This is a genomic window from Stenotrophomonas sp. YJH_SMC_40 (genome assembly GCF_059368615.1).
Genome location: NZ_JCAFRX010000010.1, coordinates 113589 through 170165, shown reverse-complemented (window position 1 = coordinate 170165; position 56577 = coordinate 113589). Strand labels below are relative to the sequence as shown.

Below are 56577 nucleotides of genomic sequence, written 5' to 3'. Positions count from 1 at the left end.
CGCCGGCAACGCGCGGCCACCGGCCTGCACCGCACGCGGCGCCTGGCGGCTGAGCACGCGCAGGCCATAACGGCGCTGCGCCAGCTGGCCGTTGTACTGGCCCTGCACCGGATCGATCTGCACCTGCACCGGACCACTGCCCTGCGCCGGCGCCTGCACGCGGATTACCTGCGTGCTCGACTCACCCTGCTGGTAGCGGCGCGTGTTGCCATCGTCTTCGTACAGCGTGTACTGCGACTCGCCCTGCGGGTACAGGTCGAACGTCACTTCATCCAGCGGCTTCTCGCCGTCGAACAGCATCGACGGGTACATCGGCAGGATCGCACCGGCACGCACGAACACCGGCAACGTGGCCAGGTCCACCTGGCGGTCGAGCTGGCGGCCGTCGGCGCCGGCCTGCACGCGGCGGCCATCCCAGTAGTCGATCCAGCCGCCGGCCGGCAGGTGGATGTCGCGGCGCCAGCCACGGCTGGCGGCCTGGCTGCGGTACACCGGCGCCACCAGCAGGTCGCGGCCGAGCAGGAACTGGTACTTGTAGGTTTCATCCTGCGCATGCGGGTCGCGCGGGTTGTCCCACATCAGGCCGCGCACCGGCGGTGCACCGGTCTGCGCAGCCTCGTGCACCAGCCCGTACATGTACGGGGTCAGGCGCATCTTCAACTTCAGGTAATCGCGGTTGATGCTGCGATAGGGCTCGTCGTACCACCACGGGTGCTTGCGCGCGTTCGACGACCAGCCGCTCATGCCCATCAGCACTGGGGTGAAGGCTTTCCACTGCAGGTCGCGGGTGAAGGTTTCGGCGCTGCCGCCGAAGATCGCATCCACATCGCCACTGGCGTAGGCCATGCCGGACAGGCCCGAACCGACCAAGGTCGGCACGTGCCAGCGGATGTAATCCCAGCTGCTGCTCTGGTCGCCGGTCCAGGCCACGGCATAGCGCTGGATGCCGGCCCAGCCCATCACCGTCCACAGGAACGGGCGCGAATCGGAATTGTCGAGGATGCCGTTGAACGCCTGACGGTTGGCGTCCATCGCGAACTGGTAGCCCTTGCCGGTCCAGGCCACGTCCAGCTTCTGCACGCGGCTGCCGGCCTTGCCCACTTCCCAGGCGATCTTGTCGACGCCGTTCTCGGTCCACAGGCCGGTGCGGAAGCCGTACTTGGCCAAGCCCTGCACGGTTTCCGGCAGCTTCTTGTAACCGCAGCCGTAGCCATCGTTGGGCAGGATCCAGCCACCGGGCATGTCGTGGGCGCGGTACTGCTTGGCCACCGAGTCGATCACATCCGGCGTGGTGCCGGTCGGGCCGTCACTCCAGCCTTCGGGCACGGTGCCGGGCTTCTTGGCATTGTCACCGTCGTTGTAGCAATCGGCATCGCCGTAGGACAGCGCCCAGCGCGCGACCATGTTCGGGCGGCCGGTCAGCTGGGTGTAGCGCTCGATCAGTTTCGGCAGGTCGGCGCCGACGAAGTAATAGGCATCGAAGCGGTCTTCGCGGTGCAGCAGCGTGGCCTGGTCGGCCTCGCGCAGATCGTAGCTGCCATCGCTCCAGGTGTTGCGCAGCATGCCCCAGCCACGGCTGCTCAGCAGCATCGGTGCAGGGCTGGGGCGGTCGCCCTCTTCCCAGCCACCGGAGTAGGACACGTCCAGCTCGCGGCCCTTGAACTGGTAACGGCCGTTCTGCTGGCCGCCACCGAAATAGCCTTCATCAGCCTGCGAGGACAGCACCTGCACGCTCTGCGTGGCATCCAGGTCCAGCGGCTGCAGTTCCTGCCACAGCGCGGTGGGCTGGCCGTTGTCCAGGCGTTCCAGGCGCATGCGCAGCGGCTGCCGCTGTACATGCAGGACCAGTGCATCGGTGCGCACGCGGATTTCCTGTGCGTCTTCTTCCAGCTGCGCCTTCACGTTCGCCTTGGGCTGCGGCAGCACGATCGGTGCGGCCTTGTCACCGGCACCGGTCAGCGTGCCGTTGCGGCCGGCCTGCACGCGGATGATGTCGGTGGCCGGCAGTTCGATGCGGATGCGCGCGCCCTTGTCGGTCTGCAGGTCCCAGCCCTGCACGCCGTCGCCGCTGGCGCTGGCGGCAACCGAACGCAGGTTGCCGACCGGCTCGGCCTGGGCCGGCATGGACGCCAGCATCAATGCCGGCAACAGGGCCAGCATCAGCGGCGAGCGACGAACGCAGTTTTCCACGCGGACTCCCAACCCGTTCACCGGGCGTTTCGAAAGCGATTGGGCCGACTCTAGGGCAGCGATTCGAAAGATGTCAACAAATTGAAAGGAAAAAGGAAGATATATTCCATTGAAACGAAAGTTGCTGCGCCGCAATACTTTGTGTAATCGCTTGCAGACGCCTGTTAAGCATTGTGCGATACGGCATCCGGCGGATTCTTGCGTTTTCCGACGTGCTCTGGGCGGAGCGAAGTCGGCGTCACATTTTCTTTCTTTTTACTTTCGCTATTTGACATTTCGAAAGAAAACGCAGATGGTGCGCTGGCCCAACTGGAACCTCCGAATGGACGTCACCCTGCTTTCCGATGTGTCCGCCTGGCAGCGCCTTGGCGGAGCCGATACCGCTACCGAAATCGCCCAGCAGCCTGCGTTGTGGGAAGCCCTCGCACAGGACCTGTCGCGTGCCCGCGACCGCCTGCAGGCCTTCCTCGGCGACAGCCTCAACGATCCCAACCAGCGCGTGCTGTTCACCGGCGCCGGCAGCTCCGGCTTCATCGCCGAAATGGTGGCCGACGCGATCAACGCGCAGTGGCCAGCCGATGTGCGCGTGGTGCACACCACCAGCCTGCTGACCCACCCGGCGCTGTACCTGCAGCGCGACCGCCCGACCCTGCTGGTCTCGTTCGGCCGCAGCGGTTCCAGCCCGGAAAGCGTGGCGGCGGTTGACCGCGTGCGCAGCGACGTGGATGACGCGCGCTTCCTCGACATCACCTGCAACGCCGATGGCGAACTGGCCCGCCGTGGGGCTGGCCGTGCCGATACCTGTACCCTGCTGATGCCGTCGGCCAGCTGCGACCGCGCCTTCGCCATGACCAGCAGCCTGACCTGCATGCTGCTGGCCGCGCTGACCGTGTTCGATCGTTCGCCGTGGGATGCGCGCGTGGCGCGCCTGAAGCAGATCGCCGCGCTGGCCCGCGAAGGCCAGGCGCAGTGGGACGCACCGGTGGCGGCGCTGGCGCAGCGCCCGTTCAACCGCATCATCTACCTCGGCAGCGGCCCGCTGGAAGCGCTGGCACGCGAGTGCGCGCTGAAGGTGCTGGAACTGACCGCTGGCCGCGTGCTGGCGCTGGCCAACACCCCGCTGGGCTTCCGTCATGGGCCGAAGTCGACGCTGGATGGCAACACCCTGGTGGTGGTGCTGCGCAGCGTGCAGCCGCTGGCGCGCCGCTACGAACAGGACCTGCTGGAAGAACTGCGCCGCGACGGCGTGGCCGGCCAGGTGCTGGCAATCGGCCCGCATTCGGACATCGGCGCCGATGACGAATACACCCTCACCGTGCCGGCACTGGACGATCCGTGGCTGGGGCCAGTGTGGCTGGGCTTCGCGCAGCTGTTCGCGCTGCAGCGCTCGGCCGCGCTTGGCCTGACCCCGGACAACCCGTTCCCGGACGGCACCGTCAACCGCGTCGTCAAGGGCGTCACCATCCACCATGGCTGAGCTGATCGCCCACGCCTGCTACGGCATCGACATCGGCGGCACCAAGATCGAGCTGGTGGCGTGCGATGCGGCGATGCAGGTCACCTGGCGCCGCCGCGTGGCCACCCCACAGGGTGACTACGACGGCTTCCTGCAGGCGGTGGTGGCGCTGGTGGCCGAGGCGGACGCCGCCCTCGGCCGCAGCGATGCGGCCATCGGCATCGCCCTGCCCGGCGTGCGTGACCGCCGCAGCGGTCGCCAGCTCAGCGCGAACGTGCCTGCACTGACCGGCCAATGCGTGGCGCAGGATCTGCAGGCACGCCTGCAGCGCCCGCTCCACTTCGGCAACGATCTGCAGTGCTTTGCCCTGTCTGAAGCGCACGGCGGCGCGGCTGACGGCTACCCCAGCATGTTCGGCGCCATCCTCGGCACTGGTGCCGGCGGCGGCTTCTGCCTGCACGGCCGGCTGCTGTCCGGCTTCAACGGCCTGGCCGGCGAATGGGGCCACTGGAGCGTGCCCGGCCACCTGCTGCAGCGCCACGGCCTGCCGCTGCTGGACTGCGGCTGCGGCCTGCAGGGCTGCGTGGAGCGCTATGTGTCCGGCAGCGGTGTGGCGATGATCGAGCGCCACCTCGGTGGCAGCGCCGCCGACGCCAGCGCCGTGATCGCCTTGGCCGAAGCCGGCGATGCACGTGCGCGCAAGGCGCTGGACATCCACCGCGATCTGCTTGGCCACAGCCTGGCCGCGCTGGTGCTGGCGCTGGACCCGCACGTGATCGTGCTCGGCGGTGGTCTCTCGCAGTACGCGCCGCTGTACCAGCAGCTGCCGTCGGCCATCGCTGCCCATCTGTTCAACGGCGTGCAGGTACCCCCGATCGTGCCGCCGCGCTTCGGCGATGCCGGTGGCGCACGTGGTGCCGCCCTGCTCGCCTGCCAACCCTCGTTTTCCTGATGTCCGGAGCCTGACCATGTCCCCGTTGCAGACCCTGCTTGCCTCCCACCGCGCCGGTGCCAACGTCGGCCTGTACAGCGTCTGCTGCAGCAACGAGCAGGTGCTGCGCGCGGCCATGCACGTGGCGCTGGCACACGGCACCGTGCTGCTGATCGAGGCCACCTCCAACCAGGTCGATCAGTTCGGCGGCTATACCGGCATGACCCCGCCGCAGTACCGCGATTACGTCGGTACCCTCGCCGATGAGGAAGGCTTCCCGCGCGAGCGGCTGATCCTCGGCGGTGACCACCTTGGCCCGAATGCCTGGCAGAAGCGCCCGGCTGCCGAAGCGATGACCCACGCGCGCGTGCTGATCGAAGCCTACGTCGCCGCCGGTTTCCACAAGATCCATCTCGACTGCAGCATGTCCTGCGCCGATGACCCGGTGCCGCTGCCCGATGCCATCGTTGCCGCACGCTCGGCCGAGCTGGCCGAGATCGCCGAACGCACCGCCGCCGAACACGGCCTGCCGCCGCCGGTCTACGTGATCGGTACCGAGGTGCCGATTCCCGGTGGAGAAGCCTCGCTTGCCGAGGGACTGCAGGTGACCACGCCGGCCGCCGCCGCGCAGACCCTGGCCATCCACCAGCAGGCGTTCGACACGCCGCAGCTGCGTGATGCGTGGCAGCGCGTGATCGCGATGGTGGTGCAGCCGGGCGTCGACTTCGACCACAGCAGCGTGCACGAATACGACCCGGCCGCCGCCAGCACGCTGGCCGACTTCCTGGAACAGCAGCCACGCATCGTGTTCGAGGCGCACTCCACCGACTACCAGCGCGAAAGCGGCCTGCACGCGCTGGTGCGCGACCACTTCGCCATCCTCAAGGTCGGCCCGGCGGCGACCTTCGCCTACCGCGAAGCGCTGTTCGCGCTGGCCGCGATCGAGGCAGAACTGCTGCCGGCCGCACAATGCTCGCGCCTGCCGCAGGTGCTGGACGAGGTGATGGTGGCGCAGCCGAAGTACTGGCAGTCCTACTACCAGGGCGATGAGGCAGCGCTGCGCCTGCTGCGCAGTTACTCCTTCAGCGACCGCTGCCGCTACTACTGGGGCGAGCCGGCGCTGGTACAGGCGGTGGAGACCCTGTTCGCCAACCTGGAACAGCACGCGCCGCCGCTGGTGCTGCTCAGCCAGTACCTGCCGGAACAGTACCGCGCCGTGCGCGAAGGCACCCTGGCCAACACCCCCACCGCACTGGTGCAGCACCGTATCGGCCTGTGCCTGGGTGAGTACGCCCGTGCCTGCAGCGCCAACCAGGCCGGAACCCGCACGCAGAACGCACGTTCGGCTGCCGCAGTTGCTGCGAACGGCTAATCTCTACCTTTCCCCGCGAAACCGAGAATGGCCATGCGCAACACCCGCTCCCGCCGGCAACAGATCCTGCAGCTGCTGATCGAGCACGGCTCGGTGCAGGTGGCCGATCTGGTCGAGCGCTTCGGCGTGTCGGCGGTGACCATCCGTGCCGACCTGACCCATTTCGAATCGCAGGGCCTGGCCAACCGTACCCACGGTGGCGCCACGCTGGTGCGCACGCCGCCGCAGGAACAGGACATCCACGAAAAGGACGCACTGAACCTGCCGCTGAAGGAATCGATCGGCGCGTGTGCCGCGCGCCTGGTACGGCCTGGTGACAACATCATCATCGACTCCGGCTCGACCACGATGACCCTGGCCCGCCACCTGCGCACGCAGCGCGACGTGACGGTGATGACCAACGGGCTGAACATCGCCTGGGAACTGGCCAACGCGGCCGGCATCAACGTGCTGCTGACCGGCGGCCTGCTGCGCCAGCAGTCGCTGTCGCTGCAGGGCAGCCAGGCCGAAGCCAGCCTCAACTCCTACAGCTTCGACACGCTGTTCCTGGGCGTGGATGGCCTGGACCTGCAGTTCGGGTTGACCACCCATGACGAAGCCGAAGCCCGCCTCAACCATCGCATGGTCGAGCGTGCACGCCGTATCGTGGTGCTGACCGACGCCTCCAAGTTCGGGCGCGTCAGCCTGCACCGCATCGCCCTGCTGGATCAGATCCACACCATCATCACCGATGCCGGCATCGACGACGCAACCCGCGAGGGACTGCAGCGGCTGGGCATCGAGGTGATCATCGCCGAGCCCACCGCATGAGCGACACCCGTTCCCTGCATGGCCGCATCCTCACCCCGCTGGGTTGGCGGCGTGGCCACGTCCACTTCGATTCCCACGTGCGCCAGCTGCAGGTGGACGACCACAGCGGCGCTGACGATCTGCAGCTGCCGGTGATCCTGCCCGGCTTCATCGACCTGCATGTGCACGGCGCTGCAGGGGTGGACCTGATGCAGGGCGGCGACGTGGCGCGCACCATCGCCCGCACCCATCTGCGCTTCGGTACCACCACGCTGCTGGCGACCACCATGACCGCCGGCCTGGATGAGATCGAGCACGCGCTGCACGGCGTGGCCGCCACCATGGCCGCACCCGATGCAGACGCCGCCAGCATCGTCGGCGTACATCTGGAAGGGCCGTTCATCAGCCCGCAGCGGCTGGGCGCGCAGCCCAACCGCACCATCGAGGCGACGCTGGCGCTGGTACAGCGGCTGCACGCGCTGGCGCCGATCCGTGTGATGACGCTGGCGCCGGAGATCGGCGAGCACACCGCGCTGATTCCCGCGCTTTCGGCAATGGGCATCCGCGTGCAGCTCGGCCACAGCGCCGGTACCTACGAAGAAGGTGTTGCTGCGCTGCAGGCCGGTGCCTCTGGCTTCACCCATCTGTTCAACGGCATGACCGGCGTCGATCACTATCGCCCGGGCATCGCGGCGGCGGCACTCGCGCATGCGCAGTACGCCGAGATCATTCCCGACCTGCAGCACATCCATCCCGGCGTGATCCGCCTGGCCGCGCGCGCGATCCCACGCCTGTACGCGGTGACCGACGCCACCGCCGCCACCGGCATGCCCGATGGCGAGTACGCACTGGGCGAGCAGCGCGTGCACAAGTGCGGCGGCTGCGTGCGCCTGGCCACGGGTTCGCTGGCCGGCAGCGCGCTGACCATGGACCAGGCGCTGCGCAACCTGGTGCGTGTGGGCCTGGAGCTGGCCGATGCCTCGCAGCGTGTTTCCACCTTCCCGGCCGACTACCTGGGCCTGGGCGATCGCGGCTGCATCGCGCCCGACGCCCGCGCCGACCTGGTGGTGCTGGACGCCGAACTGCGCCTGCAGCAGGTGGTGGTGGGTGGGCGCGTGGTCGATTTGAACGCAACACCAGCCTGACGCACCGCGCCTTTGTAGAGTCGAGCCATGCTCGACTGCTCTGCCGCGCCATGCGCGGTCAGTCAAGCATGGCTCGACTCTACAGAAAGCAATCCGCACCGAAACACCTTCTGGGATATGCCGATGACTGCACGCACCGCTCCGCGCTGGCCCGTACGCTACCTGCTCTTCATCGGCGGCCTGGGTGGCCTGCTGTACGGCATCGACATCGGCATCATCGCCGGCGCCCTGCCCTATCTTGAAGCAACTGCCAGCCACGCTTGGCAGCTCAGCAGCCAGCAGCTCGGCTTCGTGGTGGCAGCGGTACTGCTGGGCAGCGTGCTTTCCTCGCTGTTCGCCGGCATGGTTGCCGACCTGATCGGCCGCCGCGGCGCGATGCTGCTGGCCGGCCTGCTGTTCACCGCCTCGATTCCGATCATGGCACTGGCCTCCGGCTACACGCCGCTGCTGCTGGGGCGCCTGCTGCAGGGCATCAGTGGCGGTTTGATCGGCGTAGTGATTCCACTGTACCTGGCCGAAGTGCTCAGCCCCGAGCGACGTGGGCGCGGCGCGGCGATGTTCCAGCTGCTGCTGACCGTTGGCTTGGTGCTGGCAGCCCTGATCGGCCTGTACCACGCCCACGCCGTCGATGCCGCCGCCGAAGCCGTGCGTTCGCTGCCGGTCGCGCAGCAGGCGCAGGAACTGTTCACGGTGAAGGACCACGCCTGGCGCACCATCTTCTGGACCTGCCTGGCGCCGGGCCTGCTGTTCTGCGCCGGCATCTTCTGGCTGTCCGAATCACCACGCTGGCTGGTGCGGCGCGGTCGCATCGATGAAGCCCGCCGCAGCCTCCAGCGCGTCCTGCCCGCCGCAGATGTCGAGCCCACGCTGGCCCAGATCCAGGCGCCGGAATCGAGCAGCAGCGACGGCAAGCGCGATCCGCTGCTCAGCCGCCGCTACGTGGTGCCGTTCCTGCTCGCCTGCGTGGTGCTGGCCTGCACCCAGGCCACCGGCATCAACTCGGTGCTGGCCTACGCGGTGAACATCCTCAACCAGGCCGGCCTGTCCGGTTCAGTGGCCAACGGCGCCGACGTGGCGATCAAGCTGCTCAATGCGGTGATGACCGTGGTCGCGTTGCTGCTGGTCGACCGCAAGGGCCGCAAGTTCCTGCTGATGCTCGGCAGTGGTGGCATCTGCGTGGCGCTGCTGGCCGCGGCCACGCTGTTCTTCCAGGCCGAGCGCGGCCGTGCCGATGTGCAGCCGCAGCTGCAGGCGGCGGTCAGCGGCGACGGCCTGCAGCTGGTGCTGGATGATGCGCAGTGGCAGCGCCTGGGCGCGGGGATCGACCGCGAAGGGCGGCCGATGCAGCTGACCGTCTCCTATGCCTACGGTGATTTCACCAACGTGCGCGCCCTGCGCAGCGACAACCTGACCGATCGCGAGCTGCGCATCGAGCGCGCCGGCACCGTGCAGCCCGACAGTGTGATTGGTGCGTTCTTCCGCAAGCTGCATCTGAACCCGTTCGCCGACCCGGCCAGTGCCGCGCAGGCGCCGCTGCGCATCGAACAGGCGCGCATCGGCCCGGTGCCGCCACCGGCACACGGCTGGGCCGTGGCCGCCTGCATCCTGGTGTTCGTCGCGTTCTTCGCGGTCGGCCCCGGCGTGTGCGTGTGGCTGGCACTATCGGAGCTGATGCCGAACCGCATCCGCTCCAACGGCATGAGCATCGCACTGCTGATCAACCAGTTCGTGTCGACCACCATCGCCGCCATCTTCCTGCCCACGGTGGGCCACTACGGCTACGCCAGCATGTTCGTGTTCTGGGCGGCCTGCACCTTCGTGTTCTTCCTGGTAGCCGCGTTCTGGCTGCCGGAGACCAAGGGCAAGTCACTGGAGGAGATCGAGGCACGGTTCGCGGGAAAGCGGGGCTGACAGCGCCTGCACCTGGCGTCGGCCATACCCCATGACATGCCAACGGGGTATGGCCCGCCGATGACGGTATGGCACGCCGATGGGTGCGGCACGCAGACCGGGTAGAGTCGACTGTTGGTCGACTGCTCTTCGCTCCAACACCAGGAACGCCGCGCTACGCGCGTGAGTCGACTAACAGTCGACTCTACCGCTGCCATCACTTCCCGGTGATATGCCTGGCCAACGCCTGCGCCTCAGGTCGCTGAGGCTGTGGCACGCCGATGGGTACGGTACGCAGACCGGGTAGAGTCGACTGTTAGTCGACTGCTCTTCGCTCCAACACCAGGAACGCCGCGCTACGCGCGTGAGTCGACTAACAGTCGACTCTACCGCTGCCATCACTTCCCGGTGATATGCCTGGCCAACGCCTGCGCCTCGGCAACGCTCGGCAGCCCGCTCAGCATCATCGATTCACCGAACGGGCCTTTCACCGTCGCCACCATCAGCACGCGACCATCCACGCTGATCGCCGCTCGTTGCCCCACCAGCGCCGCCGTGCCATCGTGGATGCGTTGGCGTGCTTCTGGCCGATACCGGATCTGCAGGCCGGGCTCCTGGCCCGCGTCCAGCACATAGCGCACATCGGCGATATCTGCACTGTCGGCAATCGGCGGCTCGCGCAGCGCCAGGGTCTCGCCCTGCCACTGCGCTTGCGTGCCCTTGCCATCCGCATCGACCGCGCTCAGGCGCACATCCACGCCAGGGCGCGGCACGTGATCCTTCCCTGCCAAGCCACCGGGCGTGGCGCCCGGCATGCAGCCGGCCAGGGTCAAGGCCACGCCCAGCAACAGCGGAAGCGCAGCCCTCACTTCAGCTTCCGCAGCTTGAATGCCACCAGCACCTGCAGCAGGCCGTACAGCAGGCTGCCGATACCGATCCACAGCGTGGTGACCGCCACGCCGGCATACGGGTTGGCCGCAAACAACAGGCCCAGCACCACGGCCAGCACGCCGCTGAGGATCAGCAACCATTCGCCCTGGATCTGCTTGCGCACGCGGATCGCGAATACGATGCGATAGATGCCGGCCACCAGCAGCCACGCCGCCAAGAACAGCACCAGCACGCTGGCGGTGGCCAGCGGATTGATCACCGCCAGGATACCGAAGCCCAGCGAGGCGAGGGCGTACAGCGCCAGCCACCCACGCGAGGCACCACTGCCGCCGCTGATCAGTGCGAACAGGCTGATGACACCTTCAACGATGGCCATCACGCCCAGTGTCCACGCCAGCGCCATCGCTGCGGACAACGGCCAGCCGATGGCAACGATGCCGAAACCCAGTGCGACGAGCCCGTACAGCAGCAGGATCCACCAGCTGCGCCCAACTGCCGACAATAAGGGAGACAAGGGGGAATTCATGGCCACTCCTTCGATCCGGAACCGGCCTCATCCTAGCCCCTGTGGATGAAGAGGGCGATCACGGCGCCCGCGCGCAGACCCACACACGCACCTCCGCAGCGCCGACCAAGCGCAGCGTCTCGGCAACCTCCATCACCGTGCTGCCGGTGGTCATCACGTCATCGACCACGGTCAGCCGCGTGGGCACCGGACCACGAACCGCAAACGCGTCGAACAGATTTTCCCGGCGTTGTTCGGCCGTGCGTTCGGACTGCGGTGCGGTGTGGCGGCGCCGGTACAGCCCCTGCCAGACCGGCATCGGCAGCAACCGGCACAGCTCGCCCGCCTGGTTGTAGCCGCGCTGGCGCAACCGGCGATTGTGCAGCGGCACCGGCACCAGCGGTGGACACCACCAGGGCGGCGGTGCGCGCTGCATCAGCTGCGCGAGCAGGCGTCCGGCTGCGAGATCCTGATGGAACTTGTAGCGCACAAGCAGCTGATCCACAGGCGGCAGGTACAGCAGGCTGGCATGCGTGGCGGCCTGCGGCGGTACCTCCTCGCGGCAGGTGCCGCAGACGATCAACGCGGTCTCGGGCAACGGCAACGCGCAGCGCAGGCAGGCCCGGCCGGCCCAGGGCAGTCCGGCCAGGCAGGCATCACAGAGATCGAGTCCATCGTGGCCCGGGTCACCGCAGACCAGGCAGCGCAGCGGTAGCAGCACGCGAAGTGCGGCCTGCACGTGGCGGACCGGGTCGAAGAAGGCAGACATGCACTTCAGCATGTCGCCGCCCTCAGCGGGTTGCTATCGGGGGCGCCCTCAACGACCCGTAGGCATTTTCATCGCCCGCCTCCTGCCCCGATCACTTCACCGCGTTGGCGCAGGCTTCGCATCCACCCGGGTGCGATACACCATGTACGGCGTCTGCCGGCGATCCACGCCACCATTGAATCCGGCCTGCCGGTGCAGCTGGTTGGCGGTGAAGTACAGATAGCCATCGGGCCCCATCGACAAGGTATCGGGCCACAGGATGCGTGGATCGTGCACCACGGTCGTCCAGCGCCCCTGCGCGTCGCGGGCATGGATGGCGTTGTGCTCGTAGTCGCTGGCATACAACCGCCCGTTGGCATCCATCTCCATGCCATCGGAGGCGCCCTTGTCGCCCAGGTCGACCACCGCCGCCGCCAGTTCCGCTTCACTCAGCTTCGGGTCGCGCAGCAGCGCGGTCGGCACGCTGTACAGATGACGGCTGGACAAGGGTGTGTAGAACAGGGTGCCACCATCGGGCGACAGGGCGATGCCATCGGCGGCCACGGTGAACGGCGCCGACGAACCATCGGCGTTACGCAGCCGCATCTGCTGTCCTTCCACGATCGGTACGAATGCCGGATCCGCCGATGTTGACACATGACCGATCAGGCGCTTGGACGCGGCGCCGGTAGCGAGGTCAATCACGATGATGCCGCCGATGCCGCTCAGCGACGAGTCGGTCACGTAGGCGACGCCCTCGCGACCGACACGGAAATCGAAGCGCACATCGTTGACGTAGGTGCGCGCGTCGATGACGTTGGCCGGGAACACCAGCGTTCTGGCCACGGTATTGGTGGCCAGATCGATCGCCACCAGCTTGGCGCCGCCGGCCTGTGGTGCAGAGAACCCGGGCGCGGCGGTGTCCAGCACCCACAACCGACCCTGGCCATCGGCCACCACACTCTGCACGCTGATGAAGTGGGCCGCCGGATCGGGACCGTCCTTGCGGTTGATGCGCGCATCCGGATAGGGCACGGCGCGGCCGTCGCGCCACTCGGCCACGCTGTAGGGCACCTCACCGCCCCAGCGCGGGAAGTTGACGAAGATCCTCCCGGTTTCGGAGACCGCCACACTGGTGGGCATGGCGCCCTCGAAACGCGCCACCGGTTCGAGGGTGCCGATGCTGCGCTCGCTGGGCAGCAATGGGGTACCGGCGATCGCCAGCATGGGGGAACTGGCCAGGGCCAGGACGGCAGCCGCCAGACGGCGGATACGGCAGTTGATCATGGTCGCTCTCGATGCAGGTCCGGGTGCAGCCCCGGCGTGGGTGCATCTTCAGCGGCGCACCTGGCATCGGGTAGACGGTGCAACGGGGAATCAGCTTCACTGCAAAAGTGAAGATTGCGGCCTGATTTATCCTGTCGATCAAGGCAATCAGCGATGCCTATCCGCTGACTCTGCTTGCGGCACCATCAACAACTCCGCCAACCCGCGGTAGATCGGCACGCGGCACACCAGCCCGGACACGCCACGCGCGATCAGCACCGTGGCCAGGATCGGCAGCAGCAGATCACCGCTGTCGGTCAGCTCCAGCGAGATCACCGCCGAGGTCAGTGGCGCCTGGGTCACACCGGTCAGGTAGGCGCACATGCCCAGCAACACGAACGCGCGCGGGTCAACGCCCGGCATCAGCACTGACAGGTTGTGGCCGAGTCCCGCGCCGACCGCCAACGCAGGTGAGAACAGGCCACCGGGAATGCCCGCCACGTACGAGGCCAGATTGGCCAGCAGCTTCATCAACCCGAACTCGTGGCCGACCAGCGCCTGGCCCTGCACCAGGCTGCGCGCTTGTTCGTAACCGGTGCCGAACGCGCCTTCGCCGAACACCAGGGCCAGCACGACCACCACCAGGCCGCAGCCCGCGGCCAGCAAGACCGGATGCCGCTGCCGCAGCTGCCCCAGCCAACGCGGACGGCCCGCCGCGCTGGACAGTACCGCACGTGCGAACAGCCCGCCCAGCAGGCCCGCCACCACGCCGCACAGCAGGATCGCCAGCCAGCCCTGGCCGAGCGGCAGACGCGCGCTCACATGGCCGAAATAGGTGTAGTTGCCCAACAGGCCGAGCGATACCACGCCGCCGACGATCACCGCGGTCAACAGGGTGCCGGAGAAGCGATGTTCAAAACGGCCGCTGAGCTCCTCGATGGCGAAGACGATGCCGGCCAGCGGCGTGTTGAACGCCGCCGCAATACCAGCAGCGCCCCCGGCCAACAGAAAGTGCGAGAGCTCGCGGGGATCCTTGAAGCCGAACCAGCGGCCGAACAGATACATCAGGCTTGCGCCTACGTGCACGGTGGGCCCCTCGCGCCCGACCGATGCGCCCCCCAGCAGCGACAGCGAGGTCAGCAGCAGCTTGCCGGCCGAAACCGCTGGGGAAAGGTTGGTTTTCCGGAACGGCTCATCGGCCTTGTCCAGCGCAGCGATGACCTGCGGAATGCCGCTGCCCCGCGTGGGCTTCAGCACGCCGGAAGTGAGCCAGGCCAGCAGCGCGAAGATGCCCGGCGTGAGCAGCAGCGCCCACCACGGCGAGTGCGAGGTGATGCGCTGGAACAGATGGAAGGCCGCATCGCTGGCCTTGGCAAACAGGATCGCCACCAGTGCCACGGCCACCGCGCCGCCCCACAGCGCGGCGCGGCGGCGCCAGGCCTCGCTGAGGACCAGCGCGGTGATGCGGCCACGAAGGCGGTAAAGATCAAGCATGGGAAAGAGTCTGCGCGCCAGCACTTACGTTGTGCAGCAGGCACTGTGGCTGGACGCCTTGCAGCATGCGGTGAAATGCGGCGCTTCGCTCGATGCTCTATTGCGCCGACGACCCGTAAACCAAATTAAAATCCAACTGGTTGACAGCCTCCCCGTGCCCACTCACACTGCCGCCCTCGCTCCACTCGTACCCAAGGTCCCGCCATGGCTGCTGCCATCCGCCACGACTGGCAACACGACGAACTGCAGGCGCTGTTCGATCTGCCGTTTCCCGAGCTGCTGTTCCGCGCCGCCGCGGTGCACCGCGAGCACTTCGATCCGGCGCAGGTGCAGGTGTCCACGCTGTTGTCGGTGAAGACCGGAGGCTGCCCGGAAGACTGCGCGTACTGCCCGCAGGCGCAGCGCTACAGCACCGGGGTGAACGCGCAGAAGCTGATGGAGACCGACGCGGTGCTGGCCAAGGCGCGCCAGGCCAAGGCCGCCGGTGCATCGCGCTTCTGCATGGGCGCCGCGTGGCGATCGCCGAAGGACCGCGACATTCCGAAGGTGGCGGCGATGATCGCCGGGGTGAAGGCACTGGGGCTGGAGACCTGCGCCACGCTGGGCATGCTCAGCGGCGAGCAGGCGCGTGCGCTGAAGGATGCGGGCCTGGACTACTACAACCACAACCTCGACACCGCGCCAGACTACTACGATTCGATCATCCACACGCGCCAGTACCAGGACCGCCTGAATACGCTGGAGCACGTGCGCGATGCCGGCCTGAAGACCTGCTGCGGCGGCATCGTCGGCATGGGCGAGACGCGCGCGCAGCGCGTCGGCCTGCTGCTGGCGCTGGCCACGCTGCCGGCACATCCCGATTCGGTGCCGATCAACAAGCTGGTGCAGGTGGCGGGCACGCCGCTGCATGGCAGCGCCGAGCTGGACCCGTTCGAGTTCGTGCGCATGATCGCGGTGGCACGCATCGCCATGCCACGCTCGATGGTGCGGCTGTCGGCCGGGCGCGAGGCGATGAGCGACGAGCTTCAGGCGCTGTGTTTCCTGGCCGGTGCCAATTCGATCTTCTATGGCGACAAGCTGCTGACCACCGGCAACCCGGAGAGCGAACGCGACCTGGCTTTGTTCGCCCGGCTGGGCCTGCAGCCGATGGCGGTGCAGGTGGATGCCGAGGGCCACGACCACGGCGGCACCGTGCACGCCGATATCAGTGCCGATACGCCCGGCTGTGGCTGCGCTCACGCGGCCTGAGACGGGCCGCAAGCAGGCGCCGCGGCAACGCGCTACCCTAGCCGCCCCGTCGACGCATTCAGCCACCATGGCCCGCCCCGACCTGACCGCCCGCCTCCACGCCCAGCGCGCCCTGCGCGATGCCCAAGGCCGTCGCCGCCCGCGACGCACGGTCACCCGTCGCGATGGCGTGCGCCTGGAAGTGGACGGCCAGTGGCTGACCGGCTTCTGCAGCAACGACTACCTCGGCCTGGCCCAGCAGTTCAGCGTGGTCAACGCGCTGCAGGACGCCGCCGCACGCGAAGGCGCTGGCGCCGGTGCCTCGCACCTGGTCTGCGGCCATCATGCCCTGCATGAGGCGCTGGAACGCGAGGTGGCCGAATGGCTTGGCTATCCGCGTGCGCTGCTGTTCGGCAGTGGCTTCGCCGCCAACCTGGCGGTGCAGCAGGCGCTGCTGAGCGAAGAGAACGATGTCTGCGTACAGGACAAGCTCAACCACGCCAGCCTGCTCGATGCCACCCGGTTGGCCGGTGCACGCCTGCGCCGTTATCCGCATCTGGATGCGGAAGGCGCAATGCGTCAGCTCAAGCATGCGCCCGATGGCGCGGCAATGCTGGCCACCGATGGTGTTTTCAGCATGGATGGCGACATCGCGCCGCTGCGTGCATTGTCGCTTGTGGCACGCCTGCAGCAGGCGCTGTTCTATGTGGATGATGCGCACGGTGTAGGCGTGGTCGGTGATGGCCGTGGTGCCGTGGCCGCCGCCGGACTGGGCGTGGACGATGTGCCGCTGCAGCTGGTCACGCTGGGCAAGGCACTGGGCGGTTCCGGTGCACTGGTGCTGGGCCGCGACGACCTGATCGAGCATCTGGCCGAGACCGCACGCCCGTACATCTACACCACCGCCGTGCCACCAGCGATGGCCGCCGCTGCGCTTGAAGCGGTGCGCCTGGCGCGCAGGGACAACTGGCGCCGTTCCAAACTGGCAGACCTGATCGCGCTGTTCCGCAGCGAAGCACGCCGCCATGGGCTGGACCTGATGGCTTCGGACACGCCGATCCAACCGCTGCTGTGCGGCGATGACCACACCGCCGTGGCCATGTCCACGGCGCTGGAACAGGCCGGCTGGCTGGTCGGTGCGATCCGCCCGCCGACCGTGCCGGAAGGCAAGGCGCGCCTGCGGGTGACACTGTCTGCGCTGCACACGCCGGAACAGGTGCGGGGGCTGGTCGAGGCCATCGCCAGCGCGCGCGAACGCGTGGCCCTGGCCGTGCGTGAAGCCGCGCCACCGCCGCTGCCTGTCTTTGCCTGAGTTCCGTGTCGTTGCCCATGCATATTGACGTCACCGGCCGTGGGCCGGACCTGGTGCTGATCCACGGTTGGGCCCTGCAGGGCGGCGTGTTCGCGCCGCTGGTGCAGCGGCTTGCGGACCAGTTCACCCTGCACCTTGTCGACCTGCCCGGCCATGGGCACAGCCGCGAGGACACCACGCCGCTGCGCCTGCCGTTCGTGGTCGGTGCCATTGCCGCGGCTACGCCGCCGGCGGTGTGGTGCGGCTGGTCACTGGGCGGCCTGTTCGCATTGCACGCGGCGGCCACGCTGCCAAAGGTGCGCGGGCTGGCGATGATCGCCGCCACGCCGCGCTTCGTGCGAGGCGATGACTGGCCGCACGCGGTGGAGCCGGCGGTGTTCGAGCAGTTCGGCCGCGAGCTGGCGACCGACTTCGGCGGCACGCTGGAACGCTTCCTCGCGCTGGACGTAATGGGCTCGGCACACGCCCGCGAGGAGCTGCGCACCCTGCGCCAGCGCCTGGTCGAGCGCGGTGCGCCCACCGAACGCGCCCTGCTGGAAGGCCTGCGCCTGCTCGAAAGCACTGACCTGCGCGGCGCACTGCCAACGCTGGGCAAGCCCAGCCTGTGGATCGCCGGCCAGCGTGACCGGCTGGTGTCTCCGGTGGCGATGCAGGCCGCCGCAGCACTGGCCCCGGGTGCGCAGGCGCTGACCATCGCCCACGGCGGCCACGCGCCGTTCCTTGGCCATGCCGACGAAGTAGCCGCCGCCCTGCAACACTTCGTTGCCGCCCTGTCGCCGGCTGATGGCGGACAATGAGCGCCTTCCGAATTCCGCAGGACTGACGCATGGATCTGGGCATCAACGGCCGCTGGGCACTGGTCTGCGGCGCCAGCAAGGGATTGGGCCTGGGTTGCGCGCGTGCGCTGGTGCGCGAGGGCGTCAACGTGGTGATCGTGGCCCGTGGTGACGCTGCGCTGCAGGCCGCCGCTGAAGAACTGCGTGCCGTGCCCGGCGCTGCCGATGTGCGCGCGGTTGCCGCCGATGTCACCACCGAGGCCGGCCGTGCTGCGGCACTGGCCGCATGCCCGCAGATGGACATCCTGGTCACCAATGCCGGTGGTCCGCCGCCCGGTGATTTCCGCAATTTCGAACGCGACGACTGGATTGCCGCGCTGGACGCCAACATGCTGGCGCCGATCGCGCTGATCCGCGCCACCGTCGACGCGATGATCGAGCGCGGTTTCGGCCGCATTGTCAACATCACCTCGTCGGCGGTGAAGGCCCCGATCGACATCCTGGCGCTGTCCAACGGCGCGCGCAGCGGCCTGACCGGTTTCGTCGCCGGCCTGTCGCGCCGCACCGTGGCCCACAACGTCACCATCAACAACCTGCTGCCCGGCCAGTTCGACACCGACCGCCTGCGCGCCAACTTCGCCCACAGCGCGGGCAAGGACGGCGATGCTGGCGAAGTGGCCGAGCGCCGCCGCCAGCAGATTCCCGCCGGCCGCTTCGGCACGCCGGACGAGTTCGGCGCCGCCTGCGCCTTCCTGTGCAGTGCGCAGGCCGGTTACCTCACCGGGCAGAACCTGCTGATCGACGGCGGCGCCTACCCCGGTACGTTCTAAGAGACTTTCGCAATGCCGTCCCACTTCGATGCCCGCCACGTCCGCCGCGCGTTCGCGCGTGCCGCCAGCAGCTACGACGCCGCCGCCGCCCTGCAGCGCGAGGTGCAGTCGCGGCTGATCGAATCGCTGGACTACCTGGAGGCACGCAAGCCCGAGGTGGTGCTGGACATCGGCGCGGGTACCGGCCATGCCAGCGCGTTGATGAAGAAGCGCTGGCCGAAGGCGCAGGTGATCGCGCTGGATGTGGCGCTGCCGATGCTGGACCAGGCCAAGCGCCAGGCCGGGTGGTGGAAGCCGTTCCAGCGCCTGTGCGGCGATGCCGCCGCGCTGCCGCTGGCCGACAACAGCGTGGATGTGATCTTCAGCAACCTGTGCCTGCAGTGGGTGGACGACCTGCCGGCGGTGTTCGCCGGATTCCGTCGCGTGCTCAAGCCCGGGGGCCTGCTGCTGTGCTCGACCTTCGGCCCGGAAACCCTGGTGGAACTCAACGAAGCGTTCGCCGCCGCCGATGATCGTCCGCACGTGAGCCGCTTCGCGCAGATCGCCCAGTTCGGCGACGCGCTGATGATGGCCGGCTTCCGCGACCCGGTGCTGGACCGCGATCTGTTCACCCTGACCTACGACGACCTGCCCTCGCTGATGCGCGAGCTGCGCGCGATGGGTGCGACCAACGCGCGGGTGGACCGCCGCCACACACTGACCGGGCGTGGCCGTTTCGCGGCGGCGGCGGCGGCGTACGAGCCGATGCGGCGCGCCGACGGCAAGCTGCCCAGCAGCTGGGAAGTGATCTATGCCCACGCCTGGGCACCGGACCCGGGCGCGCCGATCCGCGAAGGCGGGCATGACGTCGCCTCGGTGCCGGTGTCGGCGATTCCGATCCGCCGCAAGCAGACCTGATCGTCTGGTAGTGCCGGCCGCTGGCCGGCAACCTCACGATTCCTTGGTGGGCATCTGCCGGCCAGCGGCCGGCACTACCAAATGCGACGCCATACGCGAATCGCTCTGGTGGATGCCGAACTTGGTCGGCACAGTGCCGGCAGCATCGCGATCTGACAGGTTGTACCGACCAAGGTCGGCACCCACCAAATTCGGGCGGTGTCGGCGATTCCGATCCGCCGCAAACAGACCTGATCGTCTGGTAGTGCCGGCCGCTGGCCGGCAACCTCACGATTCCATGATGGGCATCTGCCGGCCAGCGGCCAGCACTACCAAATGCGACGCCATACGCGAATCGCTCTGGTGGGCGCCGACCTGGTCGGCACAGTGCCGGCCACATCGCGATCTGACAGATGGTGCCAACCAAGGTTGGCACCTGCCAATTCCGGGCGGTGTCGGCGATTCCGATCCGCCGCAAACAGGCCTGATCGTCTGGTAGTGCCGGCCGCTGGCCGGCAACATCACGATTCCATGGGGGGCATCTGCCGGCCAGCGGCCGGCACTACCAAATGCGAGGCCGTGCGCAACGCAGGCTTCCGCCCTCAGGTATTGGCCGGCGAACTCAACGGCGGGCGCACCAGGTCGCGGTGGAAGAAATAGATTTCCTGCACCAGGAAGCGCCAGCTGGTGTGGAAGCTGCGGAAGCGCGTGCTGGGCGTGGACGAGGCCAGCGCATCGATGCCGAGCGCCTTGCTCAGGCGCAGCGCGCGCGCCATGTGCAGCGGATCGCTGACGACGATCACCCGGTGCAGGCCGCGCTGGTCCATCAGCCGCTTGGCTTCAACCAGGTTCTGCACGGTATTGCGCGAAGCGGTTTCGATCAGGATCGCATCGTCCGGCACGCCATGCTTCAGCGCGTAACGCCGCGCCACCTGCGACTCGGAGAAGCGCGCACCGGTGCCGCCATAGCCACCGGTGAAGATCAGCAGCGGCGCATAGCGTGCTTCATACAGATCCAGCCCGTGGCGGATGCGTTCTTCGAACACCGGTGACGGCTTGGCGTCATAGGCGGCCGCACCCAGCACGATGATGGCGTCGGCCTTGGCGGCCTGGTCGCGTTCACCCACCCAGACGATCCAGGCGGTCACGCCCAGCAGCCAGATCACCAGCAGCACGAACAGCCGCCACAACCAGCCCAGCAGGCCGGTGCGTTCGCGGTGCCGCCCGCGGCTCACGCCGCCCCCCAGCGCAGCGCTGGCAGGTCGACGTTGCCGCCGGACAACACCAGGCCCACGCGCAGGCCGGCGAAGCGCTGCGGCTGCGCCAGCACCGCAGCCAGCACGGTGGCCGAAGAGGGCTCCACCACCTGCTTGAGCACGTCCCACAGCAGGCGCATCGCCGCCAGCGTCGCGGCGTCATCGACCACGATCACCTCGGCACCGGCGGCGCGCAGCAACTCGAAATTGGGCGCGCCAATCAGGGTACGCAGGCCATCGCAGATGGTGTCCGGGGTGAACGCGCCCTGACGCTCGCCGATGGCCAGCGAGCGCGCGGTGTCATCGGCGCCGGCCGGCTCGGCCAGGATCAGCCGGGTCTGCGGACTGGCGTGCTGCAGGGCCAGCGCGGTACCGCTGGCCAGGCCACCGCCGCCCACCGGCACCACCAGCGCGTCGAACGGGCCGTCGCTGTGCAGCAGTTCCAGGGCCGCGGTGCCCTGCCCGGCCATCACCGCCGGGTTCGTATAGGGATGCACCAGGGTTGCACCGGTATCGGCCTGCACCCTGGCGCAGGTGGCCTCGCGGTCGGCGATGGTCGGCGGGCAGCGCCAGAGCGTGGCGCCGTGGCGGGCGATGTTGGCCAGTTTGGCGGCTACCGCCCCCTCCGGCACCACCACATGGCAGGGGATGCCCCGGGTGCGTGCGGCCAGGGCCAGCGCGGCGCCGTGGTTGCCGGAGGAATGGGTCACCACACCAGCACTGGCGCGATCGGCATCCAGCGACCACACCGCATTGCAGGCACCACGGAACTTGAATGCGCCACCACGCTGCAGGTGCTCGGCCTTGAAGGCCAACTGCGCGCCGGTCATTGCATCGAGGGTGCGCGAGCGCAGCACCGGGGTCAAGCTGGCATGCGGGGCAATCCTCGCAGCAGCAAGCAGGACATCATCGGCGCGGGGCAACAGTGAATCGCTCATGACGCAAGATTAACGTATGCCCCCGCGCTGGCGACCGGGGCACAGGTCATGCCAGCATGCAGGCCTACGCCTCCATTCATCCTGGCCAGCCGAATTAAGGGCCGATTCAATGCCCGCGCACGAAGCTGGCTGCACATCCGTCCTCTGGGGGGACCCACCATGAAAATGCGCCTGTTGCTTGCCGGTGGCCTGTTGTTGGGCCTGACTGGCTGCACCACCTACGACTATGTAGGCGGTGGCCGCGGTGGCGGCTACTACCACGGCGCGCCGTCGGTGGAGTACCGCTACCCGGCCGGCTATCCCTACAACTACGGCTACCCGTACTACGGTGGCTATGGCGGCTACTACGGCGGCTATGGCAACCCGTACTACTCGCGCCCGATCTACCGCCCGCCGCACAACCACCGCCCGCCGCCGCGTCCGCCCGGCAACGGTGGCGAGAACCGTCCGCCGCCGCCGCGGCCGTCATACAACGGCGGTTCCCCGTGGCGGAACATGGATTCGATGCGCCGCCCGCCGCAGTCGAACATGCAGCCGCCGTCGCCCGCGCCGCAGGCCCGCCCGTCCCCGGCACCGAGTGCGCCCAGGATGAACGGTTCCCCCTGGCGCAACATGGATCGTGCGACGCAGCGCACAGTTGAGCGCTGAACCGTCTTGCATTTCACACGGTCCAAGCCGCAATCTACGCGGACAGTGACGGCCCGCGTCACAAAGTGACAAAAACGACACGGGCCGCCGCAAAAAGCTCTACGTCGATATCCGACAGGAACATCTGGATCCCCCCTGTTCCGGCCCTGTCGGATGTCGGCACCTCTGAAGGCAGACGGCCCCGCAATGCGGGGCCGTTTGTTTTGCCGGGCCGCCAACCGGCGAGAGCCCCAGCGTCAGTAGATCCACGCCATGCGTGGATGGGGCCTTTCCCGGCAACCCGAGAAAAAAACAGGGCCGGACAGTCCCCCGACTGCCGGCCCTCTGCTCCCCCACCGTGCGCCTGTACCGGCCCCTGTTCCAATTCCGGTCACGGGCGCCTGCGGCGCCAGCCACGGTGGGTGCTATTGGGTTATCTGCAAAAATCCTGCCAACTTTAGGGCTGATTTAGGCGCCGGCCGGCCGGTACCGACGTCCCGGCCCCGAATGGCGCTAAAATCGCCACCCCGGCGCCGCCCCCCGGCCGCGCCCGCCCCCAGCTGAACAGCCCCCATGAATCCGTCCTTCCATCGTTACGACGTCATCGTCATCGGCGGTGGCCACGCTGGCACCGAAGCCGCGCTGGCCGCGGCCCGCACCGGCGTGCGCACCCTGCTGCTGACCCACAACATCGAAACGGTGGGCGCGATGAGCTGCAACCCGGCCATCGGCGGCATCGGCAAGGGCCACCTGGTCAAGGAAATCGACGCCCTGGGCGGTGCGATGGCGCATGCCGCCGACCGCGCCGGCATCCAGTGGCGCACGCTCAACGCCTCCAAGGGCCCGGCCGTGCGCGCCACCCGCTGCCAGGCCGACCGCAACCTGTACCGCATGGCGATCCGCGCCATCGTCGAAGGCCAGGCCAACCTGACCGTGTTCCAGGCCGCGGTCGATGACCTGGTCATCGAAGGCGACGCCGTGCGCGGGGTCATCACCCAGACCGGCCTGCGTTTCGACGCCGGGGCCGTGGTGCTGACGGCCGGTACCTTCCTCGCCGGCAAGATCCATGTGGGCCCGACCCAGTACGCCGCCGGCCGCATGGGCGACCCGCCGGCCACCACGCTGGCCGCGCGCCTGCGCGAGCGCCCGTTCCAGGTGGACCGCCTGAAGACCGGCACGCCGCCGCGCATCGACGGCCGCTCGCTGGACTACAGCGTGATGGATGAGCAGCCCGGTGATTCGCCGCGCCCGGTGATGTCCTTCCTCGGCTCGGTGGACGAGCATCCGCAGCAGGTCAGCTGCTGGATCACCCACACCACCGAACAGACCCACCAGATCATCCGCGACGCGCTGCATCGCTCGCCGCTGTACAGCGGCCAGATCGAAGGCATCGGCCCGCGCTACTGCCCGTCCATCGAGGACAAGGTGGTGCGCTTCGCCGAGAAGGCCAGCCACCAGATCTTCGTCGAACCCGAAGGCCTGGGCATCGTCGAGATCTATCCCAACGGCATCTCCACCTCGCTGCCGTTCGACGTGCAGCTGGAGATGGTGCGCAGCATCCGTGGTTTCGAGCACGCGCACATCACCCGCCCCGGCTACGCGATCGAGTACGACTTCTTCGATCCGCGCGGGCTGAAGGCCTCGCTGGAGACCAAGCTGGTCAACGGCCTGTTCTTCGCCGGCCAGATCAACGGCACCACCGGCTATGAAGAAGCGGCCGCGCAGGGCCTGCTGGCCGGCCTCAACGCCGCACGCCAGGTACGTGGACTGGATGGCTGGTGCCCGCGCCGCGACGAGGCGTACCTGGGCGTGCTGGTGGATGACCTGATCACCCACGGCACCAACGAGCCGTACCGCATGTTCACCAGCCGCGCCGAATACCGCCTGCAGCTGCGCGAGGACAATGCAGACCAGCGCCTGACCCCGGCCGGTCGCGAGATGGGCCTGGTCGATGACCGCCGCTGGAACGCGTTCGAGACCAAGCAGGCCGCCGTCGCCGCCGAGCGTGCGCGTCTGGGTGCGCTGTGGGCCACGCCGGCCAATGCGCTCGGCCGCGAAGTGCAGGATACGCTGGGCGTCATGGTCAGCCGCGAAACCAACGTGCTGGACCTGATCAAGCGCCCCGAGCTGGATTACGCGCAGCTGATGCAGGTGCCGTCGCTGGGCCCGGCCGTGGCCGACGCCAAGGTGGCCGAGCAGGTGGAGATCGGCGTGAAGTACGCCGGCTACCTGGATCGCCAGCGCGAGGAGATCGAGCGCCAGCAGCGGCACGAAGCCACGCCGATCGCTGAAGCCTTCGATTATGCGACGGTACGCGGGCTGTCGGCCGAAGCGCTGCAGAAGCTGGAGCGCGTGCGCCCGCAGACCATCGGCCAGGCGCAGCGCATCCCGGGCATGACCCCGGCAGCGATCTCGCTGCTGCTGGTGCATCTGGAGCGGGCGCGCCGCGGCCGCGTGGCATAAGCGGTCGCACCTGCTTCTGGTGGGTGCCGACCTTGGTCGGCACATGAATCTGCCCTGGTGGGTGCCGACCTTGGTCGGCACGGAAGCATGGAGCGTCGCGATCTGATGATTCGTGCCGACCAAGGTCGGCACCTACCAGAGCAGTTCGCGTTACCGCGCGTCGGCGCCACCACCCAGCACCTTGAACAACGTCACCCGGTTGCCCGCCTCCTGCTGCTGCAGGGCGATCAGGTCCTGCTGCGCGGCATACAGGCTGCGCTGCGCATCCAACGACTGCAGGTAGCCATCCAGTCCGGTGCGGTAGCGCGCATCGGCCAAGGTGTAGCTGCGCTGGCTGGCGGCCACCAACGCGCGTTGCGCATCGATCTGCGCGGCCAGGTGATCACGCGTGGCCAGCGCATCGGCCACTTCGCTGAAGGCCTGCTGGATCGCCTTCTCGTACTGCGCGATGCCGATGTCCTTGCCGATCTTCGAGGCATCCAGCGACGCCTTCAGTGCGCCGGCATGGAAGATCGGCGCGGTGATGCTGGGCACGAACGACCAGCCACGGGTGCCGGCCGAGAACAGCGTCGACAACGCGGTGGAGCTGTGCCCGTAGTTGGCAGTCAACGTCAGCGTCGGGAAGAATGCAGCGCGCGCGGCACCGATATCGGCGTTGGCTGCCTGCAACGCATGCTCAGCGGACAGCACGTCCGGGCGCTGCAGCAACACGCTGGAGGGCAGGTTGGCGGGCAGCGGTGCCAGCGCGACGCTGCCTTCCAGCACCTGCGTTGTCGGCAGCAGGGCCGGATCCAGCGGCGCCCCCGCCAACAGCTGCAATGCATCACGATCCTGCGCCTGCTGCGTCTGCAGCTTGGCGAGCGCGCCGCGCGCGGCTTCCACGCTGGTCTGCACCTGCGACAGGTCCAGGCCCGAGGCCAGCCCCTGTGCATGGCGGGCCTCGGTGCGCTGAAGGGTCTGCTGCTGGCTGTCCAGCGTTTGTTGCGTGAATGCCAGCGACTGCTCGTCGGCCGCCAGCGCCAGCCACGCCGTCGCCACTTCGGCGACCAGGCTGGTGCGCGCGGCGCGCTGGTTCTCGGCGCTGGCCAGCCAGTTCTGCAGCGCCTCGTTCTTCAAGCTGCGGATACGCCCGAACAGGTCCAGCTCCCAGCTGCTGATGCCCACCTGCACGGCATCGGATTCGGTCACCTGGGTGACGCCGGTCTCGCTGTTGGCATCGCTCACCCGCGAACGGGTGACACTGCCGCTGGCATCCACCGACGGCAGCAGTGCCGCGCGCTGGATGCGGTACTGCGCGCGCTCCTTCTCCACCTGCAGCACCGCCACGCGCAGGTCGCGGTTGTTCTGCAGCGCCAGCGCGATGACCTGCTGCAGGCGCGGTTCCAGGAACACTTCGCGCCAGGCCGGCATCGCCAGTGCCGGCTCGGCCTCGCCGGTGGCGGCATTGCCGAACTGTGCCGGCACCGGCGCCTCGGGACGCTGGTAGTGTGGGGCCATGCTCACGCAGCCGCCCAGCACGGCGGTCATCGTTGCGGCCGCCAGGGCGCGCAGCAGCATCGGCTTCATGGGCTTGTCTCCGGGACAGTGGCGTCGGCCGGCGCGCGGCCCGGGAACAGGCGGCGCACCAGCAGGTAGAACAACGGCACGAAGAACATGCCCAGCACCATCGAGGCCACCGTACCACCGGCCACGCCGGTACCCAGCGAACGGCGCGCAGCCGAACCGGCGCCGGTGGCAAATACCAGCGGCAACACGCCCATCAGGAACGCCAGCGAAGTCATCACGATCGGCCGCAGCCGCAGGTAGACCGCCTGCAGGATTGCGTCGCGGGTACTCCTGCCCTGCTGTTCGAGGATGCGCGCGAACTCGACGATCAGGATGCCGTTCTTCGCTGCCAGACCAATCGTGGTCAGCAGGCCGACCTGGAAGTACACGTCGTTGTTGAGGCCACGCAGGTTCATCATCAGCACCGCACCGAACACGCCCACCGGCACCGCCAGCATCACCGCAAACGGCACCGCCCAGCTTTCATACAGCGCGGCCAGGCACAGGAACACGAACAGCAGCGAGATGGCATACAGCATCGGCGCCTGGTTGCCCGACAGCTGTTCCTGGTAGGCCATGTCCGACCAGGCGTGACTGAAGCCTTCCGGCAGCGTGTCGGCCAGGCGCGCGATCTCGGCCATCGCCTCGCCGGAGCTGACGCCCGGTGCCGGCTGGCCGGTGATTTCCATCGCCGAGATGCCGTTGTAGCGCTGCAGTGCGGCCGGCGCACTGGTCCAATGCGTGCTGATCAGCGACGACAGCGGCACCATCTGCCCGGCCTGGTTGCGCACGCTCCAGCGCTCGATGTCCTGCGGCTGCATGCGTGCTTCGGCGGTGCCCTGGATGAACACCTTCTTGATGCGGCCCTTGTAGATGAAGTTGTTGACGAAGTCGCCGCCCAACGCCGCGTTCAAGGTGTCATTGACGTCCTGCGGGTTCACGCCCATCGCCTGCACCTTGGCGTCGTCCACCTTCACGGCGTATACCGGCGCGTCTTCCAGGCTGGCGTAGCGCACGTTGACCAGCTTCGGGTCCTTGGCGGCTTCCTTCAGCAGCGTGTTGCGCGCGGCCACGGCGGCGGCATGGCCGGCACCGCCTTCGTCCTGCAGTTCCAGGGTGAAACCGCCCGCATCGCCGAGGCCAAGGATGGCGGGTGGCGAGGTGATGAACACCTGCGCATCGGGCACGCTGGCCATCGCCCGCGTCAACCGTGCGGCGATGGTATCGGCATCTTCCTTGCGGTCATCCCAGTCCTTCAGCCGGATGAAGGCCTGGCCGACGTTCTGGCCGCTGCCGGTAACACTGAAACCGGCGGTGGCCTGGATCGAGAGCACGCCGTCGTCCTTCACCGCGACGGCACTCAGACGATCCATCACCGCCCGCGTCTGCTCCAGCGTGGAACCGGCCGGCAGCTTCACCAGCGCGTTGAGCATGCCCTGGTCTTCATCGGGCAGGAACGCGCCCGGCAGGTGCCACAGCAACAGGCCGGTGGCCACGCTCAGCACCAGGTAGAACAGCACGCCCAGCGAGCGGCGGCCGAGGAAACGATCCACGCGGTGACGCAAGCCGTTGGAGGTGCGCTCGAAGCGGTGGTTGAACCAGATGAAGAACTTGCCCAGCAGGCTCGGCTCGCCACCGTGGTCGCCATGCGGATGGCCGCCCTTGGGAATCTGGTGCAGGATGCTGCCACACAGTGCCGGGGTGATGGTCATCGCCACCAGCACCGACAGGATCATCGCGGCGGCGATGGTCACCGAGAACTGGCGATAGATCACCCCGGTTACACCGCTGAAGAACGCCATCGGCAGGAACACCGCGGTCAGCACCAGCACGATGCCGACCAGCGCGCCGGTGATCTGGCCCATCGCCTTCAGCGTGGCCGGCTTCGGCGCCAGCCCTTCGAAGGTCATCACCCGCTCTACGTTCTCCACCACCACGATGGCATCGTCCACCAGCAGGCCGATGGCCAGCACCAGTGCGAACATGGTCAGGGTGTTGATCGAATACCCGAATGCAGCCAGCACGCCGAACGTGCCCAGCAGCACCGCCGGCACCGCGATGGTCGGGATCAGCGTGGCGCGCCAGTTCTGCAGGAACAGGTACATCACCAGCACCACCAGGATGATCGCTTCGATCAGGGTGATCACCACTTCCTTCAGCGAAATGGTCACGAACGGCGTGGTGGTGAAGGCCACGTGGGCGGTGTAGCCATGCGGCCAGTACTTCTGCAGCTGCTGAAGCCGTGCATCGATGGCCTTGGAGACGGCGATCGCGTTGGCACCGGCATTGAGTTCAATGCCCAGCGACGCCGACGGCTTGCCATTGAAGGTGCTGATGCTGTCGTAGCTTTCCGGCCCGAGGCCGATCCTCGCCACGTCGCCCAGACGCACCACGCTGCCGTTGGCATCGGCCTTGAGCACCACCTGCGCGAACTGCTCGGGCGTGTGCAGGCGGCTGCGCGCGGTTACCGTGGCGTCGAGCTGCTGGCCCTTCAGCGCCGGCTGGCCACCCAGCTCACCGGCGGAGACATCGGTGTTCTGTGCCTGCAGTGCGGTCTCGATGTCCGAGGGCATCAGCGCGTACTGGCGCATCTTCTCCGGATCCAGCCAGATGCGCATGGCGTATTCCTGGCCGATCGGCTGGATGTTGCCGACACCGCTGACGCGGCTGATCTGGTCATCGATGCGCGCTTCCATGAAGTTGGCGACATCGAAGTTGTCCATGCTGCCGTCTTCGCTGGTGAACGACAGCACCTCGAAGATCGAACCACTGGACTTGGTGATGGTCAGGCCGTTCTGCTGCACCGCCTGCGGCAGCGTGGCCATGGCGGCCTGCAGCTGGTTCTGCACCTGCACCTGCGCGGTATCCGGATTGGTACCGGTGGCGAACACCAGGTTGACCTGCGCCGAGCCGTCGGAGGCACTGGTCGAGGTCATGTACATCAGGTGATCGAGGCTTTGCTGGGACTGCTCGATGACCTGGGTGACCGCGTTTTCCACGGTCTGCGACGAGGCGCCGGTGTAGGTGGCGCGGATGGTGATGGTGGGCGGGGCGATCTGCGGGTAGCGGTCCACCGGCAGGATCAGGATCGCGAGCAGGCCGAGCAGGCTGACCGCGATGGCGATCACCCAGGCGAAGATCGGCCGGTCGATGAAGAAACGAACCATGTGGGCCAGGCCTCAGTGCGACTTTTCGTCGGTGTTGCCGTTCGGATCGACCGCCGGCATCGCCGCCAACTGCGCCGTCGTGGCCGCCACCGCTTTCACCTGCTGGCCGAGCGATACCGCGCTGCCGTTGCTGACGATCACCCGTTCGCCAGCCTTGAGGCCGCTGGTGATCTGCCACTGGTTACCGACCACCTGGCCGGTGCTGACGCGGCGCTCGACCACATGATCCTTGGCGTCGAGCAGGCGCAGCAGCGGTTCGCCGCGCTCGTTGCGCACCACCGCCTTCTGCGGCACCAGCAGGGCACGCGCGTCGGTGGCCATCGGCAGCACCGCCTTCAGGTACATGCCCGGCAACAGCAGGCCGTCCGGGTTCGGAATGACCGCGCGCAGCTTCACGTTGCCGGTGCCCGGATCCACTGCGCTGCCGACGAACTCCAACGTGCCTTCATGCGCGTAGGTGCTGCCGTCCTCCAGCAGCACCTTTACCTGTGCCTTGCCATCGATGGCCTTCACCAGGCCCGCATCGAGCTGCTTGCGCAGCGCCAGCATCTGCGTGCTGGACTGGGTGACATCCAGGTACACCGGGTCCAGCCGCTGGATGGTGGTCAGTGCCGTGTCCTGGCCGGCCGCGACCAGCGCGCCGGCGGTGACGCTGGAGGTGCCGATGCGGCCGTCGATGGGGGCGGTCACCCGGGTGTAGTCGAGGTTGATGCGGGCAGCCTGCAATGCAGCGCGCGCGGCAATCACGTTGGCCTGCGCCTGCTTCAACGCCGAGGTGGCATCGTCGGCGTCCTGCTTGCTGGCTGCATCCATGCTCACCAGCGCGCGGGTGCGCTCGGCCTTCGGCTGTGCCGACAACACGGTGGCCTCGGCCTGCGCCAGCTGCCCGCGGGCGGTATCGAAGGCCGCCTGGTACGGTGCCGGGTCGACCTGGTACAGCAGCTGCCCTGCCTTGACCTGCTGGCCTTCGGTGAACAACCGCTGGCGGATCAGGCCGCCGACCTGCGGCCGCACCTCGGAGATCTCGAACGGCACGGCACGGCCGGGCAAGGTCTGCTGGAGTGCCAGCGGCTGCGCGCTGGCGATGATGACGCCCACTTCGGGCATGGCCGGGGCATCGGTCCTGCCCGCCGAACAGGCCGCCAGGGCCAGCAGCAGGGGCAACAGCAGGGGACGCGGGGAACGGGACAGCGGGCGCAGGAAGGACATGGGGGGGCGTGGGGGCCTTGCGTTGACCCGTGCACGCTGCCGTGAAACTGTGCAGAGAATATGGAGATTGTGCGACGGGCTCAGCTGGCGCTTGCTTTCGGCGCCGCATGCGCCGCTAATGGCCTTCGCGATGGCGAAGTTCCAACTCAAATTCGGCCTGACCGCGAAGACCTTCCTCGCGATCTTCACCGCCTGCCTGCTGGTGCTGGCAGTGAACGGTATTGCCAGCCGCGTGGCCTTCCAGACCGGCTTCCTGGACTACCTCAACGACCAGGGCGACCTGCGCATGCAGCGGCTGATGCCACACCTGCAGCGCGAGTACCGCGAGCACGGTGGCTGGGAGCATCTGCACGGTGATGGCGACCGCTGGGCGCGGCTGCTGCGCCCGGACCTGGCCCATGGGCACGAAGGACCGGTGCCGTCGCTGTCCGACCAGACCGGCGTGCCGTCGCGCCTGGGCCTGTTCGACGCGCAGCACCGTTTCGTGGCCGGCAACCCCGACGCCACCAGCGATGACGAGCCGCATGCGGTGCAGGTGGACGGGCAGACCGTCGGTTGGCTGGGCATGGTGCCGTTCCAGACCGTCATCGCCACCAACGACCTGAATTTCTACAACACCCAGGTGCGCGCCTGGTGGGTGATCGGCATCGCGCTACTGCTGGTGACGGTACTGCTGGCCTGGCTGGTATCGCGTGCGCTGCGCCAGCGCCTTGCCAAGCTGGCCGCTGCCACCCACCGGTTGGCCGCCGGTGACTACGCCACCCGCATCGAGCGCACCAGTGACGATGAGCTGGACGCGCTGGTCAACGACTTCAACCGGATGGCGCAGGCGCTGGACGATACCGAACGCAACCGCCGCGCCTTCATTGCCGACATCTCGCATGAGCTGCGCACGCCATTGGCAGTGGTGCGCGCCGAGCTGGAGGCGATCGAAGATGGCATCCGTCCGCTGGACCGAGCCAACCTGGTGGGCCTGCAGGGCGAGATCCGCCAGCTGGGCAAGCTGATCGACGACCTGCACGACCTGTCGATGACCCAGTCCGGCGGCCTGGCGTACCGCTTCGCGCCACTGGACCTGGTGGCGCTGCTGCGCAGCGAACTCAATGGCATGCGCGTGCGCTTCGCCAATGCAGGCCTGGCGTTGGAAGAAGACCTGCCCGCCACGCCGTTGCAGGTGTCCGGTGACGAGCGGCGCCTGCAGCAGGTGCTGGCCAACCTGCTGGAAAACGCACTGCGCTACACCCATGCCGGTGGCCGCGTACGCGTGCAGGCAGCGCGCGTGCCTGCCGGCGTGCAGCTGGTCGTGGAAGACACCGCGCCGGGCGTTCCGGCCGACAAGTGTGCACTGCTGTTCGAACGCTTCTACCGCGTGGAAAGTTCGCGCAACCGCGCCAGTGGCGGCAGCGGGCTGGGCCTGGCCATCAGCCACAACATCATCCTCGCCCACCACGGCGTCATCCACGCCGCGCCCTCGCCGCTGGGCGGGCTGCGCGTGGTCATCACCCTGCCGGAGCCTGCATGAGCACGTCGCCCGCCACGTCCACGAAGATCCTGATCGTCGAGGACGAGCCACGCCTGGCCTCGGTACTGCGCGACTACCTGGCCGCCGCCGGCATGGCCAGCGAGTGGGTGGACGACGGTGGCCAGGTGATCGACGCATTCGCGCGCTACCAGCCCGACCTGGTGCTGCTGGACCTGATGCTGCCGCAGCGCGACGGCGTGGACCTGTGCCGCGAACTGCGTGCCAGCAGCGATGTACCGGTCATCATGGTCACCGCAAGGGTGGAAGAGATCGACCGCCTGCTGGGGCTGGAGATCGGCGCCGACGACTACATCTGCAAGCCGTTCAGTCCGCGCGAAGTGGTCGCGCGGGTAATGGCGGTGCTGCGCCGCTACCGCCCGGACCCGGGTGCGCGCGCCAACGGTGGCCTGCACATCGACGAGCCGGCCGCACGCGCCACCTGGAACGGCAAGGGCCTGGACCTGACGCCGGTGGAGTACCGCCTGCTGCGCACGCTGCTGGCCACCCCAGGCCGGATCTGGGCGCGCGATGAACTGCTCGACCGGCTGTACCTGGACCATCGCGTGGTGGTCGACCGCACCGTCGACAGCCATGTGCGCAACCTGCGCCGCAAGCTGGCCGACGCCGGCATGGAAGGCGAGCCGATCCGTTCGGTGTACGGCATGGGCTACAGCTACGAGCCCTAGCCGGTAGTGCCGGCCGCTGGCCGGCAACCGCAGAATTCCAAGTGCGCCCGTGAGCTTGCCGGCCAGCGGCCGGCACTACAGGTGCGCACTTGCGTTACAGTCGAGCACGCTCGACATTACGAACACAACTGCATGGACGACATCCACCCGATCGCGCCGGACAAGCGCGCCGCCATCCTTTCCACCCTGGCTGACATCGAACAGCGCTACGACGTACGCGTGCTGCTGGCCTGCGAGTCGGGCAGCCGCGGCTGGGGCTTTTCCTCGCCCGACAGCGACTACGACGCGCGCTTCATCTACGTGCATCGCCAGCCTTGGTATCTCAGCGTCAACGAGAGCACCGGTCCCGGCGAAGCGCAGCGCGATGTGATCGAACTGCCGATCGACGATGAGCTCGACGTGAGCGGCTGGGACCTGCGCAAGGCACTGCGACTGGTTTCAAAATCCAATCCGACCCTGATCGAGTGGCTGCGCTCGCCGATCGTCTACCAGCAGGATCAGGCGGCGGTGTCACAGTTGTGGGAAGCAGCGAAAGCGTTCCATTCACCGCTGGGCACCTGGTGGCACTACTTCAACATGGCGCGCTCGAACCATCGCGGCTACCTGCGTGGCGAAACGGTGCGCACCAAGAAGTACCTGTACGTGCTGCGCCCACTGCTGGCCTGCCAGTGGATAGAGCACGAACAGACACCCCCGCCGATGGCCTTCGAGGATCTGCTGGACCGGCTGCTGCCAGACGGTGCGGTGCGTGAAGTCATCGATGCCCTGCTGGCGGTCAAGCGGGCCAGCGCCGAGGTCGCCGCCGGGCCGCGCATTGCGGCGATCAGCGACTACATCGATCGTGAACTGGCCATCCGGACTGCGCAGGCGCCACAGCTGCCCGCCGGACGAGGTGATGCTGCGTGGCTGGATGAGCTGTTCCGGCAGATGCTGGCCGAGCACGCGCCTGCGTGAAGAGCCGCACCTGCCTCTGGTAGTGCCGGCCGCTGGCCGGCAACCACGGAAATCCAGGCGTGCCGCGCGGTTGCCGGCCAGCGGCCGGCACTACCACACGGGTATCATCGTCGCGAACGCCCTGATTTCCGGAGACCCCGATGAACCCGCTGCGCCCCTTCCGCGACAAGATGCCCATCCTCGGCGAGCGCGTGTACATCGACCCGTCGTGCACGATCATCGGCGACGTGGAACTGGGCGACGACGTGTCGGTGTGGCCGGGCACGGTCATCCGCGGTGACGTCAATTACGTACGCATCGGTGCACGCACCAACGTGCAGGACGGCACCATCATCCACGTCAGCCACCACAGCCCGTACAACAAGGCCGGCTACCCGACCCTGATCGGCGAAGGCGTGACCGTCGGCCACGGCTGCATCATCCACGCCTGCACGATCGGCGATTACAGCCTGATCGGCATGGGCGCCTGCATCCTCGACGGTGCCCGCGTGGAGCGCCATGGCTTCGTCGGCGCCGGTGCGGTGATCGGCCCCGGCAAGGTGGTGGGCGAAGGCGAGCTGTGGGTCGGCAACCCTGCCCGGCCGGCACGCACGCTGAGCGACAAGGAGATCGAGTCGCTGCACTATTCGGCCGACCACTACGTGCGGCTGAAGGACGAATACCGGGGCTGAGCAGCCAACGCTGCCGCGCGGCTCTGCTAAAGTCTGGGCCCGACCAGGACCTGTCGAGACCCCCATGCCTGTGGTTGCCAGCCGGAGAGGACTCCGGCGCCCACAACGAAGGCCACCGCGCTGATGGCCGCACCGATGCTCGATACCTACCGTGAGGTGGTGACGCCGGAGGGTGTGCTGCTTCAGTTGCCGGTAGCCGGACCGCTGCCGCGGGCCATGGCCTGGCTGGTCGATCTTGGCGTGCGCATCGCGGTGCTGGTGCTGATGGCGATTCCGCTGGCGGTGCTGGACGAATTCGGCTCCGGCCTCAACCTGGTGCTGATGTTCCTGGTCTACTGGGTCTACCCGATCGTGTGCGAGGCGCTGTGGGGCCGTACCCTGGGCAAGCGCGCGCTGGGCCTGCGCGTGCTGTCCCGCGATGGCGCGCCCGTGGGCTGGATGGCGGCGATCACCCGCAACCTGCTGCGTACGGTGGACATGCTGCCGTTCGGCTATGCACTGGGCCTGGTCAGCAGCCTGTTCGATCCGCACGGCCGCCGCCTCGGCGACCTGGTGGCCGGCACCGTGGTGGTGCACGCGCCTGTGCTGTACCTGCCGCCGCCACCTACCATCGACAGCGTGCTGGCCCCGCCGCAGCCACTGCGGCCGGAGGAACAGGCCGCGCTGATGGCCTTCGCCGAGCGCGCGCCACGGCTGTCGGCGGCACGCCAGCAGGAGCTGGCCGGCATTGCCGAGCCCCTGACCGGCACCCACGGCCAGGTCGCCGTGCTGCGCCTGTACGCCATGGCCAACTGGCTGCTGGGGCGGCGATGAAACAGGAACAGTTCGTCGCCCGCTACCAGCAGGAATGGCAGGAGCTGGAACAGTGGCTGCTGCTGCGTGCCGGCGCCTCGCGCCGCGCGCGCCGCAAGGCCAGCGGCCTGGCACTGGACGATACCGCCGTCCCGCAGCGCTACCGGCGCCTGTGCCAGCAGCTGGCGCTGGCCCGCGAGCGCGGTTACAGCCCGCAGCTGCTCCAGCGCCTGCAGCAGCTGATGCAGCAGGGCCACAGCGTGCTGTACCGCACGCCGCCGACACGCTGGCGGGGTGCCCTGGAGTTCCTGGTCGCCGACTTCCCGCTGCTCGTGCGCAGCCAGGCACGCAGCATGTGGGTGGCGCTGGCGATGTTCGCCCTGCCGGCAATCGCCTGCTTCGTGCTTGTACAGGTCTATCCGGACCTGATCCATACGTTGATGGACAACCGCCAGATCGCCGCGATGGAGCGCATGTACGACCCTGCCGCCGAACGACTGGGCCGCGACAGCGGTACCGACTGGATGATGTTCGGCCACTACATCCTCAACAACATCAGCATTGCCCTGCGCACCTTCGCCAGCGGCCTGCTGGCCGGGCTGGGTACGCTGCTGGTGCTGCTGTTCAACGGTGTCACCATCGGCGCGGTGGCCGGCCACCTGCAGCACATCGGGCACGGTGGACCATTCTGGCGCTTCGTGGCCGGCCATGGCGCGTTCGAGCTGACCGCGATCGTGATCGCCGGCGGTGCCGGCCTGCAGCTGGGCATGAAGCTGCTGGCACCGGGCCGGCGCAGCCGCCTGGACGCGCTGGTCGACGGTGGCCGCATCGGTGCGCGGCTGTGCCTGGGCGTGGCGTTCATGCTGCTGGTCGCAGCCTTCATCGAAGCGTTCTGGTCGTCGATCGCCGAACTCCCCGCATGGACCAAGTTCGGCGTCGCCGGAGTGCTCTGGGCCGGCGTGCTGCTGTGGCTGTGGCGTGGCGGGCGTGGAGGCGGTCATGCGCATTGACCGTCTGGACGTGGTGCTGCGTGCACGCAGCGGCTGGGAAGCGATGGAGCTGGGCAGTGCCCTCGCCCGCCGCCATGCGCGCGCCGTGTGGGGCAGCTGGCTGCTGGCCAGTGCTCCGTTGTTCGTGATCTTCAACGCGCTGGGATGGTGGCTGGATGCCTTCGGCTGGGCCTGGCTGGCGATGTGGTGGTGCAAGCCACTGTTCGAGCGTGCGCCGCTGTATGTGCTGTCGCGCGGCATCTTCGGCGAACCGGTCAGCACACTTTCGGCCCTGCGTGCGCAGCGCCACTGGGGCAACACTGGTTCCTGGGGCTACCTGGGCTGGCGTCGCTTCAGCGTGCTGCGCAGCCTGTGCCTGCCGGTGAACCTGCTGGAAGGCAACGCACCGGGTCAGCGCGGTCCACGCCGCCGTGCGGTGGCTGCCGGCGCCGCAGGTGCGGCGACAGTGCTGACCGTGACCTGCATGGCGTTCGAAGCGGTGCTGGTATCTGGTGCCATCGGTGCAGTGTTCATGTTCATGCCACTGGACCTGATGTCCGAATCCTGGCGTGCGGCCTGGGACATGATCGGCAAGGACACGCCGGCATGGGCACGCTTCGGTTTCAATCTGGCCTGCTGGCTGGCCTCGGCGCTGATCGGCCCGTTCTTCGTCGGTGCGGGCTTTGGCCTGTACTTGAACCGGCGTACGCAGATGGAAGCCTGGGACGTCGAAATCGCCCTGCGCCGACTGCGCGATCGCCTGCTGCCGGCGGCATCGACGCTGGCGCTGCTGCTGTGCCTGGCACTGCCGCTGGTCTCCGCCCCGGTGCATGCGCAGGACGCAGATGCCGAGCCCGGGCGCGCAATGGGCAAGCCCAACGCCAGTGACATCGCCGCCGAAGACGACGACGATGAACCGACCATCGACCCGGCCAACACGCCGGCCACCATCTTCGGTGGCACGCCGGTGGACACCGCCGGTTTCCGTCAAGCGGTTAACCGCGCCTATGAGGACCCGCTGCAGCGCCCGACCCGCGAGGTCACCCGCTGGAAGCCGATCGAGCAGGCCGAGGAAAAAAAGAAGGAAGACAAGCAGCTGCAGCGTGACACCAACAGCAAAGGTGAACGCAAAGCGCGCAGGGACGGCATCGCCTGGCTGGCACGGCTGGCCGAATGGGGCCTGTGGGGCCTGCTCGGCATCCTGCTGCTGGTGCTGCTGCTGACCGCGCGGCTGTGGCTGCCATGGCTGCGTGGCAGTGGCCGGCGCAAGGCCGGCGCTGCACCGAAGGTGCTGGAGGAACAGGTGGAGTTGCCGGTGGTGCTGCCGCCGGACGTGGCCACCCAGGCTGGCCTGCTCTGGGACCAGGGCCGGCCGCGGCAGGCGCTGGCCCTGCTGTACCGCGCCAGTGTGCGCACGGTGGGCGAGCGCAGCGGTATCGCACTTCCACCTGGTGCCACCGAAGCGCAATGCCTGCGCGCGTCGCGGCGCATGCCTGATGCCACCGATCGTGACCTGTTCGCGCGCATCGTGCGCATGTGGCAGTACGCCGCCTACGGTGGCCGCCTGCCCAGCCGCGCCGATTTCGATGCATTGGCCGATACCCTGCGCCAGCAGTACGGGTGGCAGGCATGAGTCCGCGCCTGTTCTGGTCGCTGCTGCTCGGTGCATTGGTGCTGTTCGGTGTACCGCTGACCATCCTCTACCTGCGCACGCACGAACGGGTGACCGAGACGATCCGGCTGCCGCCACAGGGCGAAGCCGCCTACAACCCGCTGTACGTACTCGGCCAGGCCCTGCGCGCCGATGGCATTGACGTGCACTCGCGGCCACGGCTGGAACTGCAGCAGATGGCACTGGGGCCGAACGATACGGTGGTGCTGCTGCAGGACAGCAGCGAACTGCCGCCACCCGTTGCCAGCGCGCTGCTGGACTGGGTCGACGGTGGCGGCCACCTGCTGGTACGTACACCGCCGCCGGCCGAGGACGATGCCGGCAGCACGCAGGGCCCCTTGCTGGACCGGCTGGGCGTGGACAGCCTGTTCCAGCGCAGCGACTGCCAGCCGTTCCATGTCGACGACGATCCTGGCCACGTCGAATTCTGCGGTGGCCGCCGCTTCACCCTGGGTTTTGCCGCCAGTGCGCAGGCCGAACGTCGCTGGGGCACGGATCGCGACCTGGTGTTCGCGCGCCTGCGCCATGGCCAGGGCAAGGTGAGCGTGCTGGCCGACATGGAGTTCATGCGCAGCGAGGTGGACTCACCTGCGGCGCGCCTGGCCTCCGCAGGGGGCAAGGCCAGCGACGGCCTGCACGACGCGTCGCATCGCGACCTGACCCGCTACCTGCTCGATCCGAACTACGGCAAGGGTGCGGTCTGGCTGGTCTATGCCAGCCGCCCGCCGTCGCTGTGGTCGCGCATGTTCTATCAGGGCTGGCCGCTGTGGGCACCGTTGCTGCTGGCCCTGCTGGGTTGGCTGTGGGGCCGCTCGCAGCGCTTCGGCAGCCTGCTGCCGTCGCCGGTTCTGGAACGCCGTTCGTTGCTGGAGCACGTGCGCGCCAGTGGTGATCTGCTGCTGCGTTTCGGCCACGGCGCGCGCCTGTACGAGGCCGTACTCGCCCTGTTCCTGCACCGCCTGCGCCTGCGCGCACCGGTTGCCGCCGCACTCGATGGCGCGCCGCGCGATCAGGCCATCGCCGAGCTGCTGAAGTGGCCGCAAGGCCGCGTTGCCAGCGCGCTCACGCCCCCTCCGCCGCACGATTCCTCCGCCCTGCGCGAGCGCATCCGCTTGCTGCTCCAGATGAGATCCCTGCTATGACCGAAGTCCCCGAGCTGCCGGCGGCCGCCAACGCCCGCCTGATCGAACGCGTCGATGCCATCCGCGATGCCGTCGGCCACGCCTTCATCGGCCAGGCTGATGTGCTGGACCAGATCCTGGTGGCCCTGCTGGCCGGTGGCCACGTGCTGATCGAGGGCGTGCCCGGGCTGGGCAAGACCCTGCTGGTGCGCGCGCTGGCACAGGCCCTGGAACTGGATTACGGCCGCGTGCAGTTCACCCCCGACCTGATGCCCAGCGACGTCAGCGGCCACGCGGTGTACGACCCGAAGAGCGAGAGCTTCAAGATCCGTCGCGGCCCGGTGTTCACCAACCTGCTGCTGGCCGACGAGATCAACCGCGCACCGGCCAAGACCCAGTCGGCGCTGCTGGAAGTGATGCAGGAAGGCCAGGTGACCATCGAAGGCAAGGCGTTCACCCTGGCGCCGCCGTTCATGGCGCTGGCCACGCAGAACCCGCTGGAGCAGGAAGGCACCTACCCGCTGCCGGAAGCACAGCTGGACCGCTTCCTGTTGAAGGTGCTGATCGACTACCCGCAACTGGAGGACGAGAAGCGCATGGTGACCTCGATCACCAGCGGCCGCGCCGCCAGCGATTTCGACCTGAGCCAGGTGCCGCGCGTGCTCGGCGCCGGTGAGCTGCTGGAACTGCAGCGCGCCACGGCGGCGATCACCGTCGATGACGAAGTGATCGACTACGCGGTGCGGATTGTGGCGGCCACGAGGCAGTGGCCGGGTATCGCGGTCGGCGCTGGCCCGCGTGGCAGCATCGCGCTGGTACGTGCCTCGCGCGCGCAGGCGGTGTTGGCCGGCCGTGACTTCGTCACCCCCGACGACGTGCGCGACATCGCGCGCCCCGCGCTGCGCCATCGCATCGCGCTGGCCCCGGAACTGCAGATCGAAGGCCAGGACGCCGACGACGTGCTGGGTGCACTGCTGGCCAAGGTGGAAGCACCGCGCCGATGAGGCCGGCCCCGCTGCTGCTGGCGCTGCTGCTGGCCTGGGCCGCCCTGGGTGGCCTGGTGCTGGGCGGCCTGCTGCCGCGCTGGAGCTGGGCGCTGGCCGCGGTGGCGATTGCCGTGCCAGCGTTGATGGATCTGTGGCGGCAGACGCGGCGTCCATCGCCGCAGATCCAGCGTGAGCTGCCCGAAGCGCTGGCACTGGGCGTGCGCCGCGAGGCCGCGCTGCGGCTGCAAGCGGACGCATCGATGACGGTGCAGGTGTTCGACCTGGTCCCCGGCGGCTGGCCGCTGGAGTCGCTGCCGCAGCGCTTGCGCCTGAAGGCCGGCAGCGCCTCCACCCTGCACTACCACCTGCAGCCGCTGCAGCGCGGGCGCTTCCGCTTCGAAGGCGTTCACCTGCGCATGCGCTCGCCGTGGCGGCTGTGGTGGCAGCAACGCACGCTGCCTCCCGCGCTGGACGTGCGGGTCTATCCGAACTTCGTGCCGCTTACCCGGTTTGCGTTGTTCAGTGCCGACCAGGCCTCGCGGCTGGTCGGCGCACACGTGAAGCGCCGCCGTGGTGAAGGCACCGACTTCCACCAGATGCGCGAGTACCGCATCGGCGACAGCCTGCGCCAGCTGGACTGGAAGGCCACCGCGCGTGCGCGCAAGCTGGTCTCGCGCGAGTACCAGGACGAGAAGAACCAGCAGCTGCTGCTGATGCTCGACAGTGGCCGCCGCATGCTGGCCAGCGAAGGCGGGCTCTCGCACTTCGATCATGCATTGAATGCCTCGCTGGTGGTGGCCTACCTGGCGCTGCGCCAGGGCGATGCTGCCGGCCTGTTCGCCACCGGTGGCGAGCGCCGCTGGGTGGCACCGCAGCGTGGCATGGGCACGGTCGAGCACCTGCTGCGTGCCAGCTACGACCTGCAGCCGCGCGCGGTGGCCACCGACTACCTGGCCGCCGCCACCGAAGTGTCGCTGCGCCAGCGCCGGCGCGCGCTGGTGATGCTGGTCAGCAACGTGCGCGACGAAGACATCGAGGATCTGCTGGCGGCGGTGCGCCTGCTGCAGAAACGCCACCTGGTGTGCGTGGCCAGCCTGCGCGAGCGCGAACTGGATGCTGTCCTCGATGATGAGGTGCAGTCGCTGGAGGACGCGGCACAGGCCGGTGCCGCGGCGCTGTACCTGCAGCAGCGCGCGAAAGCGCATGAGGCGCTGCGCAGCGAGAAGGTGATGGTGCTGGACGTGACCGCCGACGCCCTGCCCGGTGCACTGGTGGAGCGCTATCTGGCGGTGAAGCGCGAAGGGTTGCTCTGATACCAGGAGCGGTTGCCGGCCAGCGGCCGGCACTACCCCCTGTAACAACCGGTGCATCGCTCTGGTGGGTGCCAACCTTGGTTGGCACGAAACCCCCAGCGCCGACCAGGGTCGGCATCTACCAGCAACGGTTGCCGGCCAGCGGCCGGCACTACCCCTGCAGCAATCGCCGCTGCAATCGCTCCACCGCACGCTGCAGCAGCACCCGGTTGCGGGCCAGCTTCATCCACTGCGGCAGGCGCGAGAACATGGATCGGTGATGGCCGCGGCTTTCGCGCAATGTCGCGCTCGCGTACTCGTGCAATGCGTGCAGATGTTCAGCGTTATAGGCCCAGAGCAGGCCTGCGCGGGTCTGTTCGACCAGGCACAGCGGCAATCCGAAGTGCGGATCGGTAGGCTCGGCATCACGCAATGGACGCACCGAGACCGAAACATCGGTACTGCGATCACATTGCGCACATCGAGCAGCGAAGGACGCCGGTGCAGGAACGCCAGCGGGAACCCGACGACGCACGTGCAGCCACTGATGCCCACAGAATCCACAAGGTTGGCGGCCCAGCATGTAGACCGCACCGACCCAGTCACCACTGTCCAGTGCAGAACTGCAGCCGGTGCAGCGGAATCGCGCGGTCCACCGGTAGGGTTCCCAGCTGGCGACCACCCAGCCGGGGGCGTCGCAGCGATGGCAACGCACCGCGACACGGTCCGCGAAGGCCTGCAGGCTGCGCCCGTCATCGAAGTGCCGGCCAGGCACGGGCGAAGAACGCCCATGCCGGCCAGGCCAACGCCGCACCGCCATCAGACGTAGATCCGCGTCGGCGCCTCGTCAACGATCGCATGCGGCACGAAGCGCGCACTGTCACGGGTGATCGCGCTGTCGTCTTCGCGGATGCCGACGCCGCAGGCGTGGTCACCCACCACCCAGCTGCCGATCAGCGGATAGCCGCCTTCGAAGCGGGTGAGCGGATGGGCGCGCTGGATGATCGCCGGGCCATCGTAGGGACCGTCGCTGCGCTGGGTGCTGCCATCGGCCAGATGCATCTCGATGTTCGCGCCTTCGCGCGAGAACAGCGGCTTGCGCACCCAGCCCGACGCCAGCGTGCTGCCGTCATCGAAATGCGCTTCCAGCAGGTTCGGATGGCCCACGTTACGCTGCCACAGCAGCGGCAGGATGCCCTTGTTGCTCAACACCGCCTTCCACGCCGGCTCCAGCAGCTGCACGCCCGAGCCGGGCAGCGCGCGGCCGAATTCCTCGGCCATCAGGTCTTCCAGCGGGTACAGCTTGAACAGCGTGCCGATCACCGAATCGTCCAGCGCGGTGAAGCGGCCGTCCTCGGACAGGCCAATGTCCTCGATGGCGATGGCCTGGCCATGCAGGCCGGCCTGCGAGGCGCAGTCGCGCAGGTAGTCGACGGTGCCGCGGTCTTCTTCGGAACTGCCCACCGCGCTGAAATACAGCGGCGGTGGCAGCTGCGTGGCCAGTTCGCCGAAACGCTCGACCAGCGCTTCGTGGATCGCGTTGAACTGGTCGGCGTGCTGCGGCAGGCGACCGGCGTTGCGCTGGTCTTCCAGCCACTGCCATTGGAAGAAGCTGGCCTCGAACAGCGAGGTCGGCGTGTCGTAGTTCAGTTCGTACAGCTTGGCCGGGCCAGTACCGTCGTAGGCCAGGTCCAGGCGACCGTACAGATGCGGCTGGCGCTGGCGCCAGCTGTCGGCGATCCAGTCGCGGTAATGCGGCGGAATCGCCAGCTGGTCCATCAATCGTTCGCTGGCGATGACATCGCCGACCAGGTCCAGCGCCATCTGGTGCAGCTCGGCGCTGGGGTCTTCGATGTCCTGCTCGATCTGGCGCAGGGTGAACGCGTAGTACACGCTTTCGTCCCAGTAGGGCTGGCCGTCGATGGTGTGGAAGCGGAAACCCGCCTCTTCCGCGCGCGCCCGCCATTGGGCACGCTCGGCAATCCGGATGCGCTGCATGGGTCGATCAGCCGCCGTAGCTGCCGCTGCTGCTGCGGCGCGCGCTGCTGTTGCCGAAGCCACCACGGCTGGCAGTGACCGCACGGTTCGGTTCGCTGGTGACCGGGGCCAGGCCGGCCTTGCCCGCGCCGATGCCGCTGGCGGTGTTCAGGCCACCAGTGCCACCCGGTGCCGGGCGCGCCCAACCCGCATTCTTGTCCTGGTAGGCCGGCGCCGACGCCGGTGCCTGCGGTGCCAGGCCTCCGCGGTTGCTCAGCATCTGCGACATGAAGAAGCCCATCATCATCGGGCCGATGAACGAGGTACCGGCCGAGGTGTGCTGCTGCACGCACTGCTCCGGCTTGTAATCCTTCTCGCAGGCTTCCCTGCTGGCGTACTTCGGCGCCGCATCGGCGGCCTGCTTCTGCGCTTCGGCGAAGGCATTGCGGCACGACGACGGATCGCCGGTGGCCTCGGTGCAGGCCTCGACCGAGGTGTACAGGCCTTCCTGCACCTTCACCTCCGGCTCCTTCTGGCAGGCGGTGAACAGCAGCGGCGCGGCGCTCATCAGCAGCAGCGCGGTGGTGCGGGAACGTTTCATGGCCTCATGCCCTGTCGACGGATCAATGCCCCAATGATGCCAAATCCGGGCCAGCAACCGGAATCGGCAAAGTCCGAAAGATGAACGGACTTTCATTTTCGTCGTTCCAATCAGCAATCGGGGGTCAGAGCCCGTCGCGCAGCAAAGGGATCCGACCCCGTCAGATCGCAGGAAACTGTCGAAGGCGGGGTGGGTCCGGTTGCGGGGGCGTGAGCGCCATGGATGGCGCGACCGAGGCTACATGGACGTACTTGCGCCGTCCCCCGCAGCCGGACCCACCCCGCCATCCCACGGATAGCCCAGCTGTTGCTGTTGAGGTTGCCGGCCAGCGGCCGGCACTACCCCGGGTGCAGGGCGCAGCCCTGCCGCTCTCTCCCCGGTGGTTGCAGCAGCAACCGAAAAAATTGGCCATGATCGGCTGACCCCCACGTCGTACGGCCCGCCCGTTCCGCCAGCCATGCCCGAATACCGTTCCCGCACCTCCACCGCCGGCCGCAACATGGCCGGCGCCCGCGCCCTGTGGCGTGCCACCGGCATGAAGGACGGCGACTTCCACAAGCCGATCATCGCCATCGCCAACTCCTTCACCCAGTTCGTGCCCGGCCACGTGCACCTGAAGGACCTCGGCCAGCTGGTCGCGCGCGAGATCGAGCAGGTCGGCGGCGTCGCCAAGGAATTCAACACCATCGCCGTGGACGACGGCATCGCGATGGGCCACGACGGCATGCTGTATTCGCTGCCCAGCCGCGAGATCATCGCCGACGCCGTGGAGTACATGGTCAACGCGCACTGTGCCGACGCGCTGGTGTGCATCAGCAACTGCGACAAGATCACCCCCGGCATGCTGATGGCAGCGCTGCGCCTCAACATCCCGGTGGTGTTCGTTTCCGGCGGACCGATGGAAGCGGGCAAGACCAAGCTGTCCGAGCACAAGCTGGACCTGGTCGATGCGATGGTGGTGGCTGCCGATGACAGCGCTTCCGACGAGAAGGTGGCAGCGTTCGAACGCAGCGCCTGCCCCACCTGCGGCTCCTGCTCGGGCATGTTCACCGCCAACTCGATGAACTGCCTGACCGAAGCACTGGGCCTGTCGCTGCCGGGCAACGGCACCACGCTGGCCACCCATGCCGACCGTGAGGCGCTGTTCCGCCGTGCCGGCCGCCTGATCGTCGAACTCTGCCATCGCTGGTATGGCGGCGAGGACCCGAGCGCGCTGCCGCGCGGCATCGCCACCCAGGCGGCGTTTGCCAATGCGATGACCCTGGACATCGCCATGGGCGGCTCCACCAACACCATCCTGCACCTGCTGGCCGCAGCGCAGGAAGCGGAGGTCGACTTCGACCTGACCCACATCGACGCGCTGTCGCGGCGCGTGCCGCAGCTGTGCAAGGTGGCGCCGAACACACCGAAGTACCACATCGAGGACGTGCACCGCGCCGGCGGTGTGTTCGGCATCCTCGGTGAACTGGACCGCGCCGGCCTGCTCGAAACCACGGTGCCGACCGTGCACAGCGCCAGCCTGGCCGAAGCACTGGAACGCTGGGACGTGGTGCGCAGTGACAACGACACCCTGCACACCTTCTTCAAGGCCGGCCCGGCCGGCATTCCCACCCAGGAGGCCTTCAGCCAGGCCACGCGCTGGCCGACGCTGGACGTAGACCGCGCCGAGGGCTGCATCCGCTCGCTGCAGCATGCGTATTCGCTGGAAGGCGGGCTGGCCGTGCTGCGCGGCAACCTGGCCGTGGATGGCTGCGTGGTGAAGACCGCCGGCGTGGACGAGTCGATCCATGTGTTCGAAGGCCCCGCGCGCGTCTATGAAAGCCAGGACGCCGCCGTCGCCGGCATCCTCGCCGACGAAGTGCAGCCGGGCGAGGTGGTGGTGATCCGCTACGAAGGCCCGAAGGGCGGCCCCGGCATGCAGGAAATGCTGTACCCGACCAGCTATCTGAAGTCGAAGGGGCTGGGCAAGCAGTGCGCACTGCTCACCGATGGCCGCTTCTCCGGCGGCACCTCGGGCCTGTCGATCGGCCATGTCTCGCCGGAAGCCGCCAGCGGGGGTGTCATCGGCCTGGTGGAAGATGGCGACCGCATCCGCATCGACATCCCTGCCCGCCGTATCGACCTGCTGCTGGACGAGGCCGTGCTGGCCCAGCGCCGCAGCGACGCCGATGCGCGTGGTTGGAAGCCGCGCGCACCGCGCCCACGCAAGGTCACCAGCGCGCTGAAGGCTTATGCACTGCTCGCCACCAGCGCCGACAAGGGTGCCGTACGCAACACCGCACTTCTGGGCGATTGACCGCCATACGGTAATGCCGGCCGCTGGCCGGCATCTGGGAATAGGGGACGGAGGGAATTAAGTCGTTTGTGCCTAAAACGACTTAATTCCCTCCGTCCCCTTTTTGCCGGCCAGCGGCCGGCACTACCGGTCAGCCGATCACGCGCTTGAACGGCGGCAGCGCGTCGATGATGCGCTTGCCGTAGCGGCGGGTCAGCAGCCGCGAATCAAGAATGACCACGCGGCCGGTGTCGGTGGAGGTGCGGATCAGGCGGCCGGCGAACTGGGTCAACGTGCGCAGCGCATGCGGAATGGCGATCAGGTTGAACGCATTGAGCCCGCGCCCCTCGAACCATTCGCTGAGGGTGGCGGTCTGCGGGTCGGTCGGCACCGCGAACGGCACCTGGGTGATCACCACCGTGGTGCAGGCTTCACCTGGCAGGTCGAGGCCTTCGCCGAACGAATTCAGCCCGAACAGCACCGAGCCTTCACCCGCCGCCACGCGGCGCAGATGCTCGTCAATCAGGCGGGTCTTGGACATCTCGCCCTGCACCAGCACCTGCTTGCGGCGCGCGGCCGACATCAGCCCAGCCACCTTCTCCATCTTCCAGCGCGAGGTGAACAGCACCATCGAGCCCTTGGCCCAGTCCAGTTCGGTGTCGAGATAGCGCGCCACTTCACGCGGGTGGCCTTCGCGGTCGTCCGGGGTGACCGGGAATTTCGGCACGATCAGTTCGGCCTGGTTGGGCAGGTCGAACGGTGACGACAGCGAGACCATCTCGGCCTCTTCCGGAATGCCGTTGTCGATCGCCAGCGACTGGAAGTCGCCACCGCCGGTCAGCGTCGCCGAGGTCATCACCACCGAGTCCACTTCATCCCACAGCAGCTTGCGCAGCACGTGCGCGGCCGAAACCGGCGAGCCGTGCAGCACCAGATCGCCGTCGCGGGTGGCGGTGACCCAGCGCGCCATCGGCGGCGCACCGTCCTTGTCTTCGCGGCGCCAGGCCTGCCACAGGTTGTACTGCTGCTCGATCATCTCCAGCGCCATGCCCAGGTTGCGCTGCAGGCGCTCGCGCGCGGCATCGTCCGGCTTGCCCTTGGCTACCTGGGCGGTGGCGGCGTGCGCCCAGTTGTAGAGGCTGCGGGTATCGTCAGCCAACGCCTCGATCGGCTCGCGCCAGGCCTCGGGCAGGCGTCCATTGGCGGCGCGCCACATCGGTTCCTCATCGGCTGGCGCCGGCATCCACACGCGCTCGATATGATCGCGGAACGCGCGCAGCTGCTTGGCCACGTTGCTGGCCACCTCGATCGCTTCGTTCGGCAGCAGGTTGCCGAGGCGATCCTTGTCGACCGCGCGGTAGGCGCCGGCGATCAGGATCTGCAGGCGGCCGGTACGCTTGGCCATCTCGTCCAGCGCCAGGCTGGCCGCGCCCTGGTCGATCGCCACATTGCCGATGTGATGGCCTTCGTCCAGCACCAGCAGCATGTCCGACGGCGGTGCGATCAACGGCTGGCCGTTGTCGCTGTCGCCGATCGACAGCGCCGACAGCAGCAGCGCGTGGTTGGTGACCACGATCTGCGCATCGCGCACGGTGTTGCGCGAACGCAGTACCGCGCACTGTGCCGAGTACGCACAACGGCGCCCCGCGCAACCCGAGGCCGGCGTGGTGATGCGGCTGCGCAGGCCGGGGCTGATCGTCTCCGGTGCGTTGTCGATATCGCCATCCCAGCTGCCGCTGGTGAAGGCGTCGGTCAGGCGCTTGGCGATGTCCATCTCGATCGGCGCCAGCGGCCGGTCGAACAGCGGCGCGTCATCCTCGAACATGCCGCCCTGCGAGCCCTCGCCCTGCGCCTCGGCGGCATTGCGCGTGCACAGGTAGCGGGTACGGCCCTTGGCCAGCGCCACGGTCGCCTCCAGGCCGGTGGCTTTCAGGAAATTCGGGATATCGCGCTCGACCAGCTGCGACTGCAGCGCCACGGTGCCGGTGCTGATCACCAGCTTCTTCTTGCTGGCCAATGCGATCGGCACGCCTGCGGTGAGGTAGCCCAGGCTCTTGCCGACGCCGGTGGGCGCCTCGACCACGCCGACGCCACCGCTTTTCGACAGCGCACGCGACACCACGCCGATCATCTGGCTCTGCGAGCGACGGGTGGAAAAGCCGGGGGTATTGGCCTGCAGCGTCGTGTACGCCTTGCGGATCGCGTCCTTCAAGGTGTCATCGAGGGTGCGCGGAGCGGCGACGGTTTCGGTCACGCCGGGAATTACCGTAGCTGGATCAGGCCGGGCATTGTCGCATGGCCGGCCGCATTCACCGCCGCTGGGACCCTGAACGGGCCAGCGACGACGCCCGCTGGCGGTCCCGGTCCAATGGCCGGACCATCCCAGGGGCAGATACGCCGGGCATGGCCCGGCGCGACCGGTCAGGCGGCCGGGAGCGTACGGGTACGCAGCAGGCGCACCAGCGCCCACACCACCAGCACCACACCGATGGCCTCGACCATCGCCAGCGCGAAATGCAGCACGCCGAGGATGGCACTCAAGCTCGACACGGCACTGAAATCACCGCTGCGGACCATCCACATCGGCAGGATGCCCGCCGCCATGCCGCCGAGGCTGGCCAGCAGCAACAGCAGCAGGCCGACCAGGGCACCGGTGCGGGTGGCATCGCGCGGTGCGCCGACCACCCAGACCAGGCCCACGCACAGCGCGATCAGCACCGGCAGGCGCACGCCCACCATGCTCAGCACCGTGACCAGCAGGGTTGTGCCGTCCATCGATCAGTCCTCGCCGGCCAGCACGGCCGAGCCCTGGCGCAGCGACTGGTAGACCTCGTCGGTCTGCGGGCGCACACCGTGCCACTGCTGGAAACTCTCAGCGGCCTGCTCGACCAGCATGCCCAGGCCATCGACCGTATTGCGGCACTCCGCGGCGCGCGCCCAGGCCAGGAAGGCGATCGCCGCTTCGCCGTAGTTGAGGTCGACGGCGGTGGTCATCGAGTTGACCAGCGACAGCGGCAGCTTGAACTCGACGTCACGGTCGCGGCCGGCCGAGGTGGCGTTGACGATCAGTTCGAAGTCACCCAGATCACGCAGGTCTTCCCAGTAGCGGCTGATCGCGCGACCCGGCTCACCCATCGCATCGATCAGTTCATCGGCGCGTTCCGGCGTGCGGTTGACCACCACCAGCTCGGTGATGCCGGCATCAAGCAGCGCCGGGGCGACGCTGCGCGCGGAGCCACCGGCACCGATCAGCAACATGCGGCGGCCACGCAGGTCCAGGCCATGGCGGTCGGTCAGGTCACGCACCAGGCCGATGCCGTCGGTGGTGTCGCCATGCCAGCGGTCGCCCTTGCGCAGCAGCGTGTTGACCGAACCGGCGCGGCGCGCGCGTGCGGTCAGGGTGGTGCACACCGAGAACGCGGCCTCCTTGTGCGGCGAGGTGACGTTGGCGCCGACACCGCCGTCGGCGGCGAAGGCCTCCAGGCCGGCAAGGAACGCATCCGGGGCCAGGTCGATCGCGCGGTAATCCACCGCGATGCCTTCCTGGCGACCGAACGTCGCGTGGATCTGCGGCGACTTCGAGTGGGCAACGGGGTGTCCGAAGACGGCGTAACGGTCGGTCATGGAATCCTCAAGCTGGCTAGACTGATGCTCTTTCGTGCACGGACCCGGATGATGCGCATCACCCTGCCCCTGCTGGTGCTTGCCGCCAGTCTACTCTCTGCCCCCGTGGCGATGGCGTTGAACGAGTACGGCATCGAAGGCATGGGCGTGGTCTCGACCCGTGCCGACGAGGGCCGCGCCACGATCAGCGCCGATGGCCAGCGCATCGTTTTCGCCCGCCGCAGCGAAGCCGGCTGGGGCCTGTGGGAGGCGCGCGTGGTCGACGGCCGCTGGCAGCAGGCGCAGGCACTGCCGGTAGGCATGGCCGGCGAGGCCCGAGATCCTTACTTCAGCCGTGACGGCCGCTGGCTGCTGTTCGCGGCCGGCCGCGAGGGCAAGCTGGCGCTGTATCGGGCCGCGCTGGCCGCCGATGGCCGGCTGGGCAGCGCGCAGACCCTGGCCGGCGATGGCGGGCGCCGGGAAGAGCGCGGACCGGCCCTGAGCGCGGATGGCCAGCGGCTGTTGTTTGCCCGCCAGCAGGGCGGTGGCGCCGGCTGGGACCTGTTCGTGGCAACGCTGGATGCCCAGGGACTGCGTGGCCCGGCCACCGCACTGAGCGCGTTGAACAGCGCCGACGACGAGACCGACGGTGACTGGCTGGGCAATGACGGCGCTGTGGTGTTCAGTCGCGGCAGCGGCACGACCGCGCAGGTGTGGAGCAGCGGCTGTGCATGGAGCGGCGCGGCGCTGCAGCCGCTGGGGTTGTCGTTCAACCAGGCCGGCGGCTGGACCGGCGCGCCGGTGATCGACAACGCCAAGCCGGGCGAGATGATGGTCGCCAGCAGTGCGGCGAAGGCGCCACGTGCCGGTGGCGTGGATGTGTACCGGCTGGCGGTGCCGAAGGTGGCGGCGATGGCCGGGTGTATCCGGTAGATCCACGCCATGCGTGGATAGTCGTTTGGTAGATGCCAACCTTGGTTGGCATGCAGGAAAGTGCCAACCAAGGTTGGCACGCCCGGTCAGCGCGACAACACCTTGGCGCGCAACTGCTCGTACTCCACTTCGCTCAACTGGCCGTTGTCCTTGCGCTGGTTCAGCGCGGCCAGCTCGGCCTGCACGCTGTCCGGCAGGGCCTGCTCACGGGCCACGTGGCGGGCGGCGGAGAGCTGCTCCGGCGGGCGCTTGCCAGCCCGCCAGGCGGCGATGAAGACACCGACGATGATGGCGCCGAACACCAGCGTACCGATGCCCCAGATCAGCCATTGCATCCATCCCAGTTCGGGTCCCATCGCGTATTCCTCCGTCTATCGTGGCGCTATTGTCAGCGCTCGCGCAGCCATCGCGCCACCTGCGGCGCGAAATAGGTCAGCACGCCATCGGCACCGGCCCGCTTGAAGCCCAGCAGCGACTCCAGCACGCAGGCGCGCTCGTCCAGCCAGCCGTTGGCGAAGGCCGCCTTCATCATCGCGTACTCGCCACTCACCTGGTAGGCGAAGGTCGGCACGCCGAATTTCTCCTTCACACGGCGCACCAGGTCCAGGTACGGCATGCCCGGCTTGACCATCACCATGTCGGCGCCCTCTTCCAGATCCAGCGCGATCTCGCGCAGGGCCTCGTCGCCGTTGGCCGGGTCCATCTGGTAGGTCTTCTTGTCGGCCTTGCCGAGGCTGGCGGCGCTGCCCACCGCATCACGGAACGGACCGTAGAACGCCGAGGCGTACTTGGCCGAGTAAGCCATGATGCGCACGTTGATGTGGTTGTCGGCATCCAGCGCACGACGGATCGCGCCGATGCGGCCGTCCATCATGTCCGACGGCGAAACGATGTCAACGCCGGCCTCGGCGTGCGATACCGACTGCTTGACCAGTGCGTCGACGGTGATGTCGTTCAGCACATAGCCCTTGTCGTCGATGATGCCGTCCTGGCCGTGGGTGGTGTACGGGTCCAGCGCCACGTCGGTCATCACCCCCAGCTCCGGGAAGCGCGACTTCAGCGCGCGGATCGCACGCTGCGCCAGGCCGTCTTCGGCCCACGCCGCCGATGCATCCAGCGACTTCAGCGACGGGTCGATCACCGGGAACAGGTCGATTACCGGAATGCCCAGTTCCAGCGCCTCTTCGGCCACCTTCAGCAGTTCTTCGATCGACAGCCGCTCCACGCCCGGCATCGACGGTACTGCGGTGCGGCCGGCCAGTTCGTGCACGAACACCGGGTAGATCAGGTCGTCGGTGGTCAGCGTGTTCTCGCGCATCAGGCGGCGTGAGAACTCGTCATGGCGCATGCGGCGCGGGCGGTAAAGCGGGTGGGACATGGCAGGCTCCGAGGAGTGGCTATTGCAACAGGTAACCCTGCGGCAGCAGGGGTTCGGGCAATGGGCGTTCGCCGAGCGCGTCGAGCTGGTCGATCTCGATCGTGCGCACCAGCGCGTCCAGCGGCAGGTCGTTCGGCTCCAGGCCGAACGGGTCTTCCATTTCTTCGCCCAGCTGGTCCAGGCCGAAGAAGGCATAGGCCAGCACCGCCGACAGCACCGGCGTGCCCCAGCCCAGCGAACTGGCCAGGCCGAACGGCAGCAGCACGCAGAACATCCATGCGCAGCGGTGCAGCAGCAGGGTGTAGGCGAACGGCAGCGGCGTGGTGAGGATGCGCTCGCAGCCGGCCTGGATCGACGACATCGCGTGCAGGCGCTCTTCCAGCTGGGTGTAGAGGATGGGCTCGAGCTGGCCGGCGCGCAGCGCATGCGCCAGTTCGGCCGCGATCATCGCCAGCAGTGCATCGGGCACGTTCTCGCGCTGGCCCAGCTGTTCGCGCTGGCGCTTGTCCAGCCACGGCAGTGCTGCCAGGGCGACGATGCGACCACGCAGTCGCGCCGCCAGCGCATGGGCGAACGCGGTGGTGAGGTAGGCGACGCGACGACGACGGCCCGCGTCGTCGGCCAGCAGCAGGTTTACCTGGCGCGCCAGCGAACGCGATTCGTAGACCAGCTGGCCCCACAGCTTGCGTCCTTCCCACCAGCGGTCGTAGCAGGCGCTGTTGCGGAAGCTGAGGAAGATCGACAGCACCAGGCCAAGCAGGGTGAACGGGGTCACCGACACGCGTTCGATGCCGGTGGGGGGCGCCAGTTCGACCACCGCAGCCACGGCGATGGACAGGATCAGGATGGCCAGCACCTTCGGCGCGATCGCTTTGACGATCGAACCGCGCAGGATGTACAGCAGTTGCCAGCCGTGGGGACGGGGTCGGATGATCATGGGGCAGCCGCGCGGGGCGCGGATTCACAGGCACGCGGGGGGCTCGCGCAGCCATTCATTGTACGCCCCCGCCCGGCCATCGGCCGTGTGCCTGCGACGCCCTGTCGCACCCGGGACCGGGCTCAGACCACGCCGCCGCCCAGGCCAAGACGCAGGATGCCGACCACCACCACGATACCGTTCAGGACCAACCCGGCCCACGCCCGGCCACGCTTGCTCGGGTGGGTGAACAGGATGCCCAGCGCGGCGATCACCGCACCGACCGCGGCGAACGGGATCAGGAACCAGTTGCCCCAGCCCAGCAGCGGAATCAACGCCAGGATCATCCACAACAGCGCCAATACGCCCCACAACAGACTGATCACACCCATGCCGCTCTCCCGCAGTTGGTTCCTGGCCCCACCATAATCGTTCCCGTTGCCGCCGCCTACTGCCATTGGCGGGGCTGTCACCCGACCCGTGCTAGCGTGCTGTCGTGCGTGCCCCGGCCCGGGTGTTGGCGCCGATTCAGAGTGGCCCGCCGATCATCGCAACCAGTCCTGCAGGGGAAGTGCCATGAACATCCGTTGGGCCGCGTTGGCGGCCACGCTGCTGGTCGCCGCCGGCTGTGCCAGCACCTCCAAGGTGATGCTGGGCCGCGCGCGCGCACCGATCGATCCGGCGCTGGTGCAGATCTATTCGACGCCACCGGCCGGCTCCCAGGAAATCGCCCAGCTGGAATCGTCTTCCGCCGTCGGCTTCGGCACCCAGGGCCAGACCGACGCCGCCGTGGCCCGCCTGAAGCGTGAAGCCGCAGCGCTGGGCGCCAACGGCGTGGTGCTGATGGGCGTGGGCAGCAGCGGTTCGCCGGTAGGCATGTCGGTGGGCGCGGGCACGTTCGGCTCGCACGTCGGTGGTGGCGTCGGCATCGGGATTCCGACCACGCAGAAGCGCGCCGCAGGCGTCGCGATCTGGGTGCCGAATCCGGCACCGCCGGCGCGGTTGCCGACACAGGTGATTACCCCGCAGCGGTGACGCAGCAGCGTCACCGCAGGTAGTGCCGGCCGCTGGCCGGCACATCCCTGCAACAGCCAACACATCGCTCTGGTGGGTGCCAACCTTGGTTGGCACGAACCCACAGCGCCGACCAAGGTCGGCATCTCCCAACACCGGTTGCCGGCCAGCGGCCGGCACTACCCGGTGATGCTCAGCGCTTGTACTTCGGTACGAACACCTTGTTCACCGCGTCGGCCAGCTGGTCCGGCGGCAGCAGGCCCTGGTCGAGCAGGAAGTTGTTGAACGCCAAGCGGTCGAACTTCGCACCCAGCGCCAGTTCCGTCTGCATGCGCAGTTCCAGGATGCGGGTGTAGCCGTAGAAGTAGCTACCGGCCTGGCCCGGCATCCGCACCATGTAGCGGTCCAGTTCCTGGGTGGCCATCGCCTTGGACAGGCCGACCTGCTCCATCAGCACGCGCTCGCCGTTGGCACGGTCGGTCAGGCCGAGGTTGAGCATCGGGTCGAGCATCGCGCGCGCGGCGCGCAGCAGGCGGAACTGCAGGGCGATCATCTGCCCGTCCAGCGGCTCGTACGGCACCATCTCAGCTTCGGCGTACAGCGCCCAGCCTTCCACGTTCACCGAATTGAACGCGAACATGGTGCGTGCCAGCGACACACCACGCTCGACCATCGCGGTGAACTGCAGCTCGTGGCCGGGGCGGCCTTCATGCGCGCTCAGCGTCCATGCTGCCGCACCGAAGTTGAAGTCGTCGTACTGCGCGCCCGGGCCCGCTGCCGGGTTGCCCAGCGGCAGCACGAAGGTGCCCTGCTGCCCGGTGTTGTTGACCAGCGGGGCCGGCAGGAAGTGCGGGGCCGGGCTGGCCGCGCTCTCGGCGGCCGAGCCCAGGCGCATCTGCATGGCGCGCTTGGGCACGTCGACGATGGCGTGCTCGCGGATCAGCGGATCGATCGCATCGATCACCTTGCGGTAGTGGCCTTCCAGATGATCGTCGGCGATCTTGTCGGCCTTCAGCGCGCGGATCACCGCCACCGGATCGCTCGGGTCGGCCACCTTCAGCCCCTTGTCCTTCACCACCAGCGGTGCCAGCTGCTGCATCGCCGAGCGGGTTTCCATGAACTCCAGCTGCGCGCGCTGCATCAGCAGCTTCGGGTCGATGTCGATGCCGACCTGCTTGAGCTGGTAGGCGTACAACGGCGCCGGCAGGCGTGCGTCGGCACGTGACTTCGGCAGTACCTCCTTGCGGGTCCAGGCGGCGTAGTCCTTCATCTGCCCGGCCAGCGCCTTCATTGCTTCATCGGCGCCGGCAATCTGGTACTTCTTCAGCAGCGACTCGATACCGGTGATGTAGGTCTCGACGTTGTCCAGCGACTGCTGCACTTCAATCTTCGTCGGCTGCAACAGGCTGCTGTCCTTCAGCCGTTCCTCGTAGCGCTGGCGCGCCAGCGTGGTGAAGGCGGTGCCGCCCGGCTGCAGGCCGGCATAGGCCTTGAGCCGGTCGACCGCCTTGGCCCGGCGCTCGGCCGGCACCTGGTCGGACAGCAGCAGGTTGAGGCCGCTGAACACGGTCTGCGGCGCATCGCTCCACGGCAGCAGGTACTTCTCGTTGAGCTCGCTGCCTTCGATGTTCTGGCTGGCGGCGTGGATCATGATCTCCAGGTCCTGGCGGACATTGGGATCCTTCTCGACGGCCAGCTTTGCCTTCAGTTCGTCACGTGCCTTGGCCATGGCAGCGCGGTAGCGCTTGCCGTTGTCCGGGCCGAGATCGGCCACCTTGTCGTCGTAGCCGGGCACGCCGAAGAAGCCGGTTTCCTCCGGCTGGAACGGGCCCTGGGCGTCCAGCAGAATCTGCGCCAGCGCATTGCTGCGGGCGACCCAGGCCGGGCTGGCCGGGGTGGCGGCCTTGGCGGAGGGTGCCGCCAGCGCCGGTGGTGCGGACAGCAGCGGTGCGGCAGTCAGGGCCAGGGCAACGGCGAGCGCAATCGGCTTCATGGGACACTCCAGCAAAGGGTTGCCCGCACCCTACGCGCTCACGGCGATGGCGACAATCGGTGGGAAGTCATGGCGGGCTGGTTGTGCAGCCGGGCTCCGCGGAAACCTGGCGGGAGTAGAGTCGATTGTCAGTCGACCATCGCGCGCAGCGCGGGGTTTTTCGCTGTCTGATCGAAGAGCAGTCGACTGACAGTCGACTCTACCCGGTCGACCCTACCCGGTCGACTCTACCCAGTCGACGTCCCGCAGTCGCCTGCGCCCGGAGGTCACAGCACGGCGGTCAGCGGGCATTCGCCGCG

Annotated in this window: 49 protein-coding genes (2 of these 49 running past the window's edge); 26 read left to right on the top strand and 23 right to left on the bottom strand. The window is 68.2% G+C overall.

The genetic code is table 11. The annotated features are described in order from the left end of the window. On the bottom strand, nucleotides 1-2190 hold the 5' portion of the coding sequence (locus AC5P6X_RS18405) for a TIM-barrel domain-containing protein (RefSeq protein WP_329756955.1). It extends 1170 nt beyond the left edge of the window; the window shows 2190 of its 3360 coding nt (coding positions 1-2190); the start codon lies at nucleotides 2188-2190; the stop codon falls past the left edge of the window. A gap of 322 nt (nucleotides 2191-2512) precedes the next feature. On the opposite strand from AC5P6X_RS18405, the gene AC5P6X_RS18400 reads away from it, so the two are divergent. The 6 genes from AC5P6X_RS18400 to AC5P6X_RS18375 all read left to right on the top strand — a co-directional run bounded on the left by AC5P6X_RS18400 (nucleotide 2513) and on the right by AC5P6X_RS18375 (nucleotide 9794). After that, nucleotides 2513-3667 carry an SIS domain-containing protein gene (locus AC5P6X_RS18400; protein WP_285309368.1) on the top strand — a complete coding sequence of 385 codons (1155 nt, stop codon included), beginning with the start codon at nucleotides 2513-2515 and terminating at the stop codon, nucleotides 3665-3667. After that, nucleotides 3660-4598 carry an ROK family protein gene (locus tag AC5P6X_RS18395; RefSeq protein ID WP_024958683.1) on the top strand — a complete coding sequence of 313 codons (939 nt, stop codon included), beginning with the start codon at nucleotides 3660-3662 and terminating at the stop codon, nucleotides 4596-4598. Before AC5P6X_RS18400 ends, AC5P6X_RS18395 begins: the two co-directional genes overlap by 8 nt. 16 nt (nucleotides 4599-4614) lie before the next feature. Next, on the top strand, nucleotides 4615-5949 hold the full coding sequence (locus tag AC5P6X_RS18390; RefSeq protein ID WP_285309367.1) for a D-tagatose-bisphosphate aldolase, class II, non-catalytic subunit: 1335 nt from the start codon (nucleotides 4615-4617) through the stop codon (nucleotides 5947-5949). Nucleotides 5950-5982: 33 nt separating this feature from the next. Beyond that, nucleotides 5983-6759, top strand: coding sequence for a DeoR family transcriptional regulator (locus AC5P6X_RS18385; RefSeq protein WP_005414783.1), 777 nt, complete (start codon nucleotides 5983-5985; stop codon nucleotides 6757-6759). Beyond that, a complete protein-coding gene (gene nagA / locus AC5P6X_RS18380) occupies nucleotides 6756-7883 on the top strand; it encodes an N-acetylglucosamine-6-phosphate deacetylase (protein ID WP_049451188.1) in 1128 nt (375 codons plus the stop codon). The genes AC5P6X_RS18385 and nagA overlap by 4 nt, the downstream gene beginning before the upstream one ends. Nucleotides 7884-8006: 123 nt before the next feature. Next, nucleotides 8007-9794, top strand: coding sequence for an MFS transporter (locus AC5P6X_RS18375; protein WP_005414785.1), 1788 nt, complete (start codon nucleotides 8007-8009; stop codon nucleotides 9792-9794). A 377-nt stretch (nucleotides 9795-10171) separates the two neighbouring features. Here AC5P6X_RS18375 and AC5P6X_RS18370 read toward each other — a convergent pair whose 3' ends face one another. From AC5P6X_RS18370 to AC5P6X_RS18350, 5 genes are all read right to left on the bottom strand, one after another. Continuing rightward, nucleotides 10172-10642, bottom strand: a complete 471-nt coding sequence (locus tag AC5P6X_RS18370) for a SecDF P1 head subdomain-containing protein (RefSeq protein WP_049451249.1) — start codon at nucleotides 10640-10642, stop codon at nucleotides 10172-10174. Then, nucleotides 10639-11190 carry an HdeD family acid-resistance protein gene (locus AC5P6X_RS18365; protein ID WP_049451250.1) on the bottom strand — a complete coding sequence of 184 codons (552 nt, stop codon included), beginning with the start codon at nucleotides 11188-11190 and terminating at the stop codon, nucleotides 10639-10641. The genes AC5P6X_RS18370 and AC5P6X_RS18365 overlap by 4 nt, the downstream gene beginning before the upstream one ends. 58 nt (nucleotides 11191-11248) lie before the next feature. Next, nucleotides 11249-11938, bottom strand: coding sequence for a ComF family protein (locus tag AC5P6X_RS18360; protein WP_088435865.1), 690 nt, complete (start codon nucleotides 11936-11938; stop codon nucleotides 11249-11251). A 96-nt stretch (nucleotides 11939-12034) separates the two neighbouring features. Continuing rightward, a complete protein-coding gene (locus AC5P6X_RS18355; RefSeq protein ID WP_285309366.1) occupies nucleotides 12035-13204 on the bottom strand; it encodes an L-dopachrome tautomerase-related protein in 1170 nt (389 codons plus the stop codon). A gap of 147 nt (nucleotides 13205-13351) precedes the next feature. Then, nucleotides 13352-14677, bottom strand: a complete 1326-nt coding sequence (locus AC5P6X_RS18350) for a chloride channel protein (RefSeq protein WP_049451252.1) — start codon at nucleotides 14675-14677, stop codon at nucleotides 13352-13354. Between the two features lie 204 nt (nucleotides 14678-14881). On the opposite strand from AC5P6X_RS18350, the gene bioB reads away from it, so the two are divergent. The 5 genes from bioB to bioC all read left to right on the top strand — a co-directional run bounded on the left by bioB (nucleotide 14882) and on the right by bioC (nucleotide 19719). After that, nucleotides 14882-15925, top strand: a complete 1044-nt coding sequence (gene bioB / locus AC5P6X_RS18345) for a biotin synthase BioB (protein ID WP_049451253.1) — start codon at nucleotides 14882-14884, stop codon at nucleotides 15923-15925. Between the two features lie 67 nt (nucleotides 15926-15992). Next, nucleotides 15993-17216, top strand: coding sequence for an 8-amino-7-oxononanoate synthase (bioF, locus tag AC5P6X_RS18340; RefSeq protein ID WP_024958354.1), 1224 nt, complete (start codon nucleotides 15993-15995; stop codon nucleotides 17214-17216). Between the two features lie 17 nt (nucleotides 17217-17233). Beyond that, the gene (gene bioH, locus AC5P6X_RS18335; RefSeq protein WP_033833757.1) at nucleotides 17234-18013 is read left to right on the top strand and encodes a pimeloyl-ACP methyl ester esterase BioH; all 780 of its coding nucleotides are present in this window, start codon (nucleotides 17234-17236) and stop codon (nucleotides 18011-18013) included. A 29-nt stretch (nucleotides 18014-18042) separates the two neighbouring features. Continuing rightward, on the top strand, nucleotides 18043-18822 hold the full coding sequence (locus AC5P6X_RS18330; RefSeq protein WP_049451256.1) for an SDR family oxidoreductase: 780 nt from the start codon (nucleotides 18043-18045) through the stop codon (nucleotides 18820-18822). A 12-nt stretch (nucleotides 18823-18834) separates the two neighbouring features. Then, on the top strand, nucleotides 18835-19719 hold the full coding sequence (gene bioC, locus AC5P6X_RS18325; protein WP_005414800.1) for a malonyl-ACP O-methyltransferase BioC: 885 nt from the start codon (nucleotides 18835-18837) through the stop codon (nucleotides 19717-19719). Between the two features lie 581 nt (nucleotides 19720-20300). Here bioC and AC5P6X_RS18320 read toward each other — a convergent pair. Then, on the bottom strand, nucleotides 20301-20945 hold the full coding sequence (locus AC5P6X_RS18320; protein WP_024958800.1) for a YdcF family protein: 645 nt from the start codon (nucleotides 20943-20945) through the stop codon (nucleotides 20301-20303). After that, complete coding sequence (locus tag AC5P6X_RS18315) at nucleotides 20930-21892, bottom strand: pyridoxal-phosphate dependent enzyme (protein ID WP_495215557.1); 963 nt, start codon at nucleotides 21890-21892, stop codon at nucleotides 20930-20932. Before AC5P6X_RS18315 ends, AC5P6X_RS18320 begins: the two co-directional genes overlap by 16 nt. 159 nt (nucleotides 21893-22051) lie before the next feature. Between AC5P6X_RS18315 and AC5P6X_RS18310 the strand changes: the two genes are divergently transcribed. Together AC5P6X_RS18310 and mnmG are read left to right on the top strand one after the other, a co-directional pair. Further along, nucleotides 22052-22540, top strand: a complete 489-nt coding sequence (locus AC5P6X_RS18310) for a hypothetical protein (protein WP_049403683.1) — start codon at nucleotides 22052-22054, stop codon at nucleotides 22538-22540. A 552-nt stretch (nucleotides 22541-23092) separates the two neighbouring features. Continuing rightward, entirely contained in the window at nucleotides 23093-24982 is a 1890-nt protein-coding gene (gene mnmG / locus AC5P6X_RS18305) for a tRNA uridine-5-carboxymethylaminomethyl(34) synthesis enzyme MnmG (RefSeq protein WP_149501373.1), read from the top strand. A 150-nt stretch (nucleotides 24983-25132) separates the two neighbouring features. Here mnmG and smeC read toward each other — a convergent pair whose 3' ends face one another. The 3 genes from smeC to smeA are packed head-to-tail and all read right to left on the bottom strand — an operon-like array spanning nucleotide 25133 to nucleotide 30903. Continuing rightward, complete coding sequence (smeC, locus tag AC5P6X_RS18300) at nucleotides 25133-26548, bottom strand: multidrug efflux transporter outer membrane subunit SmeC (RefSeq protein WP_187757468.1); 1416 nt, start codon at nucleotides 26546-26548, stop codon at nucleotides 25133-25135. Further along, a complete protein-coding gene (gene smeB / locus AC5P6X_RS18295) occupies nucleotides 26545-29694 on the bottom strand; it encodes a multidrug efflux RND transporter permease subunit SmeB (protein ID WP_149501374.1) in 3150 nt (1049 codons plus the stop codon). The genes smeC and smeB overlap by 4 nt, the downstream gene beginning before the upstream one ends. A gap of 12 nt (nucleotides 29695-29706) precedes the next feature. Next, nucleotides 29707-30903: a multidrug efflux RND transporter periplasmic adaptor subunit SmeA gene (gene smeA / locus AC5P6X_RS18290; RefSeq protein WP_049397692.1), complete on the bottom strand. Its 1197-nt coding sequence runs from the start codon at nucleotides 30901-30903 to the stop codon at nucleotides 29707-29709. A 118-nt stretch (nucleotides 30904-31021) separates the two neighbouring features. Between smeA and baeS the strand changes: the two genes are divergently transcribed. The 10 genes from baeS to AC5P6X_RS18240 all read left to right on the top strand — a co-directional run bounded on the left by baeS (nucleotide 31022) and on the right by AC5P6X_RS18240 (nucleotide 41609). Further along, nucleotides 31022-32425: a sensor histidine kinase efflux regulator BaeS gene (gene baeS / locus AC5P6X_RS18285; RefSeq protein ID WP_005411527.1), complete on the top strand. Its 1404-nt coding sequence runs from the start codon at nucleotides 31022-31024 to the stop codon at nucleotides 32423-32425. Continuing rightward, entirely contained in the window at nucleotides 32422-33111 is a 690-nt protein-coding gene (locus tag AC5P6X_RS18280) for a response regulator (RefSeq protein WP_005414809.1), read from the top strand. Before baeS ends, AC5P6X_RS18280 begins: the two co-directional genes overlap by 4 nt. A gap of 132 nt (nucleotides 33112-33243) precedes the next feature. Continuing rightward, complete coding sequence (locus AC5P6X_RS18275) at nucleotides 33244-34065, top strand: nucleotidyltransferase domain-containing protein (RefSeq protein ID WP_005411529.1); 822 nt, start codon at nucleotides 33244-33246, stop codon at nucleotides 34063-34065. A gap of 140 nt (nucleotides 34066-34205) precedes the next feature. Continuing rightward, on the top strand, nucleotides 34206-34736 hold the full coding sequence (locus AC5P6X_RS18270; protein ID WP_005411530.1) for a gamma carbonic anhydrase family protein: 531 nt from the start codon (nucleotides 34206-34208) through the stop codon (nucleotides 34734-34736). 123 nt (nucleotides 34737-34859) lie between these two features. Beyond that, entirely contained in the window at nucleotides 34860-35549 is a 690-nt protein-coding gene (locus AC5P6X_RS18265) for an RDD family protein (protein WP_005414811.1), read from the top strand. After that, a complete protein-coding gene (locus AC5P6X_RS18260) occupies nucleotides 35546-36538 on the top strand; it encodes a stage II sporulation protein M (protein WP_099605390.1) in 993 nt (330 codons plus the stop codon). Before AC5P6X_RS18265 ends, AC5P6X_RS18260 begins: the two co-directional genes overlap by 4 nt. After that, entirely contained in the window at nucleotides 36528-38150 is a 1623-nt protein-coding gene (locus AC5P6X_RS18255) for a DUF4129 domain-containing protein (protein WP_329756956.1), read from the top strand. Before AC5P6X_RS18260 ends, AC5P6X_RS18255 begins: the two co-directional genes overlap by 11 nt. Beyond that, nucleotides 38147-39331, top strand: a complete 1185-nt coding sequence (locus tag AC5P6X_RS18250; RefSeq protein ID WP_049451266.1) for a DUF4350 domain-containing protein — start codon at nucleotides 38147-38149, stop codon at nucleotides 39329-39331. The genes AC5P6X_RS18255 and AC5P6X_RS18250 overlap by 4 nt, the downstream gene beginning before the upstream one ends. Then, the gene (locus AC5P6X_RS18245) at nucleotides 39328-40314 is read left to right on the top strand and encodes an AAA family ATPase (RefSeq protein ID WP_329756957.1); all 987 of its coding nucleotides are present in this window, start codon (nucleotides 39328-39330) and stop codon (nucleotides 40312-40314) included. Before AC5P6X_RS18250 ends, AC5P6X_RS18245 begins: the two co-directional genes overlap by 4 nt. Continuing rightward, nucleotides 40311-41609, top strand: a complete 1299-nt coding sequence (locus AC5P6X_RS18240) for a DUF58 domain-containing protein (protein ID WP_329756958.1) — start codon at nucleotides 40311-40313, stop codon at nucleotides 41607-41609. Before AC5P6X_RS18245 ends, AC5P6X_RS18240 begins: the two co-directional genes overlap by 4 nt. 151 nt (nucleotides 41610-41760) lie before the next feature. Here AC5P6X_RS18240 and AC5P6X_RS18235 read toward each other — a convergent pair whose 3' ends face one another. From AC5P6X_RS18235 to AC5P6X_RS18225, 3 genes are read right to left on the bottom strand one after another with little or no spacing between them, the layout of a single operon-like run. After that, nucleotides 41761-42408 (bottom strand): hypothetical protein, encoded by a 648-nt coding sequence (locus tag AC5P6X_RS18235; RefSeq protein ID WP_099605386.1) that lies wholly within the window; start codon nucleotides 42406-42408, stop codon nucleotides 41761-41763. Continuing rightward, nucleotides 42408-43586 carry a glutathionylspermidine synthase family protein gene (locus AC5P6X_RS18230; protein ID WP_329756959.1) on the bottom strand — a complete coding sequence of 393 codons (1179 nt, stop codon included), beginning with the start codon at nucleotides 43584-43586 and terminating at the stop codon, nucleotides 42408-42410. The genes AC5P6X_RS18235 and AC5P6X_RS18230 overlap by 1 nt, the downstream gene beginning before the upstream one ends. A 7-nt stretch (nucleotides 43587-43593) precedes the next feature. Then, entirely contained in the window at nucleotides 43594-44166 is a 573-nt protein-coding gene (locus tag AC5P6X_RS18225; RefSeq protein ID WP_005414818.1) for a DUF1190 domain-containing protein, read from the bottom strand. A 457-nt stretch (nucleotides 44167-44623) separates the two neighbouring features. Here AC5P6X_RS18225 and ilvD point away from each other — a divergent pair, with 457 nt between their 5' ends. Further along, nucleotides 44624-46462, top strand: a complete 1839-nt coding sequence (ilvD, locus tag AC5P6X_RS18220; RefSeq protein WP_065183892.1) for a dihydroxy-acid dehydratase — start codon at nucleotides 44624-44626, stop codon at nucleotides 46460-46462. Nucleotides 46463-46592: 130 nt separating this feature from the next. On the opposite strand, the gene dinG is transcribed toward ilvD, so the two are convergent. From dinG to aroE, 3 genes are all read right to left on the bottom strand, one after another. Next, entirely contained in the window at nucleotides 46593-48695 is a 2103-nt protein-coding gene (gene dinG / locus AC5P6X_RS18215) for an ATP-dependent DNA helicase DinG (protein ID WP_088436052.1), read from the bottom strand. A gap of 167 nt (nucleotides 48696-48862) precedes the next feature. Next, complete coding sequence (locus tag AC5P6X_RS18210) at nucleotides 48863-49216, bottom strand: hypothetical protein (protein WP_005411542.1); 354 nt, start codon at nucleotides 49214-49216, stop codon at nucleotides 48863-48865. A 3-nt stretch (nucleotides 49217-49219) separates the two neighbouring features. Then, nucleotides 49220-50065 (bottom strand): shikimate dehydrogenase, encoded by an 846-nt coding sequence (gene aroE, locus AC5P6X_RS18205; RefSeq protein ID WP_329756960.1) that lies wholly within the window; start codon nucleotides 50063-50065, stop codon nucleotides 49220-49222. Between the two features lie 48 nt (nucleotides 50066-50113). Between aroE and AC5P6X_RS18200 the strand changes: the two genes are divergently transcribed. Continuing rightward, entirely contained in the window at nucleotides 50114-50977 is an 864-nt protein-coding gene (locus AC5P6X_RS18200) for a TolB family protein (protein WP_329756961.1), read from the top strand. Between the two features lie 86 nt (nucleotides 50978-51063). Here the strand turns inward: AC5P6X_RS18200 and AC5P6X_RS18195 are convergent, their stop codons facing one another. The 4 genes from AC5P6X_RS18195 to AC5P6X_RS18180 all read right to left on the bottom strand — a co-directional run bounded on the left by AC5P6X_RS18195 (nucleotide 51064) and on the right by AC5P6X_RS18180 (nucleotide 53663). Continuing rightward, a complete protein-coding gene (locus AC5P6X_RS18195; protein ID WP_049424121.1) occupies nucleotides 51064-51333 on the bottom strand; it encodes an SHOCT domain-containing protein in 270 nt (89 codons plus the stop codon). 32 nt (nucleotides 51334-51365) lie between these two features. Beyond that, nucleotides 51366-52355, bottom strand: coding sequence for a porphobilinogen synthase (gene hemB / locus AC5P6X_RS18190; RefSeq protein WP_057501007.1), 990 nt, complete (start codon nucleotides 52353-52355; stop codon nucleotides 51366-51368). A gap of 19 nt (nucleotides 52356-52374) precedes the next feature. After that, nucleotides 52375-53292, bottom strand: a complete 918-nt coding sequence (locus AC5P6X_RS18185; protein WP_005411547.1) for a bestrophin family protein — start codon at nucleotides 53290-53292, stop codon at nucleotides 52375-52377. 122 nt (nucleotides 53293-53414) lie between these two features. After that, nucleotides 53415-53663 (bottom strand): hypothetical protein, encoded by a 249-nt coding sequence (locus AC5P6X_RS18180; RefSeq protein ID WP_005411548.1) that lies wholly within the window; start codon nucleotides 53661-53663, stop codon nucleotides 53415-53417. A 184-nt stretch (nucleotides 53664-53847) separates the two neighbouring features. Here AC5P6X_RS18180 and AC5P6X_RS18175 point away from each other — a divergent pair, with 184 nt between their 5' ends. Then, nucleotides 53848-54306, top strand: coding sequence for a hypothetical protein (locus AC5P6X_RS18175; protein ID WP_005411549.1), 459 nt, complete (start codon nucleotides 53848-53850; stop codon nucleotides 54304-54306). Nucleotides 54307-54478: 172 nt separating this feature from the next. On the opposite strand, the gene AC5P6X_RS18170 is transcribed toward AC5P6X_RS18175, so the two are convergent. After that, a complete protein-coding gene (locus tag AC5P6X_RS18170; RefSeq protein ID WP_012481559.1) occupies nucleotides 54479-56278 on the bottom strand; it encodes a DUF885 domain-containing protein in 1800 nt (599 codons plus the stop codon). A gap of 266 nt (nucleotides 56279-56544) precedes the next feature. After that, nucleotides 56545-56577, bottom strand: partial view of a cytochrome c oxidase assembly factor Coa1 family protein gene (locus AC5P6X_RS18165; protein ID WP_005414826.1) — the end only. It continues 483 nt past the right edge of the window; the window shows 33 of its 516 coding nt (coding positions 484-516); its start codon lies off the right edge, out of view — the gene reads right to left on this strand; it ends in the stop codon at nucleotides 56545-56547.

What these genes read in the sequence shown, in the direction of transcription:
- bioF (WP_024958354.1), top strand. Translation starts at nt 15,993, where the DNA reads ATGGCCCGCCCCGACCTGACCGCCCGCCTCCACGCCCAGCGCGCCCTG.
- bioB (WP_049451253.1), top strand. Translation starts at nt 14,882, where the DNA reads ATGGCTGCTGCCATCCGCCACGACTGGCAACACGACGAACTGCAGGCG.
- AC5P6X_RS18240 (WP_329756958.1), top strand. Translation starts at nt 40,311, where the DNA reads ATGAGGCCGGCCCCGCTGCTGCTGGCGCTGCTGCTGGCCTGGGCCGCC.
- AC5P6X_RS18210 (WP_005411542.1), bottom strand. Translation starts at nt 49,216, where the DNA reads ATGGACGGCACAACCCTGCTGGTCACGGTGCTGAGCATGGTGGGCGTG.
- smeB (WP_149501374.1), bottom strand. Translation starts at nt 29,694, where the DNA reads ATGGTTCGTTTCTTCATCGACCGGCCGATCTTCGCCTGGGTGATCGCC.
- AC5P6X_RS18200 (WP_329756961.1), top strand. Translation starts at nt 50,114, where the DNA reads ATGATGCGCATCACCCTGCCCCTGCTGGTGCTTGCCGCCAGTCTACTC.
- AC5P6X_RS18400 (WP_285309368.1), top strand. Translation starts at nt 2,513, where the DNA reads ATGGACGTCACCCTGCTTTCCGATGTGTCCGCCTGGCAGCGCCTTGGC.
- AC5P6X_RS18170 (WP_012481559.1), bottom strand. Translation starts at nt 56,278, where the DNA reads ATGAAGCCGATTGCGCTCGCCGTTGCCCTGGCCCTGACTGCCGCACCG.
- nagA (WP_049451188.1), top strand. Translation starts at nt 6,756, where the DNA reads ATGAGCGACACCCGTTCCCTGCATGGCCGCATCCTCACCCCGCTGGGT.
- bioC (WP_005414800.1), top strand. Translation starts at nt 18,835, where the DNA reads ATGCCGTCCCACTTCGATGCCCGCCACGTCCGCCGCGCGTTCGCGCGT.
- AC5P6X_RS18265 (WP_005414811.1), top strand. Translation starts at nt 34,860, where the DNA reads ATGGCCGCACCGATGCTCGATACCTACCGTGAGGTGGTGACGCCGGAG.
- AC5P6X_RS18310 (WP_049403683.1), top strand. Translation starts at nt 22,052, where the DNA reads ATGAAAATGCGCCTGTTGCTTGCCGGTGGCCTGTTGTTGGGCCTGACT.
- AC5P6X_RS18365 (WP_049451250.1), bottom strand. Translation starts at nt 11,190, where the DNA reads ATGAATTCCCCCTTGTCTCCCTTATTGTCGGCAGTTGGGCGCAGCTGG.
- AC5P6X_RS18395 (WP_024958683.1), top strand. Translation starts at nt 3,660, where the DNA reads ATGGCTGAGCTGATCGCCCACGCCTGCTACGGCATCGACATCGGCGGC.
- AC5P6X_RS18255 (WP_329756956.1), top strand. Translation starts at nt 36,528, where the DNA reads ATGCGCATTGACCGTCTGGACGTGGTGCTGCGTGCACGCAGCGGCTGG.
- AC5P6X_RS18260 (WP_099605390.1), top strand. Translation starts at nt 35,546, where the DNA reads ATGAAACAGGAACAGTTCGTCGCCCGCTACCAGCAGGAATGGCAGGAG.
- smeA (WP_049397692.1), bottom strand. Translation starts at nt 30,903, where the DNA reads ATGTCCTTCCTGCGCCCGCTGTCCCGTTCCCCGCGTCCCCTGCTGTTG.
- AC5P6X_RS18270 (WP_005411530.1), top strand. Translation starts at nt 34,206, where the DNA reads ATGAACCCGCTGCGCCCCTTCCGCGACAAGATGCCCATCCTCGGCGAG.
- AC5P6X_RS18245 (WP_329756957.1), top strand. Translation starts at nt 39,328, where the DNA reads ATGACCGAAGTCCCCGAGCTGCCGGCGGCCGCCAACGCCCGCCTGATC.
- AC5P6X_RS18180 (WP_005411548.1), bottom strand. Translation starts at nt 53,663, where the DNA reads ATGGGTGTGATCAGTCTGTTGTGGGGCGTATTGGCGCTGTTGTGGATG.
- AC5P6X_RS18360 (WP_088435865.1), bottom strand. Translation starts at nt 11,938, where the DNA reads ATGTCTGCCTTCTTCGACCCGGTCCGCCACGTGCAGGCCGCACTTCGC.
- AC5P6X_RS18350 (WP_049451252.1), bottom strand. Translation starts at nt 14,677, where the DNA reads ATGCTTGATCTTTACCGCCTTCGTGGCCGCATCACCGCGCTGGTCCTC.
- AC5P6X_RS18355 (WP_285309366.1), bottom strand. Translation starts at nt 13,204, where the DNA reads ATGATCAACTGCCGTATCCGCCGTCTGGCGGCTGCCGTCCTGGCCCTG.
- baeS (WP_005411527.1), top strand. Translation starts at nt 31,022, where the DNA reads ATGGCCTTCGCGATGGCGAAGTTCCAACTCAAATTCGGCCTGACCGCG.
- AC5P6X_RS18315 (WP_495215557.1), bottom strand. Translation starts at nt 21,892, where the DNA reads ATGAGCGATTCACTGTTGCCCCGCGCCGATGATGTCCTGCTTGCTGCT.
- AC5P6X_RS18185 (WP_005411547.1), bottom strand. Translation starts at nt 53,292, where the DNA reads ATGATCATCCGACCCCGTCCCCACGGCTGGCAACTGCTGTACATCCTG.
- bioH (WP_033833757.1), top strand. Translation starts at nt 17,234, where the DNA reads ATGCATATTGACGTCACCGGCCGTGGGCCGGACCTGGTGCTGATCCAC.
- AC5P6X_RS18235 (WP_099605386.1), bottom strand. Translation starts at nt 42,408, where the DNA reads ATGGCGGTGCGGCGTTGGCCTGGCCGGCATGGGCGTTCTTCGCCCGTG.
- hemB (WP_057501007.1), bottom strand. Translation starts at nt 52,355, where the DNA reads ATGTCCCACCCGCTTTACCGCCCGCGCCGCATGCGCCATGACGAGTTC.
- AC5P6X_RS18330 (WP_049451256.1), top strand. Translation starts at nt 18,043, where the DNA reads ATGGATCTGGGCATCAACGGCCGCTGGGCACTGGTCTGCGGCGCCAGC.
- AC5P6X_RS18175 (WP_005411549.1), top strand. Translation starts at nt 53,848, where the DNA reads ATGAACATCCGTTGGGCCGCGTTGGCGGCCACGCTGCTGGTCGCCGCC.
- smeC (WP_187757468.1), bottom strand. Translation starts at nt 26,548, where the DNA reads ATGAAGCCGATGCTGCTGCGCGCCCTGGCGGCCGCAACGATGACCGCC.
- AC5P6X_RS18385 (WP_005414783.1), top strand. Translation starts at nt 5,983, where the DNA reads ATGCGCAACACCCGCTCCCGCCGGCAACAGATCCTGCAGCTGCTGATC.
- AC5P6X_RS18280 (WP_005414809.1), top strand. Translation starts at nt 32,422, where the DNA reads ATGAGCACGTCGCCCGCCACGTCCACGAAGATCCTGATCGTCGAGGAC.
- AC5P6X_RS18230 (WP_329756959.1), bottom strand. Translation starts at nt 43,586, where the DNA reads ATGCAGCGCATCCGGATTGCCGAGCGTGCCCAATGGCGGGCGCGCGCG.
- AC5P6X_RS18225 (WP_005414818.1), bottom strand. Translation starts at nt 44,166, where the DNA reads ATGAAACGTTCCCGCACCACCGCGCTGCTGCTGATGAGCGCCGCGCCG.
- aroE (WP_329756960.1), bottom strand. Translation starts at nt 50,065, where the DNA reads ATGACCGACCGTTACGCCGTCTTCGGACACCCCGTTGCCCACTCGAAG.
- AC5P6X_RS18375 (WP_005414785.1), top strand. Translation starts at nt 8,007, where the DNA reads ATGACTGCACGCACCGCTCCGCGCTGGCCCGTACGCTACCTGCTCTTC.
- AC5P6X_RS18390 (WP_285309367.1), top strand. Translation starts at nt 4,615, where the DNA reads ATGTCCCCGTTGCAGACCCTGCTTGCCTCCCACCGCGCCGGTGCCAAC.
- AC5P6X_RS18195 (WP_049424121.1), bottom strand. Translation starts at nt 51,333, where the DNA reads ATGGGACCCGAACTGGGATGGATGCAATGGCTGATCTGGGGCATCGGT.
- AC5P6X_RS18250 (WP_049451266.1), top strand. Translation starts at nt 38,147, where the DNA reads ATGAGTCCGCGCCTGTTCTGGTCGCTGCTGCTCGGTGCATTGGTGCTG.
- mnmG (WP_149501373.1), top strand. Translation starts at nt 23,093, where the DNA reads ATGAATCCGTCCTTCCATCGTTACGACGTCATCGTCATCGGCGGTGGC.
- ilvD (WP_065183892.1), top strand. Translation starts at nt 44,624, where the DNA reads ATGCCCGAATACCGTTCCCGCACCTCCACCGCCGGCCGCAACATGGCC.
- AC5P6X_RS18275 (WP_005411529.1), top strand. Translation starts at nt 33,244, where the DNA reads ATGGACGACATCCACCCGATCGCGCCGGACAAGCGCGCCGCCATCCTT.